This window comes from Nitrospira sp. Nam80, assembly GCF_965152575.1.
On the sequence record NZ_OZ224216.1, the window covers coordinates 1 to 57,671 of the forward strand.

The 57,671-nt window shown below is 57.6% G+C and carries 51 protein-coding genes and 4 pseudogenes (1 of these 55 running past the window's edge); 46 read left to right on the plus strand and 9 right to left on the minus strand.

The genetic code is table 11. From position 1 onward, the window contains the following. The 5 genes from dnaA to ACWGXE_RS00025 all read left to right on the plus strand — a co-directional run bounded on the left by dnaA (position 1) and on the right by ACWGXE_RS00025 (position 8,289). The gene (gene dnaA, locus ACWGXE_RS00005) at positions 1 to 1,344 is read left to right on the plus strand and encodes a chromosomal replication initiator protein DnaA (RefSeq protein WP_447600317.1); all 1,344 of its coding nucleotides are present in this window, start codon (positions 1 to 3) and stop codon (positions 1,342 to 1,344) included. A gap of 22 nt (positions 1,345 to 1,366) precedes the next feature. Next, the gene (gene dnaN / locus ACWGXE_RS00010; protein ID WP_447600318.1) at positions 1,367 to 2,494 is read left to right on the plus strand and encodes a DNA polymerase III subunit beta; all 1,128 of its coding nucleotides are present in this window, start codon (positions 1,367 to 1,369) and stop codon (positions 2,492 to 2,494) included. A gap of 99 nt (positions 2,495 to 2,593) precedes the next feature. Continuing rightward, positions 2,594 to 5,068: a DNA topoisomerase (ATP-hydrolyzing) subunit B gene (gene gyrB, locus ACWGXE_RS00015; RefSeq protein ID WP_447600319.1), complete on the plus strand. Its 2,475-nt coding sequence runs from the start codon at positions 2,594 to 2,596 to the stop codon at positions 5,066 to 5,068. A gap of 93 nt (positions 5,069 to 5,161) precedes the next feature. Then, positions 5,162 to 7,624, plus strand: coding sequence for a DNA gyrase subunit A (gene gyrA / locus ACWGXE_RS00020; RefSeq protein ID WP_447600320.1), 2,463 nt, complete (start codon positions 5,162 to 5,164; stop codon positions 7,622 to 7,624). A 53-nt stretch (positions 7,625 to 7,677) separates the two neighbouring features. Then, positions 7,678 to 8,289: a hypothetical protein gene (locus ACWGXE_RS00025; protein WP_447600321.1), complete on the plus strand. Its 612-nt coding sequence runs from the start codon at positions 7,678 to 7,680 to the stop codon at positions 8,287 to 8,289. On the opposite strand, the gene ACWGXE_RS00030 is transcribed toward ACWGXE_RS00025, so the two are convergent. Next, the gene (locus tag ACWGXE_RS00030; protein WP_447600322.1) at positions 8,249 to 8,728 is read right to left on the minus strand and encodes a DUF721 domain-containing protein; all 480 of its coding nucleotides are present in this window, start codon (positions 8,726 to 8,728) and stop codon (positions 8,249 to 8,251) included. The two genes, ACWGXE_RS00025 and ACWGXE_RS00030, sit on opposite strands and share 41 nt — an antisense overlap. Positions 8,729 to 9,162: 434 nt before the next feature. Here ACWGXE_RS00030 and smpB point away from each other — a divergent pair, with 434 nt between their 5' ends. The 11 genes from smpB to ACWGXE_RS00085 all read left to right on the plus strand — a co-directional run bounded on the left by smpB (position 9,163) and on the right by ACWGXE_RS00085 (position 19,397). Continuing rightward, complete coding sequence (gene smpB / locus ACWGXE_RS00035; protein ID WP_447600323.1) at positions 9,163 to 9,642, plus strand: SsrA-binding protein SmpB; 480 nt, start codon at positions 9,163 to 9,165, stop codon at positions 9,640 to 9,642. A gap of 209 nt (positions 9,643 to 9,851) precedes the next feature. Then, complete coding sequence (locus tag ACWGXE_RS00040; protein WP_447600324.1) at positions 9,852 to 10,301, plus strand: DoxX family protein; 450 nt, start codon at positions 9,852 to 9,854, stop codon at positions 10,299 to 10,301. Positions 10,302 to 10,433: 132 nt separating this feature from the next. Next, complete coding sequence (locus ACWGXE_RS00045) at positions 10,434 to 11,339, plus strand: pirin family protein (RefSeq protein WP_447600325.1); 906 nt, start codon at positions 10,434 to 10,436, stop codon at positions 11,337 to 11,339. Between the two features lie 90 nt (positions 11,340 to 11,429). Further along, the gene (locus ACWGXE_RS00050) at positions 11,430 to 12,107 is read left to right on the plus strand and encodes a DsbA family oxidoreductase (protein WP_447600326.1); all 678 of its coding nucleotides are present in this window, start codon (positions 11,430 to 11,432) and stop codon (positions 12,105 to 12,107) included. A 23-nt stretch (positions 12,108 to 12,130) separates the two neighbouring features. Further along, positions 12,131 to 12,562, plus strand: a complete 432-nt coding sequence (locus tag ACWGXE_RS00055; RefSeq protein ID WP_447600327.1) for a VOC family protein — start codon at positions 12,131 to 12,133, stop codon at positions 12,560 to 12,562. Between the two features lie 5 nt (positions 12,563 to 12,567). Continuing rightward, the gene (locus tag ACWGXE_RS00060) at positions 12,568 to 12,939 is read left to right on the plus strand and encodes a nuclear transport factor 2 family protein (protein ID WP_447600328.1); all 372 of its coding nucleotides are present in this window, start codon (positions 12,568 to 12,570) and stop codon (positions 12,937 to 12,939) included. A 143-nt stretch (positions 12,940 to 13,082) separates the two neighbouring features. Further along, the gene (locus ACWGXE_RS00065; protein ID WP_447600329.1) at positions 13,083 to 13,751 is read left to right on the plus strand and encodes an SDR family NAD(P)-dependent oxidoreductase; all 669 of its coding nucleotides are present in this window, start codon (positions 13,083 to 13,085) and stop codon (positions 13,749 to 13,751) included. A gap of 15 nt (positions 13,752 to 13,766) precedes the next feature. Then, positions 13,767 to 14,213 (plus strand): VOC family protein, encoded by a 447-nt coding sequence (locus ACWGXE_RS00070; protein WP_447600330.1) that lies wholly within the window; start codon positions 13,767 to 13,769, stop codon positions 14,211 to 14,213. Positions 14,214 to 14,368: 155 nt separating this feature from the next. Further along, positions 14,369 to 14,740, plus strand: a complete 372-nt coding sequence (locus tag ACWGXE_RS00075; RefSeq protein ID WP_447600331.1) for a rhodanese-like domain-containing protein — start codon at positions 14,369 to 14,371, stop codon at positions 14,738 to 14,740. A 180-nt stretch (positions 14,741 to 14,920) separates the two neighbouring features. Next, a complete protein-coding gene (locus ACWGXE_RS00080; protein WP_447600332.1) occupies positions 14,921 to 17,314 on the plus strand; it encodes a phosphoketolase family protein in 2,394 nt (797 codons plus the stop codon). Between the two features lie 1,459 nt (positions 17,315 to 18,773). Continuing rightward, positions 18,774 to 19,397, plus strand: coding sequence for a C25 family cysteine peptidase (locus ACWGXE_RS00085; RefSeq protein ID WP_447600333.1), 624 nt, complete (start codon positions 18,774 to 18,776; stop codon positions 19,395 to 19,397). 333 nt (positions 19,398 to 19,730) lie between these two features. Here the strand turns inward: ACWGXE_RS00085 and ACWGXE_RS00090 are convergent, their stop codons facing one another. Then, complete coding sequence (locus ACWGXE_RS00090) at positions 19,731 to 20,738, minus strand: helix-turn-helix domain-containing protein (protein ID WP_447599973.1); 1,008 nt, start codon at positions 20,736 to 20,738, stop codon at positions 19,731 to 19,733. Positions 20,739 to 20,860: 122 nt separating this feature from the next. On the opposite strand from ACWGXE_RS00090, the pseudogene ACWGXE_RS00095 reads away from it, so the two are divergent. Continuing rightward, a pseudogene (locus tag ACWGXE_RS00095) lies at positions 20,861 to 21,139 on the plus strand (IS3 family transposase); the annotation flags it as partial. A 177-nt stretch (positions 21,140 to 21,316) separates the two neighbouring features. On the opposite strand, the gene ACWGXE_RS00100 reads toward ACWGXE_RS00095, so the two are convergent. Continuing rightward, a complete protein-coding gene (locus tag ACWGXE_RS00100) occupies positions 21,317 to 22,249 on the minus strand; it encodes a hypothetical protein (protein ID WP_447600334.1) in 933 nt (310 codons plus the stop codon). 74 nt (positions 22,250 to 22,323) lie between these two features. After that, the gene (locus tag ACWGXE_RS00105) at positions 22,324 to 22,581 is read right to left on the minus strand and encodes a helix-turn-helix domain-containing protein (RefSeq protein WP_447600335.1); all 258 of its coding nucleotides are present in this window, start codon (positions 22,579 to 22,581) and stop codon (positions 22,324 to 22,326) included. Positions 22,582 to 23,066: 485 nt separating this feature from the next. Here ACWGXE_RS00105 and ACWGXE_RS00110 point away from each other — a divergent pair, with 485 nt between their 5' ends. Next, a complete protein-coding gene (locus tag ACWGXE_RS00110; RefSeq protein ID WP_447600336.1) occupies positions 23,067 to 24,077 on the plus strand; it encodes a DUF4062 domain-containing protein in 1,011 nt (336 codons plus the stop codon). A 52-nt stretch (positions 24,078 to 24,129) separates the two neighbouring features. Here the strand turns inward: ACWGXE_RS00110 and ACWGXE_RS00115 are convergent, their stop codons facing one another. Further along, positions 24,130 to 26,094 carry a hypothetical protein gene (locus ACWGXE_RS00115; protein WP_447600337.1) on the minus strand — a complete coding sequence of 655 codons (1,965 nt, stop codon included), beginning with the start codon at positions 26,092 to 26,094 and terminating at the stop codon, positions 24,130 to 24,132. Positions 26,095 to 26,843: 749 nt separating this feature from the next. On the opposite strand from ACWGXE_RS00115, the pseudogene ACWGXE_RS00120 reads away from it, so the two are divergent. The 7 genes and pseudogenes from ACWGXE_RS00120 to ACWGXE_RS00150 all read left to right on the plus strand — a co-directional run. Further along, positions 26,844 to 27,793: pseudogene (locus ACWGXE_RS00120) on the plus strand (IS3 family transposase); the annotation flags it as partial. A gap of 400 nt (positions 27,794 to 28,193) precedes the next feature. After that, on the plus strand, positions 28,194 to 29,213 hold the full coding sequence (locus tag ACWGXE_RS00125) for an alcohol dehydrogenase (RefSeq protein WP_447600338.1): 1,020 nt from the start codon (positions 28,194 to 28,196) through the stop codon (positions 29,211 to 29,213). A 14-nt stretch (positions 29,214 to 29,227) separates the two neighbouring features. Next, complete coding sequence (locus ACWGXE_RS00130; protein WP_447600339.1) at positions 29,228 to 29,653, plus strand: OsmC family protein; 426 nt, start codon at positions 29,228 to 29,230, stop codon at positions 29,651 to 29,653. A gap of 49 nt (positions 29,654 to 29,702) precedes the next feature. Next, positions 29,703 to 30,431, plus strand: a complete 729-nt coding sequence (locus tag ACWGXE_RS00135) for a DUF1499 domain-containing protein (protein WP_447600340.1) — start codon at positions 29,703 to 29,705, stop codon at positions 30,429 to 30,431. Between the two features lie 286 nt (positions 30,432 to 30,717). After that, on the plus strand, positions 30,718 to 30,921 hold the full coding sequence (locus ACWGXE_RS00140) for a hypothetical protein (protein WP_447600341.1): 204 nt from the start codon (positions 30,718 to 30,720) through the stop codon (positions 30,919 to 30,921). Further along, complete coding sequence (locus tag ACWGXE_RS00145) at positions 30,908 to 31,348, plus strand: hypothetical protein (RefSeq protein WP_447600342.1); 441 nt, start codon at positions 30,908 to 30,910, stop codon at positions 31,346 to 31,348. Before ACWGXE_RS00140 ends, ACWGXE_RS00145 begins: the two co-directional genes overlap by 14 nt. A 456-nt stretch (positions 31,349 to 31,804) precedes the next feature. Then, a complete protein-coding gene (locus ACWGXE_RS00150) occupies positions 31,805 to 34,357 on the plus strand; it encodes a M6 family metalloprotease domain-containing protein (protein ID WP_447600343.1) in 2,553 nt (850 codons plus the stop codon). 444 nt (positions 34,358 to 34,801) lie between these two features. On the opposite strand, the pseudogene ACWGXE_RS00155 reads toward ACWGXE_RS00150, so the two are convergent. Then, a pseudogene (locus tag ACWGXE_RS00155) lies at positions 34,802 to 34,978 on the minus strand (type II toxin-antitoxin system HicB family antitoxin); the annotation flags it as partial. A 228-nt stretch (positions 34,979 to 35,206) separates the two neighbouring features. Between ACWGXE_RS00155 and ACWGXE_RS00160 the strand changes: the two are divergent. Together ACWGXE_RS00160 and ACWGXE_RS00165 are read left to right on the plus strand one after the other, a co-directional pair. Further along, positions 35,207 to 36,106: a lipase family protein gene (locus ACWGXE_RS00160; protein ID WP_447600344.1), complete on the plus strand. Its 900-nt coding sequence runs from the start codon at positions 35,207 to 35,209 to the stop codon at positions 36,104 to 36,106. A 73-nt stretch (positions 36,107 to 36,179) separates the two neighbouring features. After that, entirely contained in the window at positions 36,180 to 36,632 is a 453-nt protein-coding gene (locus tag ACWGXE_RS00165) for a GNAT family N-acetyltransferase (RefSeq protein WP_447600345.1), read from the plus strand. Between the two features lie 19 nt (positions 36,633 to 36,651). Here the strand turns inward: ACWGXE_RS00165 and ACWGXE_RS00170 are convergent, their stop codons facing one another. Further along, a complete protein-coding gene (locus tag ACWGXE_RS00170; RefSeq protein WP_447600346.1) occupies positions 36,652 to 37,338 on the minus strand; it encodes a hypothetical protein in 687 nt (228 codons plus the stop codon). A 114-nt stretch (positions 37,339 to 37,452) separates the two neighbouring features. On the opposite strand from ACWGXE_RS00170, the gene ACWGXE_RS00175 reads away from it, so the two are divergent. From ACWGXE_RS00175 to ACWGXE_RS00265, 19 genes and pseudogenes are all read left to right on the plus strand, one after another. Then, positions 37,453 to 40,044, plus strand: coding sequence for a sigma 54-interacting transcriptional regulator (locus ACWGXE_RS00175; RefSeq protein WP_447600347.1), 2,592 nt, complete (start codon positions 37,453 to 37,455; stop codon positions 40,042 to 40,044). A 330-nt stretch (positions 40,045 to 40,374) separates the two neighbouring features. Further along, positions 40,375 to 40,776, plus strand: coding sequence for a hypothetical protein (locus ACWGXE_RS00180; RefSeq protein WP_447600348.1), 402 nt, complete (start codon positions 40,375 to 40,377; stop codon positions 40,774 to 40,776). Next, a pseudogene (locus ACWGXE_RS00185) lies at positions 40,773 to 40,889 on the plus strand (SDR family NAD(P)-dependent oxidoreductase); the annotation flags it as partial. The gene ACWGXE_RS00180 and the pseudogene ACWGXE_RS00185, both read left to right, overlap by 4 nt. Before the next feature lie 279 nt (positions 40,890 to 41,168). Beyond that, entirely contained in the window at positions 41,169 to 41,384 is a 216-nt protein-coding gene (locus ACWGXE_RS00190) for a hypothetical protein (protein WP_447600349.1), read from the plus strand. 18 nt (positions 41,385 to 41,402) lie between these two features. Beyond that, a complete protein-coding gene (locus tag ACWGXE_RS00195; RefSeq protein WP_447600350.1) occupies positions 41,403 to 41,921 on the plus strand; it encodes a cupin domain-containing protein in 519 nt (172 codons plus the stop codon). A 17-nt stretch (positions 41,922 to 41,938) separates the two neighbouring features. Next, entirely contained in the window at positions 41,939 to 43,135 is a 1,197-nt protein-coding gene (locus tag ACWGXE_RS00200; RefSeq protein WP_447600351.1) for an efflux RND transporter periplasmic adaptor subunit, read from the plus strand. 17 nt (positions 43,136 to 43,152) lie between these two features. Then, positions 43,153 to 46,242, plus strand: coding sequence for an efflux RND transporter permease subunit (locus ACWGXE_RS00205; protein WP_447600352.1), 3,090 nt, complete (start codon positions 43,153 to 43,155; stop codon positions 46,240 to 46,242). Next, a complete protein-coding gene (locus tag ACWGXE_RS00210; RefSeq protein ID WP_447600353.1) occupies positions 46,239 to 47,105 on the plus strand; it encodes an arylamine N-acetyltransferase family protein in 867 nt (288 codons plus the stop codon). The genes ACWGXE_RS00205 and ACWGXE_RS00210 overlap by 4 nt, the downstream gene beginning before the upstream one ends. After that, positions 47,102 to 47,845 (plus strand): MBL fold metallo-hydrolase, encoded by a 744-nt coding sequence (locus ACWGXE_RS00215; RefSeq protein ID WP_447600354.1) that lies wholly within the window; start codon positions 47,102 to 47,104, stop codon positions 47,843 to 47,845. The genes ACWGXE_RS00210 and ACWGXE_RS00215 overlap by 4 nt, the downstream gene beginning before the upstream one ends. 79 nt (positions 47,846 to 47,924) lie before the next feature. Beyond that, complete coding sequence (locus tag ACWGXE_RS00220; protein ID WP_447600355.1) at positions 47,925 to 48,305, plus strand: VOC family protein; 381 nt, start codon at positions 47,925 to 47,927, stop codon at positions 48,303 to 48,305. A gap of 61 nt (positions 48,306 to 48,366) precedes the next feature. After that, positions 48,367 to 48,855, plus strand: a complete 489-nt coding sequence (locus ACWGXE_RS00225; protein WP_447600356.1) for a cupin domain-containing protein — start codon at positions 48,367 to 48,369, stop codon at positions 48,853 to 48,855. 209 nt (positions 48,856 to 49,064) lie between these two features. After that, positions 49,065 to 49,415: a VOC family protein gene (locus ACWGXE_RS00230; RefSeq protein WP_447600357.1), complete on the plus strand. Its 351-nt coding sequence runs from the start codon at positions 49,065 to 49,067 to the stop codon at positions 49,413 to 49,415. A 66-nt stretch (positions 49,416 to 49,481) separates the two neighbouring features. Next, complete coding sequence (locus ACWGXE_RS00235; protein WP_447600358.1) at positions 49,482 to 50,003, plus strand: hypothetical protein; 522 nt, start codon at positions 49,482 to 49,484, stop codon at positions 50,001 to 50,003. 188 nt (positions 50,004 to 50,191) lie between these two features. Then, the gene (locus tag ACWGXE_RS00240; protein ID WP_447600359.1) at positions 50,192 to 51,406 is read left to right on the plus strand and encodes an efflux RND transporter periplasmic adaptor subunit; all 1,215 of its coding nucleotides are present in this window, start codon (positions 50,192 to 50,194) and stop codon (positions 51,404 to 51,406) included. Beyond that, positions 51,406 to 54,579, plus strand: a complete 3,174-nt coding sequence (locus tag ACWGXE_RS00245) for a multidrug efflux RND transporter permease subunit (RefSeq protein ID WP_447600360.1) — start codon at positions 51,406 to 51,408, stop codon at positions 54,577 to 54,579. Before ACWGXE_RS00240 ends, ACWGXE_RS00245 begins: the two co-directional genes overlap by 1 nt. After that, positions 54,572 to 55,270 (plus strand): HAD family hydrolase, encoded by a 699-nt coding sequence (locus ACWGXE_RS00250; RefSeq protein ID WP_447600361.1) that lies wholly within the window; start codon positions 54,572 to 54,574, stop codon positions 55,268 to 55,270. Before ACWGXE_RS00245 ends, ACWGXE_RS00250 begins: the two co-directional genes overlap by 8 nt. A gap of 51 nt (positions 55,271 to 55,321) precedes the next feature. Further along, complete coding sequence (locus ACWGXE_RS00255) at positions 55,322 to 55,885, plus strand: sugar O-acetyltransferase (protein WP_447600362.1); 564 nt, start codon at positions 55,322 to 55,324, stop codon at positions 55,883 to 55,885. Positions 55,886 to 56,150: 265 nt separating this feature from the next. Next, positions 56,151 to 56,549, plus strand: coding sequence for a cupin domain-containing protein (locus ACWGXE_RS00260; RefSeq protein WP_447600363.1), 399 nt, complete (start codon positions 56,151 to 56,153; stop codon positions 56,547 to 56,549). Between the two features lie 152 nt (positions 56,550 to 56,701). After that, positions 56,702 to 57,313 carry a nitroreductase family protein gene (locus ACWGXE_RS00265; RefSeq protein ID WP_447600364.1) on the plus strand — a complete coding sequence of 204 codons (612 nt, stop codon included), beginning with the start codon at positions 56,702 to 56,704 and terminating at the stop codon, positions 57,311 to 57,313. A gap of 10 nt (positions 57,314 to 57,323) precedes the next feature. Here the strand turns inward: ACWGXE_RS00265 and ACWGXE_RS00270 are convergent, their stop codons facing one another. Further along, on the minus strand, positions 57,324 to 57,530 hold the full coding sequence (locus ACWGXE_RS00270) for a type II toxin-antitoxin system RelE family toxin (protein ID WP_447603829.1): 207 nt from the start codon (positions 57,528 to 57,530) through the stop codon (positions 57,324 to 57,326). Between the two features lie 81 nt (positions 57,531 to 57,611). Next, positions 57,612 to 57,671 carry the 3' portion of an NAD(P)/FAD-dependent oxidoreductase gene (locus ACWGXE_RS00275; RefSeq protein ID WP_447600365.1) on the minus strand. Its footprint extends 1,176 nt past the window's final position, so the window shows 60 of its 1,236 coding nt (coding positions 1,177-1,236); its start codon lies off the right edge, out of view — the gene reads right to left on this strand; it ends in the stop codon at positions 57,612 to 57,614.

Consider the following 57,671-nt stretch of genomic DNA (forward strand, 5'->3'; position numbering starts at 1 on the left):
ATGAGCCTTGAAACAGTTTGGCGAGAGGCCTTGTCGTACATTGAGATGAAGGTTCCCAAGCAGGTGTATGACACCTGGTTTACCCCGGTTGTTTTGGATCGGATTGAAGAGTCCACCGCATACCTGGGGGTGCCGAACAAGTTCTTCGGTGATTGGTTAAGTCAGCATTATGGGGATCTGTTGGCGGAAGCCGTGGCTTCCGCTCGTGGTGGGGGCCGCATGGAGATTGCGTTCGCTATCACTCGAAAGACTCCTGCTGGACAAGGCGACGGCGATGCACTGACAGCCGCCGCTCGCGGAGCTGTCGCAGTACGTCCCAGGCGAGGCGTGCAATTGAATCCGAAGTATACGTTCAATAGCTTTGTCGTGGGGGCGGGGAACCAATTTGCCCATGCAGCCTGCATGGCCGTGGCTGAGCAGCCGGCGAAGGCGTATAACCCGCTCTTCCTCTACGGCGGAGTGGGATTGGGGAAAACCCATTTACTGAACGCCATCGGCAACCATGTGGCGGAGCAGAGTGATTTGCGGATCGCTTATCTCACAACGGAACAGTTCACCAACGAAGTCATCAATTCGATTCGCTATGACAAGATGATGGACTTGCGGAAGCGGTATCGTCACATCGATATGCTTATGATCGACGACATTCAATTCCTGGCGGGGAAAGAGCGGACCCAGGAAGAGTTCTTTCATACATTCAATACGCTGTATGAAGCGCGCAAGCAAATCGTCTTGTCGAGTGACCGCTTTCCAAAGGAAATGCCGGATATCGAAGAGAGACTGAGATCCCGTTTCGAGTGGGGACTCATCGCCGACCTCCAGGCGCCCGACGTGGAGACCAGGATCGCAATTTTACGGAAGAAGTCCGAAGACGAGCATATCGCCCTGCCGGAAGACGTGATTCACTATCTGGCCAATACGATGAAGAATAATATCCGCGAGTTGGAGGGGTCACTGGTGCGATTGGGCGCCTACTCGTCACTCACCGGCCAGGCGATCACGCTCGAGATGGCAAAGAACGTGTTGCGCGATCTGATCGGGGAGAAGAAACGCATCGTCTCAATCGAAGATATTCAGGAGGCGGTCGGCGCAAAATTCCACGTGAAGATCGGCGAATTGAAATCCCGTCGCCGGAGCAAGACGTTGGTGCATCCGAGGCAAATCGCTATGTACCTGTGCCGGGAACTGACAGAAGCCTCATTCCCGGAGATCGGACGGCACTTCGGCGGGAAAGACCATACTACGATCATCCATGCCTGCCGCCAAATTGCTAAAGCCAGGGAAGCGGATAGCGCGCTACAGACCACATTGGAAGGTCTGAAAGAACAAATCTTGAGAGCCTAAGGCTCTCACCGGGGGAACGATCATGAAAGTACGAATGGGACGCGACGAACTGCTGACCGGTCTTCAGCGGGTGCAAGGGGTGGTCGAAAAACGCAATACCATGCCGGTCCTCTCGAACATTCTGTTCGAGGCCAAGTCAGAGGGAGCTGAAATCGTTGCCACCGATCTAGAGATCGGGATGCGCGGCCTCTACAAAGCGACCGTGCTTGAGCCGGGCGGCGTGACGGTCTCGGCAAGAAAGCTCTACGAAATTATCAAAGAGCTCCCGAGCAGCGATATTGAATTGATGTCCGGAGAGAATAACTGGACGACAATTCATGCCGGTAAGAGCCAATTCAAGATTGTAGGTCTGCCCGCCACAGACTATCCCGCACTGCCGTCGATCGAGCGTGAAGGATTGACGCCCCTGGCTGGCGCCGGATTGCTGGAACTAATCAGGAAGACGCTGTTTGCCGCCGGCGACAACGACGCGCGCTATATCTTGAACGGCTTGCTGATCACCCTCAGCACGAACGAGAAGAAGACCTTGCTTCGGTTGGTCGGGACGGACGGGCATCGATTGGCGGTGGCGGAACGCGAAGTCGGAAAACCGGGTGCCAAAGACCAGGCGCGGGAGATTAAAGCGATCATTCCAAAAAAGGCCGCCCAAGAAATGCGGCGGCTCTTGGAAGAGGGGGGCGATGAAGAACCCCTGATTGGATTTACGAAGAATCTTATGATCTTCAGGAAAAGCGGTCTTTTACTGACGTCTCGTCTTATGGAAGGCAATTATCCGAATTATCAACAGGTGGTTCCCAAGGAAACGAACAAACGGATCACGGTAAATCGAACCGAGGTTGAGAGTGCGCTGAGGCGCGTCTCTGTGCTCGCGCGGGATAAGGCTAATGCGGTGAAGGTGACGTTTGGACCGGGCGTCCTGACCCTATTCTCGAGTAACCCCGACTTCGGGGAGGCGTTGGAGGAATTGCCGGCCCGGTATGACGGAGAGCCTGTCAACACCGGCTTCAACGCGCGGTATCTTTTGGACGTTCTGAGCGTCATGGAGGGAGAGACAGTTTCCCTGCAAATGGATACCCCACTCAGCCCCTGTCTCGTGCAAGAACCGGAGAGCCCCGGGTTCAAGTGCGTGGTGATGCCGATCAAGATATGACGCCGACGGTCAGTTATTCCTTCGAGACGCTTCCCTACAGTTGGGCGATCACCCCGGCGAATGACGATTGATCAATGACACGTGTCAGCTAGGAGATGCATGGCCAACGATTCCCAGGATGAGCAGGTCGCCAAGCAGAAATCGGACAGTTATAGCGCCGACCAGATCAAAGTGTTGGAAGGCTTGGACGCCGTGCGCAAGCGGCCGGCCATGTATATCGGCAGCACGGGGCCGGAGGGTCTTCACCATTTGGTCTATGAGGTCGTCGACAACAGCGTCGATGAGCACATGGCGGGCTTCGGTGAGACCATCGATGTCACCGTTCACATCGACGGCAGTGTCACTGTTGTCGACAATGGCCGCGGGATCCCGACCGGCATGCATTCCACGCAAAAGAAGTCGGCGGCCGAGGTGGCGCTGACTGTCCTTCATGCCGGGGGCAAGTTTGAACAGGGTGCCTATACGGTATCGGGGGGGTTGCATGGGGTCGGCATTTCCGTGGTCAATGCCCTTTCCGAATGGCTCGAGCTCGAAATCTGGCAGGACGGCCAGGTGTTCGAACAGCGCTATGAGCGGGGCAAGCCGCTGGGACCTTTGAAAGTGACCGGCAAGACCAAACGCCGAGGCACGAAGGTGACGTTCAAACCAGACAGTCAGATCTTCGAAACGCTTGAATTCAGCTTTGATATTTTGGCTCAGCGTCTCCGCGAATTGGCCTTCTTGAACAAGGGACTGGGGATCTCGCTCAAGGATGAGAAAAAAGAAAAAGAACAGGCCTTCAAGTACAAGGGCGGCATCGTCTCCTTTGTGGAACATCTCAATGAAGCTAAGGCGCCGTTGCACAAACCGATCTATGTCCAAGTCGAGAAGGCTGACCTCATTCTGGAGGTGGCGCTGCAGTATAACGACAGTTACGCCGAGAACCTCTTCAGCTTCGCCAATAACATCAATACCAAGGAGGGCGGCACCCATCTCGTCGGGTTCAAGGCTGCGCTGACCAGGACGATCAACCAGTATGCCGGAGCCAACGATCTATTGAAAAAGGAAGTGGAGTCGTTGGCCGGCGACGATGTCCGCGAGGGCCTCACTGCGGTGGTCAGCGTCAAGGTGCGCAATCCCCAGTTTGAAGGCCAAACCAAGGCTAAACTGGGCAACAGCGAAGTGAAGGGCATTGTGGAAGCGGCGGTGAATGAAGCGCTCGGCACCTATTTTGAGGAGAATCCTCCGGTTGCGCGGAAGATCATCGGTAAAGCGGTCGACGCAGCCCGTGCTCGTGAAGCCGCCCGCAAAGCCAAAGAGTTGATCCGACGCAAGAGCGCATTGGACGGCGGTTCGCTCCCCGGGAAGCTGGCCGATTGCGCTGAGCGGGACCCCGCCGCCAGTGAAATTTTCATCGTGGAGGGTGATTCCGCCGGCGGGTCCGCCAAACAGGGGCGAGATCGCCGCTTTCAGGCCATTCTGCCGTTGAAAGGCAAGATTCTGAATGTCGAGAAGGCCCGGTTCGACAAAATGCTCACGAGCGAAGAGATCCGCACATTGATCATGGCGCTCGGAACCGGCATCGGCCGCCGGAAAGAGGACAGCGAAAAGATCGATAAAGAGGTCTTCGACATCGCCAAGGCGCGCTACCACAAGATCATTCTGATGACGGATGCCGATGTCGACGGCAGTCACATCAGAACGCTCTTGCTCACATTTTTCTTTCGACAGATGCCGGAGTTATTGGAGCGGGGCTACATCTATATCGCACAGCCGCCGCTGTTTAAGGTCAAAAAGGGAAAAACCGAGCGGTACCTCAAGGACGAGGCGTCGCTGAACGACTATCTCGCCGACCTCGCCGTCGAGGATGTGGAGTTGTATCTTGAGAGCGGGCAAGACTATGTCAGCGGCCGCCGGCTTCTGCCTATCCTCAAGAAGTTGATCGCGTTTGAGAGCCTGCTGGGCAAGGTCAACAAGAAATTTCACGAAGCCAATATCCTGCGGGCGTTTGTCGACCAACCCGCGCTGGATCGGGATCTGCTCAAAAATCACGCCGCTTTGAGCACGGTCATCTCCGATGTCAAACAGGCGCTGGCGCTGGTGTACCCGAAAGCCGACATCACCATTGATATTCTGGAAGACGAGGAACACCAAGAGGACAAGATCATCTGCCGGATCCCGACAAACGGGATGGTCCACCAGCTCGAGGTCAACCATGAATTGGTGGGTTCGGCCGATTTTCGGGAGTTGCAGAAGTTGGCTCCGACGGCAATCGGCCTGGGCAAAGCGCCGTACAAGCTGAAAATGAAAGGCACGGAAGTCCGGAAGACCGGCACCGCCGAGCTGGTGCAGGCCATCTTGGAACAGGGCAAGCAGGGCTTGAATCTTCAGCGGTACAAAGGATTGGGCGAAATGAACCCGGACCAACTGTGGGAGACGACCATGGACCCAGAGAAGCGGACGCTGCTCCAGGTGAAATTGGAAGATGTAACCGGTGTGGATGAGATCTTTACGATCCTGATGGGCGACGAAGTCGAGCCGCGACGCAATTTCATTCAACAACACGCGCTGGAAGTACGGAATTTGGACGTGTAGCCGGCGCGAAGAGCGTACGGGAATGGTTGGGAAATCAGAGTGTCTCTTGTTGTGCTATACGCCATATGCCATTAGCTCTTCCCACGGAGTCGAATGCCGCCTGATGAACGCTTAGGACACATCGCGATTGAAGACGAGATGCGCTCGTCGTATCTCGACTATGCGATGAGCGTGATCGTGGGGCGAGCTTTGCCCGACGTGCGAGACGGGTTCAAGCCGGTGCACCGCCGAATCCTCTACGCGATGAATGAAATGGGGCTGGCGTCGAACCGCGCGTACCGAAAATCCGCCAAGATCGTGGGCGAGATCATGGGGAATTATCATCCTCATGGCGACGCGGCGATTTACGACACCCTTGTCCGCATGGCGCAGGATTTCACCATGCGCTACATGCTCGTGGATGGCCAAGGCAATTACGGTTCCATGGACGGCGATCCGCCCGCGGCGATGCGCTACACCGAAGCGCGCATGACCAAGCTGGCCGAAGAAATGCTGGCGGATATCGACAAGGAGACGGTGGATTTTGGGCCGAACTACGATGAATCGCGACAGGAACCACTGGTGCTGCCGGCGCGGGTACCCAACCTTTTGATCAACGGCGCGGGCGGCATTGCCGTCGGATACGCCACGAATATCCCCACGCACAACATCACGGAAGTCGTGGACGGGCTGCTCCTGCTGCTCGAAAATCCGGATGTGACGATCCCGCAGCTGATGAAAAAAATCCCCGGACCCGACTTCCCGACCGCCGCGTTCATCTATGGAACGGAAGGCATCAAAAAGGCCTATGAGACCGGCCGTGGCTTGCTGACGTTGCGTGCCAAGGCTGCGATCGAAACTGACGAACGGACGGATCGTGAACGCATCATCGTCACGGAGATTCCCTATCAGGTCAACAAGGCGGGCCTGATCGAAAAGATCGCCGATCTCGTGCAGGAAGGCCGATTGGAAGGCATTGCCGACATCCGGGATGAATCGGATCGCGAAGGAGTCCGTGTCGTGATCGAGCTCAAACGCAATGAGATTCCCTTGGTCGTGCTGAATAATCTGTACAAGCACACCCAACTGCAGACGACGTTCGGCGTGATCATGCTCGCGCTCGTCAATAATCGCCCCGAAGTTTTGAACCTGAAGCAAATTCTGCTGGCCTTCCTTGAACATCGCCGCGAAGTCGTGGTCCGCCGGACCGCGTTCGAATTGCGTAAAGCGGAGGAACGGGCGCACATTTTGGAAGGCCTGAAGATCGCGCTCGATAATCTTGACGCCGTAATCGCCCTGATTCGCGGCTCGCAATCCCCGGATGTCGCGCGCGCCGGGTTGATGGCCGGCTTCGGGCTCTCGGAGATCCAGGCCACGGCCATTCTCGACATGCGCCTGCAGCGTCTGACCCAACTGGAACGGACCAAGCTGGTCGAGGAATATCGGGAAATTCTGAAGCAGATCGAATATCTTCGGTCGGTGTTGGGCAGCGAGGCGCTGGTCCGCAAGATCATCACGGATGAATTGGTCGAGATCCGTGAATCCTACAAGGATGAGCGACGGACGCAGATCGTTAAAGAAGAAGCCGAATTGACGGTCGAGGATTTGATCGCCGATGAGGAAGTTGTCGTCACGATTTCACATGCGGGGTATATCAAGCGCAATGCGGTGACGCTCTATCGGGCACAGCGTCGCGGCGGCAAGGGCAAGATTGCCATGGGCATCAAAGACGAAGATTTCGTCGAAACCTTGTTCACCGCTTCGACGCATGACTCGCTCCTGTTCTTTACGGATGCGGGCAAGGTCTTCTGGCTGAAAGTACATGAGATACCCGAAGCGAGCCGCGCCGCGAAGGGCAAGGCCCTGGTCAATCTCCTGGCGCTCTCGCCGGACGAGAAGGTCACGGCGTCACTGCCGGTGAAGGACTTCCGAGACGACCGGTATGTCATCATGGCGACGAAGCTGGGCGTCGTCAAAAAAACGGAGCTCTCGGCCTATGCGAATCCGCGCCAGGGGGGCATTATCGCCTTGTCGTTGGACGGCGGAGACAAGCTCATCGGCGTCGAGTTGACGGACGGCCAACGTGAAATTCTGCTCGGCACGCGCAAAGGCATCACCATTCGATTTAAGGAAGATGACGTTCGCGCTATGGGACGCACCGCGCACGGCGTTCGCGGAATTACTCTGGAGGCCGGTGACGAGGTGATCGGCATGGAGACGATCACGCCGGATTCCACAACCGCCATCCTGACCGTCACGGAGGGCGGCTATGGAAAACGGACTCCTGTCACCGAGTACCGGGTCCAAGGCCGAGGCGGCAAAGGCATCATCAGCGTGAAAACCACGGAGCGGAACGGCCTCGCGGTAGGGTTCCTCCAGGTGCGCGACGAAGACGAAATCATGCTGATGGCGGCCATGGGAAAGGTGCTTCGCTGCAAGGTGGATGACATCCGCGAAATCGGTCGGAACACGCAGGGCGTTCGCCTCTTGGACCTGGAAGGGGATGAAGATCGCGTGGTGGCCGTCGCCCGCCTGGTCGAACGCGAAGTTGCGCCGGAGGAAGCCGAAGGCGGCTGATGCCAAGCGATTGCTCATTTGCTTGATCTCTCCGTACGGTTCTATCCTGTCTCATGCAGAACGATCAGCCGGCTCCCAAGGGACCAATCCCCACCGCTCACAAGCGTCCACTCGACACGGTCGTGAAGTTGGCATTGGGCGTACTCTTTGGCTCATTCGCCCTTATCTGGGGCGGCATGTTTCTCAGCAGGCCCGACCGGTCCATTCCTCCCTATAGTATCGGGTCGCAAGAAGGCACCGCCGTCGCGGTGCATGTTCCCGCTTGGACCAGCGATACCGAGATCGAGACGCTGATCAATCGTTTTCGCAAGGTCGGCCGCGAAAGCCGAAATTTCGGTCTCATGAAAATGCAGCCGACCACGCCGGGCGACCCGAATGGGCGCTATCGGCGCATCGCTATTTATATCTTTACGCACGAAGACTGGACTGAACCGGACATCCTGCGCCGCTATATAGCTGGAACCGATCAAGCAGTAGTGGACGGATTCGAGAAGTCGCTGCGCGGATTCTATCGTCTGGACGGATCGGAAGAAGAAGGTCGAATCGGCCCGCTTGTACGGGGCGGGGACACGGCTGCAACCGCCGCCTATTCTCGTGAACTGTTCAAAGGCTCCGTCGCTGTTGCTACGAAACCGGATTCGAGCGGGCCAGTGCCCCGGCCATGACCGCAGCGAGATGTTCGCGTAGCGCTTGATCTCGCACCGCCTGCGCATACAGCGCCGCCTCTGCCTTTGCCTGGGACGAGGGTTCTATCTGCGGCGCAATCTCCGCAGCCTGGGGCGCCTGGCTGGGACCGGCCGTGATCTCTCCAATGCGGAGTATGACTTCCGACACCAAGGATTCGCCCGCGGCCGCATTAATTTTGCCGAGCAGCTCTCGTTTGAGAAATGTGAGTTGCTGCAACCAGACCGAATGCCGGACGTGGATGAGGAGTTTTTTAAACCGAATCTGTTCCGGTCTCGTGTGCGCCGCAATCTGCTCGCCCACGATGTCGGCCCAATCACGGCGGAGGCGCATTTCGAAGAGATGGGTTTCAAGACCCAGACGACGGGCGAGGCCATCGAGAATAGAGGCCACCGAATCGAGAGACCCATGCACACGCATGGCGCGCATCATAGGAGGAGAAGAGGAAATGGTCAAGGTATCGGGACTGCAGCGCCAGGTCGCGCGCCGGGCGACGCTGTGGAAAGGCGCGTCTCGGCGCGCCGGGGAGGGTGGGTGTGACGGAGGCGCGTCTCGGCGCGCCGGGGAGGGTCGATGAGAGGGAACGCGGTTCGATGTCGCCATAATGCGCTGAGGGACGGCGGCAATTTGTATAGAACCGAATGCACCGGTCCGACTATGAGGATGCGATGCGGCATCGCAAGGCCGGTGCACCTGTCCGCCTCGCGTGCGCACCGGCAATTCTGCTATGACGCGCAAACCTGACCCGCGCATCCGTTCCGCCCTCCAGGAAACGAAGAAGCGCGTGGCAACATTGCGGCCCAGTCCGTTCGATGGCGAGAGTTCCACCATGCCCCGTGCTATAGTGAGCTTCCATGAAGCAAGAAAAGGAAAAAGAAGATCAATATAAGGTGGTGGCCACCAATCGAAAGGCCTACCATGATTACTTCATCGAAGAGAAAATCGAGGCAGGGCTCATGCTGCGTGGCACCGAGGTGAAATCGCTCCGCGACGGCCGCGTCAATCTTCAGGACAGCTATGCCTCGGTCGATGACGGGGAAGTCTATCTCCACCATTGCCATATCAGCCCGTATAGCCATGGCAACATCATGAATCATGACCCGCTACGAGCCCGCAAGTTGCTTCTTCATCGCAAAGAGATCAATAAGTTGATCGGAAAGACGCAGCAGAAAGGACTTACGCTCATCCCGCTGCGGATCTATTTTTCCAAGCGAGGCCGGGCCAAAATCGAGCTGGCGTTGGCCAAAGGGAAGAAGCAATACGACCGGCGCGAGTCGATCAAGGCTCGCGAAGCCGGCCGTGAAGTCGAGCGAGCCATCAAGAGCCGTAAATAACGATCATAATTCCTGCCCGCCGACAGCAAGTCAGTTCCGTGTGCAGATGCCCTTTCCGTGGTTTTAAACTCCTCTGTTTGCCCGCAACTGTTTAGAATTCCAGCTGATATTGGGCTGCTATCCGGACACGAATATTAAGACTTGACTATGTTCTAGCTAGAACTATCATAATGACATGGGTGCTTTGACGAGAATGTGGAGGTGAGGAGATGAAACAGTTGTTTGCAACCGGCGAAGATTGGTCGGGGCTTATCCTTCGATGGACGGCTGGACTGGTTATGTTTCCGCATGGCGCGCAGAAACTGCTCGGCTGGTTCGGCGGACACGGGTTCAATGGGACGATGGGATTCTTTACCCAGAACCTCGGGCTGCCCTTGATCGTGGCGTTTCTCGTCATCATAGGAGAATCATTGGGAAGCGTGGCGTTACTGGCGGGGCTTCTGACCAGGTTTACCGCGGCCAGTTTTATCATCATCATGGTGGGCGCGATTGTCATGTCGCATCTTCCGCATGGCTTCTTCATGAATTGGTACGGGCAACAGCAAGGTGAAGGATATGAATATCATTTGCTGATCATCGGGATCAGCCTGGCCTTGATTGTGACAGGCGCCGGTCGTTGGTCCATCGATCGTATGATCGCCGGCAAGCTGGCCCACTGACTCATAAGAGCCATAGAAGCTTCTGTCCGAATGACCGAACGGCTGATGTCATAAAGAACAGATGAAACAGAGATGCTCATTTAATGTTGGAACGTACAGGCGAAGACCTCTACAGTATCGACGGAGGATTTCATGCAGAACACCATGCAAGCAGTACGGAATGCAGCGGAGAATCAAAAGGTCGTACTCGGCGTGCATCGACACGGTTCGGCCCATATGGTCGGCGACGGCTTTCCGGTGCGGAATATGATCCCGGGCGGGAACATCGATGAACAACTGTCTCCTTTTCTCCTGCTCGATTATCTGGGGCCGGAACAGTTTCCACCGACGCACCGGCGCCTTGGCGTGGGCGAACACCCGCATCGTGGGTTCGAGACGGTCACGATCATGTATCACGGCAAGGTGGCCCATCGTGACTCCACGGGAAGCGGCGGCGTGATTGGCCCGGGCGATGTGCAGTGGATGACCGCCGCGTCAGGCATCGTGCACGAAGAACTACATGAAGAGGAGTTTGCCAAGCGAGGCGGCCTCTTGGAAGGTATCCAGTTGTGGGTCAATTTGCCGAAGGCGCATAAAATGTCCGCGCCCGGTTATCAGACACTGATGAATCAGGACATTCCCGCGGTGGATCTCGGGGGAGGGGCCGGCCGGCTTCGTGTGATCGCCGGTGAATTCCGCGGCATCAAAGGTCCGGCCAAGACATTCACCCCGATCCATTTGTACGATCTGCGGCTGGGGGCAGGACATCAGGTCGAACTGCCGTTGCCGGAAGGATTCAATTCAGCGGCGTTTGTCCTGCATGGAGAAATCCTAGCGAATGGGATGCACCCGGTGCAGGAAGTGGAAATAGTTCTCCTCGCGCCAAGCGGCGAACGAGTGTTGCTCGCCGCCAAACAGGACGCGACCGTGCTGATTATGAGCGGCGAGCCGATTCACGAGCCGGTTGCGCGGTATGGACCCTTTGTCATGAACACGCGGGACGAATTGATCCAGGCGATGCAGGATTACCAAGCCGGTCGCATGGGGCATTTGTCTTGATATGGAAGGTGCGATGGCCTCGGCGCCGCCGGGGCAAACAACTGTTGGATCACGGAACGACACAGAAACTTCAAAGGAGAATCATTGCTCGTGAATCAGGAACGCGCGAAATTGCCCATTCAGATCTATTCCGACATCATCTGTCCCTGGTGCTATGTCGGGCTGAAGCGCTTGGAGGCGGCGCTGGCCTTGATCGAGCGGCCGTCCGGTCTCACGGCCCAATGGCGGCCGTTCGAATTGAATCCAACCATGCCGTCTCCGGGTATGGACCGGAACACATACCTCGAAGCAAAATTCGGCAGCGCCGAAGCCGTGGAATCCATGCTGGATCACGTGCGGCAGGCAGGTCGGGAATCAGGCATTGCGTTCGCGTTCGACCGCATTCCAAAGACCCCGAACACCTTCGAGGCCCATCGCCTCGTGTGGTTGGCAGGCCGGGAAGGCCGGCAAGCCGCGATGGTAGAACGATTATTTCGCGGCTATTTTGAAGAAGGGATGGATGTGTCGCAGCGAGCGACCTTGGTGCAAGTGGCAACCGAAGTGGGAATCGACCATCAGACCGTAAGCGCCTGGCTGGCGTCCCAAGAAGGAATACAAGCTGTCCGAGCCGAGGAGCAGGCCGGCTTGGAATTGGGCATTCGAGCCGTGCCGTACTTTTACATCGAGGGGCGTCCCGGATTATCGGGCGCACAGCCGCCGCCGATCATTGCTGATTGGCTGCTGCAAGCCTTGCGTGCCGGCGCGCACTGTACGGCAGAAGCGGACTGAAAGGGCGAGAAAGGAAACCGGCCATGGCCGTCCAAGTTTCTGGAGTCAATCACATCGCCATCGAGGTCGATGACGCGAAAAAGGCGGCCGATTTCTATGCCGATGTGTTCGGACTGGAAATGCTTCGCGGCGGGGAGGGAGCCGTCTGGTGCAAGCTAGGCGCGCATCAATTTCTCGCGATATTTGAGGTCCACGAACTCCGGCCTGATCGAGTTAAGCATTTCGGGATCATGGTGCGCGATGAGGCCCAGATCGCGGAAGTCAGAGAGAAGATCGTCACGAAATACGGGCTTTCGCCGCACCCCGATTTCCGGTGCGACTTCCGAGACCCTTGGGGCAACCGCATTCAGGTCGGTGACCTGCACGACGAATCGGTCGTCTGGCTCCTGCCCTATACCGAGGTGCAGGAGTTGGGCATCACATTTACATCCACCCCCACATCACGAAAGGAGTAAGGTCAATGAGCACGGCGAATCTACAGCAGCGACTGCACAGCCTCCTCGATCATATCCGCGGCGGCAAGATCATCGAGGCCATGAACGAATTTTACGACAAGGATGCGGTGATGCAGGACAACGCCAATCCCCCGACGAAAGGTTTGTCCGCGAATATCGCCCGCGAACAGCAATTCATGAACGGCGTGAAGGAATGGAAAGGGTTCAACGTCACCGCCTCCGCTGCCGGCGACGATGCAACGTTTTATGAATCCACCATGGATTTTATCGCCACCAACGGCCAGCCGGTCCATATGGAACAGGTGTCCGTCGCCAAGTGGAAGAGCGGCAAGATCATTCATGAGCGGTTCTATTATGATACGGGCGGGAAGAAGTAACGTGCAGGCGTGTCGGGATGCGCGGCGGCGGTCTGCCCTTATGAGCGACCGCTGCCATCGGGGGTCGAAACCCGAGCGCACGGGCTAGTTTCGGCGTATCAATCGACCGGTTTCAATCACAGCACATGGAAGGAGCACGGCGGATGGAGGGAAGAATCGTCCTCGTCGCAGGCGGGTCCGGCGGGCTGGGCCAACACGTTGTGCCGGCATTCAGGAAAGCAGGCGCCAGGGTGATTACGGCAGACCGCCAGCCACCGGCGGCCCTCGTGAAGGATGGCACGGCGACGCAAGTGGACGTGACGGATGAAAACGATGTTCGACGGCTGGTGGAGGAGGTTTTGCGCCGAGAGAGCCGGATCGATGCTCTGGTGAATTTGGTTGGAGGGTTTACCACGGGGCGTGTCGTCGAAACGGATCACACTGTGTGGAATCGCATGTTGACGATGAATCTGACGGCGGCTTTCATTCTTTCGAAGGCCGTGCTGCCGCCTATGCTCGAGCGGCGGGCCGGGCGCATCATTCATATCGCAGCTCGAGCGGCCGCGGAGCCGTTTCCCGGTGCGGCAGCGTATGTGGTATCCAAGGCCGGGCTTGCGGCGTTGATCCGTGCATTGTCGTTGGAGATCTCTGGGTCCGGGGTCACCGTGAACGGCATCCTGCCGACCACCATCGATACGCAGGCCAACCGCGACAGCATGCCGGACGCCGATGTGTCGAAATGGGTGAAACCGGACTCGATCGCCCAATTGATCGGCTTCTTGCTCTCAGACAACGCGGCCCAAATCAACGGCGCGCTCGTTCCGATCGGTTAAGGAAGGAGTCGCGACATGAAAGCGCATTATCTCGGCCATGTGGTGTTCTATGTAAAGGATCTTCAGCGCTCGCTTGCCTTTTATCGCGACCTGCTCGGCTTCAAGGAAGTGGGCCGGATCTTCAACGGGGCGGCGGCCGCCCTGACATCGGGCCGGACGCATCATGAGTTGTTGCTGATTCAGGTCGGTGACGCGCCGGGGCCTCCATCAGGCCGGCGCCGGGGGTTGTATCATATCGGCATCAAGGTCGGGGATAGCCTCGATGAGTTGCGCGCCGCCAAACGCGAACTCGAATCGGCAGGGATCTCGATCGACGGCATGAGCGATCACACGGTGAGCCAGAGCCTCTACCTCCAGGACCCTGACGGCAATGAAGTCGAACTGTATGTGGATGCGGACGAGGCGGTCTGGAAGAACAATCCCGCGGCCGTCGTGGCGCCGGTCAAACCCTTGCACTTGTAACGAAACCATCGAGCGCCCGAAAAATTTCCCGTTCCGCTTCCTTGTTCAGTTCGGCTGAGCGGGCTAAGATGCCAACATGAAATGGACGACGATCAGCAAGCCGGCATGTCAACGAGCGCTGACCGTCACTCATCATCATAGGGAGGAACCAGGCAATGGCAACGGAAGTCTCTATTAATGACCCGGCGAAAGCCAAACAGTTTTTCGAAGCAAAAATGGCCTTTACGACCGGTCCCGTGGAACTGGAACGGATGATGAAAAGTAACTCCGTCAACGTGGTCGATGTGCGAGCGTCGGAGGATTATGCGGAAGGGCACATTCCCGGCTCGGTCAATCTGCCCAAGGATCAATGGCACAGTCTGAAAGGATTGCGCAAGGACAAACTCAATGTGCTGTATTGCTATTCTATGGTGTGTCACCTCGCCGCCACAGCGGCGGTCGAGTTCGCCGGCAAAGGCTATCCGGTCATGGAATTGGACGGCGGATGGCGATGGTGGAAGGACGAGGGGTTCGACATCGAAAAATGATTTGGAATCATCCGATCGTGTGAACCAGCTTGAATGGAACCGTTCACGCCGCCGGCGCCAGCGGGCGTGACAAGCCATTTCCGGAAGCCGCACGATTTCTGAAAGACTAACCGGCCCATAGCATCAGGGGAGCCGCGTTCTCCGAAGGACGCGGCTCCGGATGCGTTTGAAGAGGAATGTATGCCCACAACTCTGTCCGAGACCGCCCCGCTCACCGAGCGCGAGATGAAGCTCATGGATGCATACTGGAGGGCCGCCAATTACTTATCGGTCGGACAAATTTATCTACTCGATAATCCGCTCCTTCGAGAGCCGCTCAGGATCGAGCATATCAAGCCGCGCCTTCTCGGCCACTGGGGGACGACCCCGGGTCTAAACTTCATCTATGTGCATCTCAACCGCATCATCAAGAAGTACGATCAAGACATGATCTATATCTGCGGTCCCGGCCACGGCGGTCCGGCAATGGTCGCGAATGTGTATCTCGAAGGCACCTACAGCGAGGTGTATCCCAACGTCTCTCAGGACACCGAAGGAATGAAGCGGCTCTTCCGGCAGTTCTCCTTCCCCGGCGGGATTCCGAGCCATGTGGCGCCGGAGACACCCGGCTCGATCCATGAGGGCGGGGAACTTGGGTATGCGGTCTCGCATGCATACGGCGCGGCGTTCGACAATCCCGATCTCATCGTCGCCTGCGTCGTGGGTGACGGGGAAGCTGAAACCGGCCCCCTGGCCGCCTCGTGGCATTCGAATGAATTTCTCAATCCCGCCACGGACGGCGCGGTGCTGCCGATCCTGCATCTGAACGGCTACAAGATCGCCAATCCCACGGTACTGGCGAGGATCAGCCACGAGCAGTTACACCATCTGTTCCTCGGCTATGGATACAAGCCTTACTATGTCGAAGGATCGGATCCCGCCTTGATGCATCCGGCGATGGCGGCGACGTTGGACCAAGCGATTGCAGACATCAAAGAGATACAGGAAAAAGCCCGCGGCCGCCGGAACAACGGTGAGGCGTCTCCCGAGCGTCCGCAGTGGCCGGTTATCATCCTGCGCTCTCCCAAGGGGTGGACGGGCCCGAAGGAAGTGGACGGCAAGAAAACGGAAGACTATTGGCGCTCGCACCAGGTTCCCTTCGCGGAAATGGCCTCGAAGCCCGCACACGTCAAGCTGCTCGAAGCTTGGATGAAGAGCTACAAGCCGGAGGAGCTGTTTGACGCCAACGGAGCGCTGAAGCCGGACCTGGCACAGCTCGCGCCGGCCGGCACTCGCCGAATGGGAGCCAATCCGCACGCCAACGGCGGGCTTCTCCTCAGGGATCTCCGGTTGCCGGATTTCCGGGATTACGCCGTCGAAGTCCCGAAACCCGGAACCATAGTCGGGGAAGCCACGCGGGTGTTGGGAACCTTTCTGCGCGACGTGATGAAGCAGAATCTCCGGAACAAGAACTTTCGCATCATGGCGCCCGACGAGCTCACGTCGAATCGGCTCGGCGCCGTGCTGGAGGCCACCGACCGGGTGTGGATGGCCGAGCGCCTGCCCGAGGACGATCACTTGGCTCCGCAGGGCCATGTCATGGAGATCCTCAGCGAACATACCTGTCAAGGCTGGCTGGAAGGCTATCTGCTCACGGGCCGTCACGGCCTCTTCACCACGTACGAGGCCTTCGTCCATATCGTGGATTCGATGTTCAACCAGCATGCCAAGTGGCTGAAGACGACGCATGAAATACCCTGGCGCCGTCCCATCGCTTCCTTGAACTATCTGCTGACCTCCCATGTCTGGCGGCAAGACCACAACGGTTTCTCGCATCAGGATCCGGGATTCATCGATCATGTCGTCAATAAGAAGGCGGATGTGATCAGAATTTATCTTCCGCCCGATGCCAACACGCTGCTGTCGGTCATGGACCATTGTCTCCGCAGCCGCAACTACGTCAACGTGGTCGTGGCGGGCAAACAGCCGGCGCTCCAGTATCTCGATATGGACGCGGCCGTCAAGCACTGCACGGCCGGGATCGGCATTTGGGAATGGGCGAGCAACGACAAGGGCGGCGACCCCGACGTGGTGATGGGCTGCGCCGGCGACATCCCTACCTTGGAAACGCTGGCGGCGGTGCAATTGCTGCGGGAGTACGTGCCGGAGCTGAAGATTCGCGTGGTCAATGTCGTGGACCTGATGAAACTACAGGACAAGAACGAACATCCGCACGGGTTGCCGGACAAGCACTTCGATACCTTTTTTACGACCGACAAGCCGATCGTCTTCGCGTACCACGGCTATCCCTGGCTCATCCACCGGCTGACCTACCGGCGGACCAATCATAAGAATCTCCATGTCCGCGGCTACAAGGAGGAGGGCACGACCACGACGCCGTTCGACATGGTGTTCCTCAACGACATGGATCGGTATCACCTGGCGGCGGATGTCATCGAGCGGGTGGGCTTGGGCTCCACCGCGGCCTATGCCAAGCAGGCGATTCGCGACAAGCGCACCGAGCACAAGGAGTACATCCGCAAGCACGGCGAAGACATGCCCGAGATCCGCGACTGGAAGTGGACGTTGTCGTGAGCGGGGCGGGTATTGCCTGTGGGCCAATTTATGGGTGAGTTGCCAGTAACCTTAAACCGAGATTATTGGTCCGGCGGGACCCGCGCTTCCCCGCCTGCGGAGCGGCCCTTCCGGGATTTGCCGGGGCGGAATCCTTCCGGAATTCCCGTGCCTGTGGTCATGGACCACAGTGGCGTGGTCAGTTCCGGCTTTCCTGCCCCACAAACCCACGGTGGGCGCCCCGCTCCTCTCGGCAATGGTCGCGCTTGGTCCGCCGGACCTCTCCTGATATTTTCGGTTTAGGGTTAATCGGCGCGCTTTGCCCTGCGACTCGGTTACAAATGGCGCTTGACAAACCAAAATAGGGGGCTAATAATCCCTGCATCCTGAATTCACTTTGAACAACCGCCTGTGTTCCGTTTCGCCTGTGTCGCCTAGGCGAGGTCCTTTCTATGAGCCGAAGCTTGATTAAATCCATCCAAGATGACACGGGCGTGGACATGCGGCTTATCCTTCCATTCGGGTTAGCCCTAAGACTCGGGGATGTCGTCAGCGTGGACAAGAATGGAATCTTCGCTTTGCAAGGCAATTCTGCATCGTTGCTAGGCCTCGCCCCAGGAGGATGGCGATCTGGGAGTGGAGGAGTCGATTTTACGAGGCAGCATGGTGAAGGTACAAGTTGCCGATTCAGAGCGGCTGGCACCGCTTCGAGTCTCTTTCCGGACGTGCCGAGTCTAAGTGCAGGGTTTGATATCTCATTTGCATCCCAAGACGGGTGGATACTTGCATTGATTGGGCGCTCCCTGAGTTCACTTGAGGACATAGATCGTTTTCGACGGCCTATTCTCCAAGCATATGCACAGAATGTGTGGCAGGCCGATTGGGCCTTCGTAACTAGTGTTGCCACTGTAGAGCGCATGACGCTCCTCGCGTCTCGCACGCGCAACACGAACGTCGCGCTTTCGCTGCAGGGGAACTTGGTATCAAACGCGATGGAGCTTCAGCTTACTGCCGGCGCCTCTGTCGTCGCAACTAATCAACAAATTACGCAATGCATAACAACTAGGCCAATGGAAGCGTTCTGTTCGGCGATACGTGTGCACGAAGGATGGTTTTCCGACCCTAATATTGGTGCTCTCGGGAGACCTTCCGCGAAGTCGGGAGATTTCTGGGAAAGGGTAGCTTCCGCGAAGTCGGGAGATTTCTGGGAAAAGGTAGTATACTGAACGATAATGCTTGATGCAAAAGAGCGCGCTGAGATCATTGGGGCATTAAGTCAGTGGGCAAGCAACGCCCCGGATGAGCCGATAATTGGATTCATGTACAGCCCCCGTCTCTTGACTCCTCATGAGATTGTCGCGGAGGTTCGAAAAAATACTCCTGATGGTCAAGCAGTTCTTGAGCTCCTTGAGCATGGCATAAATCGCGAGGGAATCCAAAAGGTCCTGAGACGCCTTACATCAACTCGCTCACTACTGAAATGAGCAAGTTCATAGTCATTCGCCCAAAGGACGACGCAATCGCCCAACAGGCTTCAGTCTGGTGCGACGATTTGGTTCAGAAATTCAGCAAAAACCGACATACCAAGGTCAATGACGTAGACGATGGTGCTCCGCCGGATACCGGAAATATTGTTCTCGCTCTCCAGGCAGGGGCTGATCTAATCTGCTACTTCGGACATGGGGATGAGAATAGCTGGCTCACCAATTTTAAGGCAACGATTGATAATACAAATATTAGAAATGCGAACCAAAAAGCCGTTGTCTCGGTAGCATGTAAGACCGCGTGTGTCCTTGGTCCGACAGCTATTACGGCAGGAATTGTATCGTGGCTCGGATTCACCATCAAAGTACCAGTCATGACCCCTCACAAGAATCGCGATCCCATCGGCGAGGCAATTGTGGATGGTCTAGCCCTTCTTGGGAATCACCTCACTATGCAGGAAGCACGAGATCGGATTGCTGATAATTGCGACAAGCTAATTGTCGAATTCGATACTGGTACACTACGCAACCATCCGGGAAATCTGATCGGGTACTACGCCGCAATGTCCGTGCGCGATCATGTCGTCGTGCATGGAAACACGCGGTGGGCTCTTCCTTAAGTGCGGCCAGAAGTCTTATTACCATACCGCTTCATAACTCCGGAATTCGACAGGCTAGCTGACACGCTCTTATCTATTCTCGTCGTGGTTATCATGCTATACCACCACGGACTCATGCATGGCTACATGACCATGAACTGATATCCCATCCCTCGCATTCCCAGTTACCCTGCCTGGTCCTGAGACCGTATACTTTGGCCCGATTAGCCCGAACGCCTATGGCCCCGTATCAATGCCGATGCGACAGGACAAACCTTTCAATGGCAGTGAGGTGTAATCACCTGTCAAGAAGTGGTCTCCTGGTGGCTGAGCCGGCGGCGGTGAATATTGAGCTCATGCATGTGACTCAGGATGGGAGTGTGCCGGTAAATCCGTAACGGGATTTGGACCGGGCTCCGATCGTGGAACGAGGGAAGGCAGGCCGGGCCGCATGAGGCACCGGGCCAGCTTCTCCGCTGGAGTCAAACCATCGAGGGCCATGGAGAATCGGTCGTGGTTATACCGCTGTTCCAAGGCTTGTACCGCCGCGGCGGCTGAATCAAAGACGGCAAAGGTACGGACGCTCCAGAACTCCTCATCATCGATGCGGTGACTGCGTTCGACCTTGCCATTCTGTTCGTGCCGGCGTGGCTTAATGTATCGGAGGCGCATGCCGGCCGCTTGCACGGCTAAGGCGAAGGCAAGGGAGAATTCGTCCCATTGTCGACTTGAATCTTCGGAAATAGCGAACGGGTAGTGCTGCCGGATCACCGAGAGGAACTGCAGGCTGGTGTGATGATCCTTTTTCGGATAGAGCCGGAGGAGGCGATAGCGGGTGCAATCGTCGAGCGCCGTATACTGAAAACAGCGCTGGCCCGCAATCTTCACTTCCTTAACATCGACTTGCACACAGTCGCCGGGCCGCTCGCGGCTAAAGAGTGTGAGTTGCCGGGGCCGGCGTTTCGGAGTGCGACGGATGGGGGGATAGCCGAGTTGGCGGCAGATGCGCTGGATCGTAGAGGCCGCCACCCGGATCCGATGGACCCGCTCCAGCCAGATCCGGATCCGGGCGGCCCCATACTCCAGGTCCCGGCGGGCATGTTCGATGAGCTGCACCGTGCTCTCCGGGATGCGTCGACGTCGGTGGGCCGGATAGCGCGGCACCAAACCCAACGGTCCCTGGGTCTGCCAGCGTCGTCGCCAGCGGCGCACGGTCTTGCGATTCAAGCCAAAGCGGTCGGCGGCGGGGTGCACGCCATAGTCACTGGCATAGCGCAAGACGCTAAGCGCCCTTTGACGGTGGGCCGGTACTGTTTCGGAATCTTCAATGTCTCCAGTTCTTTTGGCCGTGACGGTTAACATCGGTATCCCCCTTTCCGGAATGGCTGAACTCTAGCCTAGCCAGGGGGCCCATTCTCAACAGGATATGTCACTTGTAGGATGGCGCGACTCTACCCCAACCGGGTGGCCCATTCTCAATAGGATATTTCACAGGCGAGTACCAGCAATTCTTGGCGGCGCACCATATCACCTGCAGCATGAGCGCCGTCGGCAGCTGTGACGACAACGCGGCGGCGGAAAGTTTCTTTGGTCTCCTCAAATGCGAGCGGGTCAATCGGCGGCAGTATCGGACGCGAGCCGAGGCGCGAGCGGATATCTTTGACTACATCGAACGCTGGCACAATCCGCGGCAGCAACGGAGACTGGCGGTTCAACAGCAGGGGGAGAAACTCTTAACTGAACTGTCCGTGGAAACGGGGTAGAACCCGTAGAACCCGAATGACCGCACAAACATTGAAGAAGCTGTAGAGCCCAAAAGCGCCCTCTCAAGGTTCAGACACATTCAGAGCGACACGGTTTCCGAATTTTAACCCCATTACTTACTTCTGTAGATGCATTGAATGTGCAATTCGCTATCCATCCTCGGACCATGGCGACTCTTACAGTTTTCCTCGCGAGGCTGAGTGTGAAGTCACCGCATCGCAAACTGCTTGGACAGCGACGTGAAGTTGCCTTAATCCATACGAGTCGGTTAGTAGCCCATCCGGTCGAGAATCATCACGGTGAAGCGAGATAGGACAACAGTTATAGAAGAATTGATCCCAACCTCCATCCTCGCGGGTGAAAGTCACGAGATCAACGAATTGGTCAATAGCCTTTGCTAAGACCTCGCTATCCCCCGCGCGCTTCACTAACCTTCGCAAGGACAATAATCTGGGCAAGAAACTGCGGGTGTTGACATACACAAATTGAATCGAGTCACGAGCGTCAGACCCACTAGCCGATTTGAGACTAGCAGCCGTGCGAACGATCTCGTTGTGCCATTCCTGGACGCACATCAAAATTTCATGAAGAGATTCACTATCGAGCCTCTTCTGTGAGATCGGTGAAACAGAGTTCATCAGCGGTCGTAGCCGACGCACGAGGCGGTCCATATCGCGGTGGAAATCGGGATCGGGCCTAAGCTCTTGGCCGTTCTTGTATGCCAAGGGTTTCAGCTTGTCAGGAAGAGCGTCTGGATGCGGGGCCCGAGCCTGGCCCCAGGTTACAAAAGAAAGCATGATGGGTACCGTAGGTATTCCTAAGTCCAAGGCTGTCTCTAGTTCCATGCGCACATAGTCTTTAGGATCATCAAGGCGACGACCTCCGTTTGGACCTTTACATTCGAACCAGCCTTCACCTATCAGTGCAAGAACCACATCTACGCGCTCTAGGTGGGCCTTAAGAAAATCTGGAAAGGAGACGCTTAACGGAATGGAGTCTACATCCTTGAAGACCATGTCGGGGCCGAACTCATCCTTGAGTCGGTCAAACATACGGCCAGCAACATGTGCCGAATCGGAGCGGCGGTATGACAGAAAAATGCCCGCCATTGAATAGTGCCTTCGGAAACGCTCAATCACTAACGCTCGGTGACCCGAGGACGCCTATGTTACCACAGTATATTTCAGGACTTATAGCATCGGCGCTGACATGCGTCGACGTCGGTGGGCCGGATAGCGCGGCACCAACCCCAACGGTCCTGAGTCTGCCAGCGTCGTCGCCAGCGGCGCACGGTCTTGCGATTCAAGCCAAAGCGGTCGTCGGCGGCGTGCACGCCATAGTCACTGGCATAGCGCAAGACCGCTAAGCGCCCTTTGACGGTGGGCCGGTACTGTTTCGGAATCTTCAATGTCTCCAGTTCTTTGGCCGTGACGGTTAACATCGGTACCCCCCTTTCCGGAATGGCTGAACTCTAGCCTAGCCAGGGGGCCCGTTCTCAACAGGATATTTCACGCGGCGGTGTGGTGGCCATGAGATCCAGGAACGGTTGATCTTGCGCATCACGTTGGGGGGTGTTGGTGGGGATGGGGATTGAGAACTTTACCTCGCTTTGGAGGGTGGCCAGAAAGGTTGTGATATTGGGCCCTTGAGTAGTCCTGCCCGCACCAATACCCCTCCCAACGATCGATCCAGGTGGCTTGATTTCGCGGGAGGCACTATATTCGTCTCGGGCGGCGGAGCTCTCCGCGGCTCCTTGATAAGAATCGAATTTCCCCTTAGACTTGGCCTCCAGACCATGTATAGGCTCCTTGACATGTCAGAGGGCAAAGCCATACAGGGATCCGAAAGATATGATTGACAATATGGACTAGATTTACAGAAGGATACCGAGTGTTTGGTTCTGAATGACGACTCAGCGAGGATTGAATGGCTAGGCCGCGTGTTTTCCTTAGTTCCACGCACTTCGACTTAAAGCACGTTAGATCCTCACTCGAAACATTCATCACGGCCATGGGCTTCGAGGCCGTCCTTTCCGAGAATGGCACGATAACTTACTCGCCAGACGTACCCTTGGACGAATCATGTTATAGAGAAGCACAGGCGTGCGATATCTTTGTCCTCCTACTCGGCGGGAGATATGGCGCCGAAAGTTCGCCAAGATCGGAAATCGGCAAGGAGTTTTACGACAGGTATAACAGTATCACCAAGAAGGAGTACATTGCCGCGCGTGAGAAAAACATTCCCATTTACATCCTTATTGATAGGGCCGTTTGGGCTGAATATGAAACTTATCTGAGGAACAAAGGCAATAAGGATATCAAATACGCACATGTTGACTCTATTAATACCTTCGAATTGATAGAAGATATACTATTGCAGCGAATTAAAAATCCAATTCGCCAGTTTGACAATCACTCTGACATCGAAAGTTGGCTCCGTGAGCAATGGGCGGGTTTATTCAAGGACCTGCTCCAACGTATGCAGTCACAGGAGCAAATTGCCTCGCTGCAGTCTCAAGTTGTTCAGCTTTCGGAAATGAACATCACCCTAAAGCGATACTTGGAAACGATCATTCCGCACATCATAGCGCCCCAGGAGTCCAAGGTTCTCATTGAAACAGAGAAGAAACGTCTCGACCAGGTACGGGTTGAGCGGGAGCTCTCCGAAAACCAGCTCGGCAAAATTCTACTTCTACGTGGCTTAACTACCGAACAGCTTCGTAATTGTCTAGTAGATTCGGACTCCGCCGGGAAATTCAGGGAACTAATTGAAGCTATTATTCCGGGGGCCTTTGTCGATAATCTTCGCGGCGACGAAGTACTACAACTACAGTTACTCCACGACATAAATGCAATGAGACAAACGCTCGAGTTGCCTCCATTTCCGTTATCTTATGCGTGTTTCAGCTGGCGTCTCCCAGACCACGACGACAGGTGAGAATCAGAGTAAGAGCGGCGTCGACTGTCATGAATGGAGCGAATCGTTAGGACTATTGAGTGGGTCTCTTATGAAATAATGCCGCTTGCTCTGCTTCGAAACGGCGAAGCAGTTCTTCGAAGACATTCTGAACTTTGCTAGCCTCATCGGATTTGATGTACTCAGGATGGTGTCTCTGGTCTCGAGACTTTGGAGACATAATATTCCGAACGCTGTCTCTAATGCTATGCGCAATATCTAACGACAAGAGAGTTTCCTTACCGAACCATTTACGGTAGCTCTCCACTCCTGCACAATTTAGAAATGTCTTAACTTCTGCAATGTCCATTTCAACAATCTTTTCTGTGAAAAGACTAACGAGTCGGAATCTCTGCTCCAATTTCCCATAGTCCCACGCGACCCCCAAATGATCCTTGATATAGGTATCCAGCATTACCTCCTGAACATAGTCGATCTGCTTATATACATAATGTCTATATCCGCGCCCGATCTGCCCCACAAAAAGCAATGAGCCATTGGCACTTGCAAATTGTTCCGCTGTTTCGAACATCAAGTCCCTATCGGACCACACAAGCTCCTTAATCTCGACCAATAGCTCATTCAATGCTTCTCTGAGTAATTCGAGGGAATACCCGAATCCTGCAAGGATATCTCTTAGCCTTCCTAAGGCCATACCTGTGTCACTGTGGTTGCACAGCAATGCAAGAATTCGCAATTTTATTAAGTAGTTTGGATCCGGCTCAGCCTGTACTTGGAAAATATTCTCCATTATTGATCCGTTAGTCCATTGGTATGCTTCGTTATTTCCTACAAATAAAGCCCTCAGAATGTCACTATGCTTTATACTGGCTATGTCATCATTCAAAACATCATAGCAACTGTTATCGACTAAGTTTTGAGCCAGTATTAGGGCTTTTCTGATATTGTAGCCGCATAGATTCTCCATCATTTCCCTAATGCGGTCGCTAGACCTCACTTTACTTACTAACGAAGGAATAGAGTGAGCTAGCTGCGTTACTGCCTGATGGCTAAGCCCTTCGCTATGTTTGTCAATGTCTTCAGCGCAATCCATCATCCGCGACAAGACAATATCTAGGGGTGAAGGTCCACAATGGGCTACAACATCGATTGGCTCAGAAACTCGGTCATCGAAATGTTGGTAATATGTAGTCTGCCTTAAGGTTATGATGGTTCGCATTTTACTAGCCCGAGCGAAAGGCTTCATCATCACCTTTACCGCCTGTTGTGCTAGGAGTGGGGCAGCGTCGATATTATCGACAAATAGCATGCAGCAATTCTCATGATTCGCAAAAAACTTTTCTTTGACGTATCGTAATGCAGCTGCCCAGTAAGCTCGCCTATGAGTTTTGTTATCTAGAAGGACGGTACGGATAGATTTCCTTATGTGTAACAATTCCTGAAATTGCTGTCTGGACAAGGCCATAATGTTTGCGGGCAATGCATCTCTGTCTCTCAGTAGAGTGCGAAGGCGATCCACTGCTTCATTTTGCCCATCTTCTCTAGCAGCATTCTTCAACATGGCTTCCCAGACTTCCGTAACTTCCTGATCAAGTGTGAAAAACCCTCTATCAGTAATCGCGGCTTCTATCCGGTCACAAAGTATCGTCGAGACCCTATCCAGAACTTCGTCTGGCCGTGTCGCACGCTCCAACCAGGTGATATCCAAGAAGTCGACTACCGCAACGAAAGGGCACATTGCTGACTCTACTTCGCTGGGATGCGCGACTCGTTTGAGCACCTCATCAATTAAAAAATGACGAAAGCGTGTCTTGCCTGTACCCATACTCCCGACGATTAACAATAGATTGACTTTAGAAAATAAGATTTTTGTGAGCAAATATTGTTCATTTGGCCCATAACTTGAAAAATCCTTAACAAGATCAGCCCGATAAGCATCAAAGTGTCTCTTATCAAAAGGAATATTAAACCGATCCTGCGGCGTGGCAGAACTGTGGCAATACTTGCCTTCTGGTTTATGATTGAATACTGAAACCACGAAATTATCCACAGGTGTTTGAGTTCTAGCCCTTTTGGGAAATGAAGTTATGAGGTTCCGTATTTTTTGAGTAGGCATATTATGTATATGAATGTTATGTCGACACCATGGCTAATTAATTAGCAGTGAAATGAGTCCTCTCTTATGAGGTGAGAATCCCGGATGCGCATCCGTAGGGCGGACTGATATTCCGCGTGGCCAGCTGAGTAAGGGCACAATGCCGCATAACCCTCCACATTAAAAGATAAAGTATCTGCACAACCCAAACGGATCGGGTTGGGTGTAAGACCACGATGACCTAAATACATAGATTTCTCAATACAGAGACAGTCGGAGGCAACCATGATGCCTGTGAAGAGGCAATCACATCATCATTAACCTATTGCTCTAAGATCCGAATTTGCCGTGGTTTTCCTGGTTTTGAGAAATCTGCAATCTGGCGACCACATGGGTAATGGCAGACAACTTGTGTATCGGAAAGGATAAAGGGAGTATCTGATTGGATACATGAGAGACGGAATGCAAGCTTAGGAATACCACATGGTTCCACGTATGAGCCGCTCGACGGACCTCTATGGCAATGCCAGTTGTGGATTTCCTGAAACTGCTCAAGCGAAGACGAGACCTACGCTAACACCTATCGAGGGCTCGAGTGTCATCAACCATCTGCGCACTAACACGGCATTGACCTTCCCCCGATTTTACAGACACCTCTCTAAAGGAGGAACATGATGAAATCGGAGGACAGCATGATGACGAAGACACGACGGTCGTACACGGAGGCGTTTAAAGAAGAAGCGGTACGCTTAGTACGGGAATCAGAGCAGCCTGTCGCGCAGGTCGCGCGAGATCTGGGGATCGCCGACCATCTGCTCTACCGCTGGCGGGCGGAACAGCAGCAGGCTGAGGGGCGTGGGCAGACCCGGCAATCCCTCCGGGCCGAGCAGGCGGAACTGGCCCGACTGCGCCGAGAGAATGCCATCTTGAAGCAGGAGCGAGATTTTTTACGACGTGCGGCGGCGTTCTTCGCGAAGGAGTCGCGATGAGATACCGGGTCATTCAGGAGCACGACCGTCGCTATCCGATCCGTCTGATGTGCCGGGCCTTGGCCGTATCGCCCACCGGGTATTATGCCTGGCGGACCCGGCCTGCGAGCGGCCGAACGACCGCGAATCAGACGCTGCTGACCGAATTGCGCCAGCTGCACCATGAGAGTCGCCAGACCTACGGGAGCCCCCGGATGTGGCGAGTGCTGGTCGAGCGAGGTCGAATGGTGGGCCGCCATCGCGTGGCCCGGCTCATGCGGCACGATGGGTTGCGCGCCAAGACCGTCACGAAGTGGCGGGCCACCCCCCAATCCAGCCATTCGTTTCCGGTGGCCGCCAATCAACTGAACCGGCAGTTTACCGTTGCCGCCCCGAATCAGGTGTGGGCCGGGGATCTCACCTATATCTGGACCATGGAAGGCTGGCTCTATCTGGCCGTCCTGCTGGATCTCTATTCACGAGCCGTGGTGGGCTGGGCCATGGGGGCCCGGCTCACGGGGGAGTTGACGCAGCAGGCCTTACAGATGGCGCTGCAGCGACGGCAGCCGAACTCAGGCCTACTCCATCATTCGGATCGCGGGAGCCAGTATGCGGCCCTCGCCTACCAACAGGCGCTCACGGCGGCGGGAATCACCGCCAGCATGTCGCGCAAGGAGACGCTGCCCTTCCCGGTCTCACCCGCCGGCCCCGCGCGCGACGAGACGCGCTCGTCCCCGGCTCCCATGATCCCCTACACGCTGGTGCTCGAGCCGCAGTTGAAGATCTTCAAGATCTATAACGGCTATTGGTACTGGGGCCGCCCGTCCATCGAGGAGCTTCGGATGGATCTGCGGGAGATCACGCGGACCACGCGTCCGGATTGGGATATCACGCGCCCCGAACTGCGCGAAGGCTGGAAACAGGAAGACAGACGAGCCTCGTTGTTCTATCCCTATGGCAAAACGCTGGCCGAGGTCTTTAGATCGGCCGGCTGAACCAACTGCCTTTGCACAACCACAACAGAACCCTTGAATAGAGTGTGACGTTCTTATTGAATGAGCCGGGAGGAGGATCATGGCGCGTATGAGAGCGGTTCAGGTGACAAAGCCCGGCAGCGACTGGGAGGTGGTCGAGCGCGAGATTCCCGAGCCGCAGCCGGGCCAAGTGCGAATCAAAGTAGAGGCCTGCGGCATTTGTCACAGCGACATGTTCGTCAAGGAAGGCCATTGGCCGGGTCTTCAGTATCCCCGCGTGCCGGGGCATGAAGTTGCCGGACGGATCGATGCGGTAGGAGCTGGCGTGGCCACGTGGAAAACCGGCCAGCGCGTCGGCGTCGGCTGGCATGGAGGCCACTGCGGTCAGTGCGATTCCTGCCGCCGTGGCGACTTCATCCTGTGCCGCTCCGCGAAAATTTGCGGCTTCAGCTACGACGGAGGTTGGGCGGAGTATGTGGTTGTGCCGGCGGAAGCGGTCGCCGCTCTTCCCGATTATCTGCCCGCCGACCAGGCGGCGCCGCTGATGTGCGCCGGCATTACTACCTTCAATAGTTTGCGACATAGCGGGGCCAGATCGGGCGATCTCGTTGCCGTGCAGGGAATCGGCGGGCTCGGGCACCTGGCGATTCAGTATGCGGCCAAGATGGGATTTGTGACGGTCGCGGTGGCGCGAGGAAAAGATCGGGAACCACTCGCCAAAAAGCTCGGCGCGACGCACTACCTCGACGCCTCGGCCGTGAATCCCGCCGAAGAATTGCAGCGGCTCGGCGGCGCGCGAGTCATTCTGGCGACGGCACCGGACAGCAAGGCCATCGCCTCGATGGTGGAGGGGTTGGGGACCAACGGGAAGCTTCTCATCGTGGCGGCGCCGGGCGAGCCGGTCATGGTCAATGCCGTCACGCTGATTATGAAGCGCGCGTCGGTGCAAGGCTGGCCGTCCGGGACAGCAAAGGACAGTGAGGACACACTGCGTTTCAGCGCCACGTCCGGCGTACATCCGATGATCGAGAAATATCCGCTCGATCGGGCACAGGAGGCCTACCAGCAGATGATGAGCGGGAAGGCCCGCTTCCGCGCGGTCTTGACAATGACGACTTAACCAAGGAGGACAATATGAAACGGAATGCTTCCGCGGAATGGCAAGGAGACCTGAAAACCGGCAAGGGAACGGTGTCGACGGAGAGCACCGTGCTGTCCAAGGCGCAATATTCCTTCGGCACGCGATTCGAGAGCGGCAAAGGGACGAATCCGGAAGAACTGATCGCGGCCGCGCACGCAGGCTGCTTTACCATGGCGCTGTCCGGCCAGCTGGGAAGCGCGAGTCTCACGCCACAGCAATTGAGCACGACGGCGACCGTGACCTTTGAAAAGCTCGATGCCGGCTGGACGGTGACGCAGATTCATCTCGATGTGAAGGGCAAGGTACCCAATGCGGATCAGGCCGCGTGGGACAAGGCGACCCAGGCGGCGAAAACCGGTTGCCCGATTTCGAAGCTGCTCAATACCAAAATTACGATGGACGCGAAGTTGGAAGCCTGAGACTTCAAAAGCAAAGCGATCCGCTCAACCCGGAGCGAGGGTTGCCTTCATGAACCGTTCGGGATTGGTGCTTGCCGGCGGGATGGTGCTTGCGCTCATCTGCGCCGCCGCGGCGATTCTCGCCGGATTGGGCAGCCGATGGAACTGGTGGCATTTTCGCACGGGATTCCAGATTCTCACCTGGGCGGCCTATGGAGGATTGGCGGCGGCTGTGCTCTCGGCCGGCGGCATGGTCATGGCCCTGCTGTCGGCCCGGCGCCGCCCCCTGCTGCCGGCCTTCATTGGGATCGCGCTCGGACTCGTCGTGGTCGGCATTCCATGGCAGCAGAAATTGACGGCGCAGCGCGTGCCGCCCATTCACGACATCACGACCGACACGGAGAATCCACCGGCGTTTGTCGCCGTCTTGCCGCTCCGGAAGGATGCCCCCAATCCCGCCGACTATGGAGGTCCGGACATCGCCGCCCAGCAGCGCGCCGCCTATCCCGACCTCCACCCGTTTCATTTGAATATCCCTCCCGAGCAGGCGTTCGGCAAAGCGCTTGCCGCCGCCCGCGACATGGGATGGAACCTCGTGGCGGCCGATGCGTCGGAAGGCCGCATCGAAGCGACGGATACCACGTTCTGGTTCGGCTTCAAAGATGATGTGGTCGTTCGGGTCACGAAGGCCGATCACGGCAGCCGCATCGATGTGCGTTCCGTCTCCCGAGTCGGAAAGAGCGACGTCGGAGCCAATGCCAAACGGATCCGTTCGTACATCGAACGCCTGAGCGGCTGAGGTCCCGTCGAGTTCGACCAAGACCAGTGAACGAGTCTACGCACTCAGTACGGCTCGCCGGCCAATGTCGCTTCACGCGAAGATTGACGGTTCCACGAGTCGGTGCCTCGTAAGGTTTAGCCCGCATTATTCATGACGCTTCGTAAGGACATTGAATGTGTCATCGTGGATGATGTGACATGACGGCCAGCATGAAACCGGAGATCACCTCCTCAACTGGTAATGTGTTCCGTGACATCGGATTCGGTCCCGAAGAGCCGAGCATTTGCTGGCTCGAGCAGACCTCATGATACAGCTTCAGAAGCCTATCGCCTCCCGCCCCCTCAAGCAGAAATCGGACGCAAAGGTAGTCCGCGTGACTCAGCCGCGCGTCAGTGATCGTCTTCGTGAGCGCATTGGCCTCTTCAGGATGGACGCGCTCCTTCATAACCGATACGGCGTGGTCGCCGGGTTCCACTTTTCCCTGAGGATCCGTGATGAACAAGGTTGATGGCGACGAGAGGGGGTGCAACGCAGCGGACTCCGCCCTGGAGTATAGATGCCTGCCGAAATGGTCCTCCATCGCAATCGGCGCGATGCTGTTCGGAGCCGGATGCGCGCTATTCCTCGCGAAGGAAACCGTATATTTGCAGTCGGCGCAGGATTGGGCGACGCAACAAGACGTTCGCGGACATTTAGGCAAGCCGGTCTGGGCCGGCTCAGTGCGCGCGGGGGAAACAGTCTGGGTCTATCAGATCCGTGAACCGGAAATGGGCGGGAATGACAGTTCGACCATCACCGGGTCCTGGTGTGATGAGTATGTGTTGACATTCGATGCAGAGGGCGTGCTGCGGCGGTGGACGCACCGGTCACAGAAACATCGAGACGACCGGTCCCGGGCCGACTGTGTAAGCGATGGGTTCCGACCGCCGTCCTAGACGTCGCGGCAAAACAGAGGCGAAAATAGTTCAGGTTATTTCACCTTCCACAATCCTATCCTCGACTTGCAGTATCCGAGACACTTCCCGCGCGCGGCTCGCTATGGTCTTCAGCGGGCTGACTGAAGCCATTCAGCTCACTCACGTTGCGAGAAGCACACCGCCCCTTGCCGTGCGTGATGATGGAACCAAGGAATCCATTACCTCTCTTATCGTGCCGGAGGTGATGTATCTCCTCCGATACGGTTCTGTATTGAAATGGATACGGTGCGTATGAAATTCGAAATTATCTCCGACTGCATAATCGGGCACGTGCGGCATTTCGCAGTACAAATACTCCAATGGTCTGGAACTTGCTTAACTGGGCCGCGAGGGTTCGCAAGAACTACGCAGCGAAACTAGGCGCGTGGACATCCATGCGCATCGACAATAATTCCAGGTCAAAGGGAGAGCATTATGAGCACGCCGTTCGTGAACAAAGAATTTACTTTCACCAACCCTGACGGCAGTACCATTCAGGTGAGGGGTACGGGCAATCAATACTACGCGGTCTTCGAAAGTCTCGACGGGTATACGGTGGTGAAAGACCCTGCGACTGGTTTTTACATGTACGGGAAGCTGTCCGAAGATCACAATGACCTTGTGCCGACGGATACGAGAGTAGGCGAGGGAGATCCGCAACGCTTAGGGATCCGGCCGCACATACGTATTCGTCCGGCGAGTGCCAGGGATATAGCTCGTCGCGCACCCATGCTTCAAGAACAACCAAGCCGCTGGCAAGTCCGTCGAGCCCAGAAGAAAAGTCAGCTACGGGCAATAGCACCGACCACGGCACCTGAGGCATTGCCGCAGGCGACTGTAAGAGTGGGCACCTATGCTGGATTATGCATCCTGATCCGGTTTCCGGACGTCGCAGAGGCGCTGACTCAGCAGCAGGTGAATGATTTCTGTAATCTGCCGGGCTATACGGGGTTTGGAAATAACGGCTCAGTACGCGATTATTTCTATGAGAACTCACGGGGAAGGCTCACGTATACCAACGTCGTCACGCCCTATTACACAGCTGCCCATAACCGCTCTTACTATACCGACCCTACGATTTCCTTTGGTACACGAGCCCGGGAACTGGTCGTCGAGGCTCTGACCTTTTTTAAATCCCAAGGGTTTAACTTTGGTCAGCTCAGCAGCGACAGTGGCGGATATATCTATGCCTTGAACGTGTTTTACGTCGGGCCGACCGTGAATAATTGGTCTGAAGGTCTCTGGCCGCACTCTTGGAGCTTGGCCTCACCGTTCGACGCGGGGGGAGGGAAGAAGTTCTTTGACTACCAGATTACAAATATGGGCAATGAGCTGACATTGAGAACTTTCTGCCATGAGAATGGACACATGATTTGCGATTTTCCTGATTTGTACGATAAGCAAAGTCCTTACTCGGCCGGAGTCGGTCATTATTGCCTCATGTGCTATGGAGGCAACGACAAGAATCCCGTGCAACTCGGTGCATATCTAAAGAATGAGGCCGGCTGGGCTACCAAAGCCGTCTCCATTACTCCTGGCCTCACGGCCACTCTATCTGCGGCCAACAATGACTTTTACATCTATACCAAGTCGGCGACAGAGTATTTCATCGTGGAGAACAGGCAGAACAGCGGTCGTGACACATTTCTCCCTGATGCCGGGCTGGCTATCTGGCATGTCGATGAACAGGGCAGCAACAACAATGAGCAAATGACTTCCACTCAGCACTACGAATGTTCTCTGCTCCAGGCGGACAATCGCTTCGATCTGGAACATAATATGAATTTGGGAGACAGTGACGATCTATTCGGGGCCCCGGATACGACGCAGTTCTCTGATACCACCAGTCCCGCCAGTAAATGGTGGGACGGCAGCCAGTCCGGCTTAGAGATGACACAGATTTCCGCTTCCGGTGGGACTATGACGTTCGTGATGCCCGCCGGTATAAGTTGGCAGGCACGCCCTCGCACGCCGATCACCATCGTCGCGCGCCTTCCCGAACATCTGGATGTCTTCGCTGTCGCCTCCGATGGTCGGACGATCAGCAAGTGGTGGGATCAAGCCACGGGGTGGGCGGGGTGGTTTCATGTGCAAGGCGGCATCAGCTCGCCGGGCGGTGCGGGCTCGCCGGTCACCGCCACCGCCCGGTACGCCAATCACCTGGATCTCTTCACGGTCGGCACGGACAACCGTGTGTACAGTGCATGGTGGGATATCACCAGTAGCTGGCATGGGTGGTTCCCCATCGGGAATGTACAGTGCCGCCCCGGTTCGACCGTCAACGTCGTATCTCGTCATAGTGATCACCTCGACCTGTTCACGACCGCGGCTGACGGGCGGACGATGTCGGCGTGGTGGGATGCATCGTCAGGGTGGGCCGACTGGTTTCACGTCCAGGGAGGCGTGGCCGCACCGGGTGCTCCCGTGACGGCCGTGGCGCGGAATCCGAATCACCTGGATGTCTTCACCGTGGGCACGGATCAACGCGTCTATAGCTGTTGGTGGGACGGGGGGAGTGGGTGGCACAATTGGTTTCCCATCGGCGACCTGCAGTGCCGTCCCGATTCCACCGTATCGGTCGTGGCTCGGTTTCCGGACCAACTGGACCTGTTTACGACGGCGGCCGATGGCCGGATCATGTCAACGTGGTGGAATGCAGGCACCGGCTGGGGCAGCTGGTTTCAAGTTTCCGGTGGGGTCGCGTCACCCGGCTCGCCGGTGACGGCCATTGCGCGGTATTCGAATCACCTCGATCTCTTTACGATTGGGACCGACAATCGGATCTATAGCACATGGTGGCATGAGGGACAGAATTGGGCGAACTGGTTTAATGTCTCAGGCGGCGTTGGGAAACCTGGCGGCCAGGTGGCTGCCATTTCACGAGTCGCCGAACATATCGACCTCGTAACAGTCGGCTCGGATAGCCAAGTTTACAGCACCTGGTGGGATGGCGCGAGTGGATGGGCCGGATGGTTCCCACTGACCTGATATGACGGATGACACTCCGATGAACATATACTCGAGAGCGTAGGCCAACACGTATGGCTTGTGATGGCTCCATTGATGGGGTAGCTTCGCGACTCGTACCGGTAGCGAGTGCAAGAGAAACGACCTGAGGATCTGTCCGAGTTGAATTACCGAAATGGGCCATGTCGCAGCCCGAGTTCAATAGAGTGGATTCTGAGCGATGACAGGAGCAGGTACCGTACTCCGATCGCTTCAAGGCTCTTCTCGCCCACGCTGCGTATACGATAGGCATAGAGAATCTCACTCCAGCCGAAGCCGCGATGCATGTCGGCTGATTGTTGGTAGCCCCTCGAAGGCGAGCCTGAGATAATCACGGTCTACGATGTGCTCAAGCCGTGGCAGGAGAGACAGCCAGGGGTCGCTTCTGCCTGGTGAGCAAAAAAAAGAGGATCGGGACTTTATCCCTCAGACTGCAACGTCGATGTATTCGACTTGGCTGCTCGCCGGAGGGGCAGGAAGGCCGTCTGCTCTCAGCCCTTCAAGATGGAACTCGATGGCCTCTCGAATGAGTGTCTCAGTCTCTGCAACAGTGGCACCTGTAGCGATACAACCTGGTAGGTCCGGAACATAGGCGGCATAATTGTACGCCTAACGCATAATGTGTGTACTCACCTTTTCCAGCCAACCTGCTAAAGATACTATTCAGCGTCCCGGGAGGAACGTCATCGCCTGGTCTCCCCAACTTCACGCGGCAATCGCAACTCAATCCCGATGGGAATCCAAACTGTCATAGCGGGGTCGATATAGTTTTCGTTGTATGAGGGTCCCGCCCCGGTTGACTTGCCCTCCCGCCGGAGGTAGAAGGACTGCGTGAAGCGACATCATATAGACTGTTCGATCTTCTGCCAGGGACCCGTTCTTGCCACGGCTCTCATTGTGTTGGCAATGTTGAGTCTCGCTTCTTGCGGGAAGAAGCCGACTTCCTCTGTGCCTCCCACGCCATTGGATTTTACCCAGGCGCTTCAGTATGCCCAGCGGGCCGCCCTCGCCTATGAGCAGGACACCACCGTTCAACAGAGCGGCACGGGAGCGCGGATCAGCATCAGTGCTCCTCTTTCGTCCGGCATCAAGGCCTATGTGGAGCAGGACGACGCCAAGCGCGTGCAGTGGATTGTAGTCCGCGGCACCTCGAACCTGATCAACATCCAATTGGATTCGGATTACAACAAAGTCGTGGACAGCCGCTTGCAGATCCCGCTCCACAAGGGATTTGCGGATTCCGCGCTTCAGGTGTACCGGTTCGCCAAACCGTTGTTGAAATCGGACTATGAAACCCGCATCACCGGACACAGCCTCGGCGGCGCCGCGGCTGTCATCGTCCTGATGTTGCTGAAAGAGGATGGGTTCAAGCTTGGACCGGCGCTCACGTTCGGCCAGCCCATGGTCACGAACCGAGCCGGCGCACAAAAATATCGCACACTGCCCTTGCTCCGCTTCGTGAATGCCAAAGACCCGATACCGTGGCTGCCCCCGTTGGAGGTGTTCGGGGTTCTGGATGAGGGACCGTTTCAACACTTTGGGCCGGAAGTCGTGCTGGAAGAGGGTGCGGCCTACCGTTATTTTTCAGATCCACAGGGCCAACGTATGTCGGTGCTCGCATTCTGGAATAATTTGAAGAATCTCAGCATTCAGGACCTGCCGGAGCATTTCATGTCTACGTATCTCAGACTCATCCAACAGAAACTTCCTGCCGCATCTCCCGCTCGCTGACGGTGCCATTGCACGGCCATGGAAAATTGCCATCGTTTGGAGCGGGTGGCCGAAGAATAGGGCGTGACCTAGCATGGACCTTCCCGACCTCATCGTTCGTCCTGCATCGACAGCCGATCTGCCGGACATTCTTCGGCTGTATGCGCAGCCGGCGCTTGATGACGGCCGGGTGATTTCCATCAAAGAAGCCGAGTGGATTTTTGAACGCATGGCCCGGTATCCGGATTACGCCGTCTATGTCGCGGCGTTGGAGAACAGGATCGTCGGGACGTTTGCCCTGCTGATCATGGAGAACCTCGGTCATCTCGGGACCTGCTCCGGTATCGTGGAAGATGTCGCGGTCGATCCGGAGCATCACCGCCAGGGTGTGGGGAAGCTCATGATGGCCCATGCGATCGATCGTTGCAGGAACCGCGGCTGCTATAAGATTGTTATCTCATCCAACCTGAAGCGCCCGAAGGCCCATGCCTTCTACGAATCGTTGGGGTTCGAGCGGCACGGCTATAGTTTCCGGCTGATGCTTTAAACAGCCTCACTGCCGACCGTCACCCGCCCGAGTCGCGGGGCAGTTCGAATGTCTTGAAGCTGGGATCGACATCGCTGGGCCGTTCAGCGAGCGGCGGGCACTGAAGATAAGGCTTGAGGTCGCGCAGGCGTTCATTCTTTCTCCTTGCGGCGATGTCGCAGGCGGGCTGGGTGCAGGATTGGTCGAGATCCGCCGCAGCCTGCGCCGCCGCGGCGGCGTGACGGCCCGACTCGAGGTCGCGCCAGGCGGTCTGCGTCCGTATCGCCTGATCCAGATCCGCCAGATGCTTGTCCAGGCCGCGGAAAAAGTTCTCCTTCCTACAACGGCTGCGGACGCCGGCGCCGGGCGAAAAATCGCATCGCCGGTCGCGGACGTCGGCTTCCTCGCTGATCAGGCGCTGCGCCTCGTGCGAACATTGAAAATAGTCATCGCCGTACTGAGCTTTGTGCTCCTGAACAAACGCATCAAGCCGATCCGGGTGGAAATACGATCGGACCCATGTGTCGTATAACAAAGATTCTTCGCCGAATCCGGGCACGGCGTCCGCCAGCAGCAGCACAAACAGTCCTATAGAGAGAAGTGCAATCATCGTTCGTGCGCGGGGGAGCGGATTATTGCCCAATACTGATTCTACTGGGGAAGAAGGAGAAATCAAGGCCGGCTTGCCGCCGACCTCATCGGCGGCCGATGAAGCAGGCCGTCTCACGACGGCGCCGGGGTTTTCCGGTTAACGGACCGGTAAATCAGATTGTCCGTAAAGATCCTGTTGCCGCCTCGATATGGTTGCAATGGCGGGGGGGGACACCCCATACTAACGGGCATGCCGGACAAACTCTGCTCTGCAACGTCGGACGCGACGATCGCGCGATATTGCATTCTGCTCGAAGTCTCGGAAGCCATTGCCGCGCATAGAGACCTGCACGAACTTTTTCGTGATCTCGCTCAGCGGCTTCCGCAGGTCGTCGATGTGAATTTTGTCGCTCTATCCCTGCATGATGCGGATCGGCAGGTGATGAAGTTGCACACATTGCAGGCGAATGTGCCGGCCGACATCGTGGGCGGCCATGAAGAACCGATTGATGAGACTCCGACCGGATTGGTGTGGCAAACCCAGCAGCCGGTTATCATCCGCGACATTGCTGAAGAATGTCGCTGGCCGATCGTGACCGGCAGGATGCAGCAAGACGGCATCCAGTCATTGTGCATCGTTCCCTTAACGACGGCGCTCCGACGGCTGGGGGCCATGGGATTTGCGAGTCAGCAAAAAGGCGCCTACGGCGACACGGATATGGAATTTCTCCGGCAGGTCGGCAAACAAGTCGCCGTGGCGGTGGACAATGTCCTTCACCATCAGGATCTGGCCCGTGATCGGGACCGGTTGCGGCTGCTTCTAGAAGTCTCGGAATCCATCGCGTTGCACCGCGAGCTGGAGGACCTGTTCCGCGATCTGGCCCGGCGGCTCCCGCACGTCGTCCCGTTCGATTACATTAATGTCGTCCTGCATGAGGCCGCCTGCGACGTCATGCGCCTCCGGCTCCTCATCACCTCGCAACCCAGCACAATCAATCCGGGCCTCCAGTTGCCCGTCGAGGAATCGCCAGGGGGATTGGTGTGGAAAACGCAGCAGCCGTTGATCGTGAACAATGTCGCGCTGGAGCACCGCTTCCCCAAGTTGACGGGAATGCTTCAGGAAAACGGCGTTCAATCTTTTTGTGTGGTGCCTCTCACGACAGCCCAGCGCCGGCTCGGCGCCATGGGGTTCGGAAGCCTGCAAGCGAAGATCTATCAACAGGCGGAACTCGACTTCATGCAACAAGTGGCGAAACAAGTGGCGGTGGCGGTCGATAACACGCTCAACAGCGAGAGCGCGATTGCTTCGCAACGACAGTTGGAGCGAGAACGCGACCGCCAGCGGCTATTGTTGGAAATCAACAATGCCGTGGTTTCGCACCTCGCTCTGGAAGACCTATTCCCTGCCGTCAGCGCCTGCCTGCGAACGGTCATCCAGCATGACGGGTCGAGCCTGGTCTTATATGACCAGGACCAGGGCCGCTACCGTGTGCATGTCTTGCACTTCGCGAAGAACGAATCCTTCATCGAGGAAGGACGCGTCGACTCGGATTGCACCACCCCGGCCGGAATCGCGATCACGACGAGGAAGCCGGCCGTGCTTGGCGAGGAAGATCTTCAACACCTCTGCTCCGAATCGCCCGTCGTGCAACGGCTGCTTGCCGAAGGCGTGAAGGCCTTTTGCTCCGTTCCTCTCCTGTCCTACGACCGGGCCCTGGGGGCGTTGAATGTGGGCCGGCGGGGCGACGACAGGTTTACGCAGGAGGACGTTGAACTCTTGAGCCAGGTGGCGCACCAGATTGCGATCGCGGTCGAAAATGCATTGGTTCACAAAGAGGTGCAAGGCCTCAAAGAGCGGCTTGCGAGAGAAAAGTTCTATCTCGAGGATGAAATTAAAACCGACTATAACTTCGAAGAGATCATCGGCGACAGCGCCGCGCTCAAACAGGTTCTCAAGCAGGTGGAAGTGGTGGCGCCGACGGATTCTACCGTGGTGGTGATGGGGGAGACGGGCACCGGCAAGGAGTTGATTGCCCGGGCCATCCATGACCGCAGCAGCCGGCGAGAGCGGACGTTCATCAAAATGAACTGTGCGGCCATTCCGACCGGTCTCTTGGAAAGCGAGCTGTTCGGTCATGAGAAAGGCGCATTTACCGGCGCGATTGCGCAGCGGATCGGCCGTTTCGAACTCGCCGATGGCGGCACCCTGTTCCTGGACGAAGTCGGAGACATTCCGCTGGAGTTGCAGTCGAAGCTCCTGCGGGTCCTTCAAGAGCAGGAATTCGAACGGTTGGGCAGCACCCGGACCATCCGTGTCAATGTGCGGCTGGTGGCGGCCACAAACCGTGATCTGGCTCGAATGGTGGCGGACGGCGCGTTTCGAAGCGATCTTTATTACCGGCTCAACGTGTTTCCGGTGACCGTGCCGGCGCTTCGGCATCGGCGGGAAGACGTGCCGCTCTTGGTACGGCACTTCGCGCACAAGTTCGCCAAGCGCATGAACAAGCACATCGAGTCCATCTCCAATGAGCAAATGGCGATGCTGTCGCAGTACGACTGGCCCGGGAATGTGCGTGAGCTCGAAAATCTCATCGAACGGGCCGTCATTCTGTCGCAAGGAACCGAGCTGCATGTGCCGCTGGAGCGACGCCAGGCGACCAAGATTCAGCCGAGCGACGGCCTCGCGACGTTGGAAGTGGCCGAGCGCGATCATATCCTGAGAGCCCTTCAGGCGACGAAGTGGGTCATCGGCGGTCCCGCCGGCGCAGCGGCGAAACTCGGCATGAAGCGGACCACGCTCCAATCCAAGATCATGAAGCTGGGCATCACGCGACCCTCCTAAGCGAAGATCTCTATACGTGCTCCCTGAGTTTTAGCCTCCGCCGATCATTCGGCACTGTGCCGTTGGATCGGCACGACAACTTTCGTCACGGCTTGGCGAAGCCACCGGTCAGGACAACCGCCTTCCGATAAAAATTCCTCTACACACTGACACTTGCGCAGGTTGGTCCGCCGGCTCTGTTGTCTGGAACAGGCTATGCGAAACCTTGGACCGTTCAGGTTACCCACCGGCGTTGCCAGGGAAGGGAACCGTCGCCATGTCGTGGATGGTGGTATTCATTTCCTGCTTTGTCCCGGTGCCTGTACTGCTTGCCGTCTACGTCTTGGAGGAGTGGCACAGATCTCCGATGAAGACCGCCGCCGCGTGCCGGGCGTCGCACTTCGGGCGGTCCGCGCGGTCGCTCAAAAGAAGGTGATGATTATGGAAACCCGAAACAACAATAATTCACGTGACCGGGGAATCCGGGGGATCGGATGGTTCGGAAGCGCCGTGGGTGCATTGTTGCTCGCCGGTCTCGCCCTTGAGTTGTTGGCGCACCAGGTGTTCGGACCAACCGATGTGGCCACGCTCCTGCTGGCCCTCTATCTCGCCGGCTGGTTCTCAATTCTGGGAATCGTCGGGTTCCTGATCCTCTCAATCGCATGGTTGCTGGGGCGGCCTGCCTTCGTTCCAGCCGCGCCTCGCACGTTGACGGCGGAGAATGGAGATAGGAAAGGAGCAGGTGCACTATGAGCGCACTACACGGGAAAACAGCGATCGTGACCGGCGCATCGGCCGGCATGGGGCGGGCGATTGCGGAGCGCCTCGCTCAAGAGGGGGCCACCGTCGTGGCCGCCGATCGTTCGGCACGGTGCCGTTCCCTCGGCACGCAGCCTTCGTCACTTTCTTCGCTCTGCTCCCGGTCTACAGATGCCGCCTCTTCGATGAAACCTTCTTTCTCACCGGCACTTGCGCCGGGTAGCGCCCTCAGTTCTCTCGTCTGGAACGGTCTATGCGAAGTGTCCATGTGCGGTGGATGATGGCGAACCATTCATTGAAGTGTGTAACGGTCGCGGAAGGGAGTCGTTGACATCCTGTCGGCGGCCGGCGGTTCCAGAAGACGGACTAGAGAAAGGAGACTACAGATGAGCATGCTGACCATATTTCCGGAAGGGAAGCTGAAGACGGGAAACCGAGCCGATTGGAAGATTGCCGGACAGACCTGCCCACGTTGTGAAGGCCTGATGGTCATTGAAGAGTATGGCGATGTGCCGGCTCAGCGTTGCGTGCAATGCGGAGAAGTCATCGATCCGGTGATCCTCCAGAACCGTCAACGGCGTGTGCCGATCGGCATGGGCTGACTGTCAGGGGAGGAAACAATGGTGAAATCTTTGATATTGTCATTCGTCGTGATGTCGGCGGCCATCCCGCCGCCGGTCATGGCCGCCGGCCAAGATGTACACGATGCCTCGAACAGGGCGGACGCGAGCGTGCCGACGAATGAACTCGCCGGTGCCGCGGCAAAGGATTGGAAGAGTATTGCCATCGAATTGCCGCCGGGTGCCGTCGATTCATGGCGGTCGCGCCCGGAAGGCGAGTTGCTGTATGTGCTCGAGGGAGGAGGACGACTGGAAATCGCCGGAAAGCCGCAGGTGGTCTTAAATCCCGGCACAGTCGCGAGACTCGATGGAATGCCCCGCCATCTGATAAAGAACACCAGTCGCACGAAGATGCTGAAAATCCTCGTCGTGTTTATTCAGGAAAAGGGACAACCGCATCCGCTGCTCGCAGACCGGATGACGCAAGGGAACCGGGACAGTAGAGGATCGTTTGCACTGGATAGCGATCACCAGGTGCACGATCGAGACCAGCACGAGCCAGTGGGCCTCATATTTTAAGAAGGTGGGTCATGCTCATGGACACGCGACGAAGCAGGAAAACCGAGCGCGCCCTTCTCCACGGAGAACCGGCAGCGTTCACACATGCGCGAAGGCGCAACTGGATCGGGTCGTCTTTGCTGCTCCTCGTGGTCATTGCATGCGGCGCCGGTCTTGCCGCGTGGAAGTACCTGTCCATCCAGAGCAGCCATGCGGCTTCGGCCCACCAGCCGGAACCGGTGGAATCCGTGACGGTCGCCGAGGCGCAAGAAATCCGGCATCGCCTCACGACGACCTCAATCGGAACGGTCCTTGCGTTGCGCTCGATTACCTTGCGCAATGAATTGCCCGGCACGGTCCGGCAGGTCAGACTCGTGCCCGGACAAATCGTTGAAACGGATTCCGTGCTGGTCGCGCTCGACGTATCCGTCGAGGAGGCCGAGTTGAAAGCCCAGCAAGCGCAGGCCGCCCTGGCCAAGACGGTGCTCGACCGCAGGCATCATCTGAGACAAGACCAGGCTACGGCGGAAGAGGAAGTGGATCGGGCGCAGGCGGATCTCAATGTCGCACAGGCGCAGATTGCCCGCACCAAAGCGATCATCGCCCGCAAGATCATTCGCGCACCGTTTCGCGCGCGAGTCGGATTGGCCGACGTGCATCCGGGCCAGTACCTGAACGAAGGTACGCAGCTGACGACCCTGCAAGGAGTCGATGAGGCGGTACACGTCGATTTCACGGTCGCGCAACAGGTCGCCGCCGGTTTGCGGGAAGGCGAGACGGTCGATGTGATACCGCCCGGCAATGGAGGGACGATCACAGCAAAGATCGTGGCGCTCGATGCGCGGATCGATGCGACCACCCGCAATGCCCTGGTGCGGGCCAGGATTGAGCGGGCTGCCGAGACGCCGGCTCCCGGCGCCTCGGTCCGCGTGAAGGTGCCGGTGGGTCCCCCGCGTCAGGCCGTGACCGTCCCCGCGAGCGCGCTTCGAAAAGGCCCCGGTGGAGACCATGTATTCATTGTCGCCACCGGCGACGACGGCACAACGAGAGCGTATGTCCGGCAGGTCCAGAGCGGCGCCATGTTGGACGATGTCGTGATCATCAACGCCGGACTGTCCGCCGGCGAGCGGGTCGCCGCATCAGGATCGTTCAAGCTGCGGGACTCGGCGCTGGTGGCCGTCACCGGTGAGCAGGCCGATAAGCAGGGACAGTCCCAGACCGTGACCCGTCGCTAAGCAACGAGGACACCAAGATGCGTTCCTTCACCGATATCTTCATCAAACATCCCGTGCTGGCGGTCGTGGTGAATCTTGTCATTGTGCTCGCCGGATGGCGCGCCCTGACGACGCTGCCGGTGCAACAGTACCCGAAGATCGAAAGCTCGTCGGTGATCATCACGACGGTTTACTATGGCGCCGGCGCCGAGACGGTGCGCGGGTTCCTCAGCACGCCGATCGAAAGAGTTGTCTCGGCCATCGCCGGCGTGGACTATGTGGAATCGACCAGCCGAGCCGGGGTCAGCACCGTGACGGTGCACTTGAAGTTGAACCACAGCAGCACCGCGGCGTTGGCCGAAGTGACCGCGCGGCTCCAACAGGTGCGAGCGGAGTTGCCGGCCGAAGCCGAGCCGCCGGTGATCGAAGTGCAGCGCGCTGATCGGCCATACGCCTCGTTTTACCTCAGTTTCTCCTCCACGGAACGCAGCGTGCCGGCCGTCACCGATTGGCTGTTGCGCACGCTGCAGCCGCAGTTTGCGACCGTGGCCGGTGTGCAGCGCGTGACGATCGAAGGCGGCCGTCAAATTGCCATGCGGGTGTGGATCGATCCGGATCGCCTCGCCGAATTGAACCTGTCTCCCGGCGACGTGCAGGACGCATTGCGGCGGAACAACTATCTGGCCGCGGTCGGCCGCACGAAGGGCAATCTGGTCCAGGTCAACCTGCTGGCGAATACGGACCTGCGCTCCACCGAGGAGTTCGAGAGCCTGATTGTCGCCGACCGTGGCGGCGCCATCGTGCGTCTGAGGGATGTGGCGCGAGTGGAGCGTGAAGCTGAAGAAGCCGACATGGTCGCGAAGTATAACGAGACGGAAGGCGTCTATCTGGGAATCTGGCCGGTGCCGGGGGCGAACGAGATCGAGGTTGCGCATCGGCTCCGCGATGAGATGGAACGCATCCGCCCGACGTTGCCGAAGGACATCGAGATGCGGCTGGTGTGGGACGGGACGATGTTTATGCGGAACGCGCTCGAGGAGATCACGAAGACGCTGGGCGAGACCATCCTGATCGTCGCCGTGGTCGTGTTTCTCTTCATGGGCTCGGTGCGCACAGCACTCGTGCCGCTGGTGGCCATGCCGGTGTCCCTGGTTGGGGCGGCGATCTTCATGTTCGCGTTCGGCTTCAGCTTGAATCTTCTGACGATCCTCGCCATTGTACTGTCGGTCGGCTTGGTCGTGGACGATGCGATCGTCGTCGTGGAGAACGTGGAACGGCACGTCCGGCAGGGCAAGTCGCGCATCGACGCCGCACTCACCGGGGCGCGCGAGCTGCTCGGTCCCATCATCGCCATGACGATCACGCTGGCAACCGTGTATACGCCGATCGGTTTCCAGGGCGGCCTGACCGGCTCGCTGTTTCTCGAGTTTGCGATCACGCTTGCCGTGGCGGTGGTGTTGTCCGGAATTGTTGCGATCACACTGTCACCCGTGATGAGCTCGCGGTTCGTCCATCCACAGGGCAAAGAGGGCCGGCTGACCGAGTGGGTCAACCGCGGCTTTGAGCTGGTACGCCAAGGGTATGCGCGGTTGCTCGACGGCGCACTGCACATGCGCTGGGGTATCGTGACGGCGGCGCTGCTGGTCATGGTCTCGGCATGGCCGCTCTATCTGTTCTCGCGGCAGGAGCTGGCCCCCGTCGAGGATCAGAGCCACATCAGTCTGTTCTTCGAGGCGTCGCCGGACTCCACGGTGGCGGCCACCAATCGGGAACATTTACAGATCGTGCGGGCCATCACCGCCTTTCCTGAAACCAGATTCACGTGGTCGCTGACGACGGCATGGGGCGGCTTTGGAGGTCTTGTTGCAAAAGATTGGCATGAACGATCACGCTCCACCGAGCAGATGTATGGAGAGGTGTACGGGGCGGTGTCGCAAGTGCCGGGACTGCGCGTGTTTCCTCGCCTGGACCCGCCGTTGCCGACGCCCGGCCAGTATGACGTCGAGCTGGTGCTGCAGAGCGATGTGCCGGCCGAGCAATTGCTTGACACGACTGCGGCGGTGCTCGGCGCCGGTTGGCAGAGCGGCAAATTTCTCTATGTCGATACGGACCTCAAGATCGACCTGCCCGAAGCGCGTGTCGTACTGGACCGGGAGCGTCTCGCTGATCTGGGGTTCGATCTGGCTGGGGTTGGCCGTGAGCTCGGGACGTTGCTGGGAGGCGCGTATGTGAACCGGTTCAACTATTTCGATCGCAGCTACAAGGTGATCCCGCAGGTCGGGGACAAGGACCGCGCCACCGTCGGCCCGTTGCTCGATCTCAAGATCAGGGCGCCAGGCGGTCAGCTCGTCCCGGTGTCAACCTTCACGCACATCGAGAGCGGCACGGCGCCCCGCACGTTGAACCGCTTTCAACAGCGCAATGCGGTCCGGATCTTCGGCGGCGTGAAGCCCGGCGTCACAAAGGAAGAAGGCCTGCGCGTCCTCGAGGCGGCTGCGGCCAGCGGTGGTCCACGCGTCGTCCTCGACTATGCAGGCGAATCGCGGCAAATCCGCCAGGAAGGAGCCGCACTCACCGTCACGCTCGGGTTCGCGGTCATTCTCATCTATCTGGTGTTGGCGGCGCAGTTTCAAAGCTTCCGTGACCCGCTGATCGTGCTGCTCGGCTCGGTCCCGCTCGCCATCTCCGGCGCGTTGGTCTTCAGCTTTCTGGATTTGACCACGATCAATATCTATTCGCAGGTCGGCCTCATTACGCTCGTCGGCCTCATCGCGAAGAACGGCATCCTCATCGTGGAGTTCGCCAATCAGCTCCAGGTTCGCGGGCTCTCCCGGATCGCGGCGGTGCGCGAGGCGTCGCTGACTCGACTGCGGCCGGTCTTGATGACCTCCGCGGCCACCGTCTTCGGGCACCTGCCGCTGGTTCTGGCGGCGGGACCGGGCGCGGCGGCCCGCAATAGCATTGGGATGGTCTTGGTCACAGGCATGACCATCGGGACACTGTTCACCCTGTTCGTCGTCCCGGTCTTTTACTCATTGATTGCGGCGCAACACCAGCAGAGCACACTATCGGATGAGTCGGAAGAAATAGAAGAAGAGGACCTCCTCATGGCGGGAGCCAAGGGTTGAGAAGCCGCGCAACCACCTCGAACGATGTGGACGCCTACTTCAAGCGGATCGGGTTCGACGGTCCGCGCACGCCGACCCTGGATACTTTGCAGGCCATCCAACTTAGGCATAGCGAAACCATTCCGTTCGAGAACTTGAATCCGTTGATGGGATGGCCCGTTCGCCTGGACATGGAATCGCTCCAGCGGAAAATGGTGCAGGACGGCCGCGGCGGCTATTGCTTCGAGCAGAATCTCTTGCTCAAACACGCGCTCGATGTGCTGGGTTTCCATGTGACCGGTCTGGCGGGACGCGTGCTGTGGAATACCTCTGCCGGGGTCGTGCTTCCTCGGACTCACATGCTGCTGCTGGTGGATCTTGATGGGCAGCGCTACATTGTGGATGTGGGGTTCGGCGGTGTCACGCTCACCGGGCCGTTGCGCCTCGAACTCGACATTGAGCAGACCACGCCGCATGAACCATTCCGTTTGATTTCGATCGATGACGAATTTATCGAACAAGTCAAGATCGGCGGACACTGGGTCTCCTTGTATCGGTTTGACTTGACTGAGCAATTGTTGCCCGATTACGAGATGGCGAACTGGTATCTGTCCACACACCCGGATTCCCGATTCGTGACCGGATTGATGGCGGCTCGGCCGGCGCCGGATCGCCGCTATGCGTTGCTCAACAATCAGCTGACCGTCCATTATCGGAACGGCGGAAGGGATCGGCGCCTCATTACCGGCGTCGCCGACATGCGGGAGACCTTGGAACAAGCGTTTCATCTCGTTCTGCCGGACGCGCCGGAGCTCGATGCGGTGCTGGCGCGGCTGACGGAAGAAAACGGGACGGTTCAAGCGAAGCTTGGTATGGAGGCATGATGGCGGACAAAGCGAGAATAACCGAAGTTGCCCCGGATCATTATTGCATTTCAATCTATGTCTCGGAATTCAATCTCCGGTTCAATCATTTCCTGATCAAGGACGATGAGCCGCTTCTTTTTCACACGGGGATGAAACAGATGTTCCCGCTCGTACGGGATGCGGTGGCCAGTCTCATCGACCCCACCACCCTCCGATGGATTTCCTTCAGCCATTTCGAGGCGGACGAATGTGGAGCGCTCAATGAGTGGTTGGCGTTGGCGCCGCATGCTGAAGCGGCATGCGGCCTGGTCGGGGCGCTGGTGAGCGTGAACGACTATGCCAGTCGGCCTGCGCGGGTGCTGGCGGACGGCGAAGTAATCAAGACAGGGACGCACCGCTTCCGGTACCGCCAGACGCCCCATGTCCCGCACAATTGGGAAGCCGGCCTCCTGTATGAGGAAGTCACGGGCACGTTGCTGTGCTCGGACCTCTTCACTCACGAAGGAGACGTGGAACCAATCACCGAATCGGACGTGGTAGACCGGGCAAGGACCTCGTTGGTCCAGGGGCAACAGACCCCGTTTGCCAATCCCTATCCCTATACGCCGTTGACCCAGCCGACTCTACAAAGCTTGGCCGATCTGCGCCCCAAACAGTTGGCGCTGATGCACGGGTCTTCATTTGTAGGAAACGGCGAGCACGCTCTACGCGAATTGGCGGACGTCATGAAGAAAGTTCTGGGGCCAGGCGCCGATTGATCATGAGAATCGCGCGCAGGCCCATCCCGCTCTGCACCGACGCACCGATTGAAGCCGGTAGATCGAATAGAGGATGACCATGGCGATTGAACTCAACCACACGATCGTGCCGGCACGCGACAAGGTCGCCTCGGCGAAGTTCTTCGCGAGGCTGTTCGGGCTTTTGTTCGATGAGAACGCCGTCGGCTATTTCGCGCCGGTTCGCGTGAATGACAGGCTCACCCTTGATTTTGACGACGATTACTCGGCCGCCGACCGGTTCGGCGTTCATCACTACGCTTTTCACGTGAGCGACGAGGAATTCGATGCAATTTTCAACCGCGTACAGAAAGAGGGACTGGCCTTTGGCAGCGACCCCCGAAATCCCGACAACGGGAAGCTGAATAATTGGAACGGCGGTCGGGGCCTCTACTTTCGCGATCCCAGCGGTCACCTGCTCGAATTACTGACGCGGGTATAGATAATCAAGCGGCCCTTGGTTGCTGGGGCAGAACAGCGAACGAGCCATAAAGGAGGTGCACATGTCATATCCGCCTGCCCGCTATCGAGGCGACGACGGTGAAATCAGCGCGCGGTTCCAGCCTGCCGACCAAGCACCCGACTTGACGATCGGGACCGATACAGCGGTGCGTTACCTGACGACTGGGGCCTCGACCCACGGGCAATTTGGGCTGTACCGGTGGGAGGCGCAGCCTCGCACGAAGGGTCCGAAGGCGCATTTCCACAAGACCATGTCCGAATCATTCTTTATTCTGGCCGGAACAGTACGGCTCTTCAATGGAGAGCGGTGGATCGACGCAAAGGCCGGGGATTTTCTCTTCGTCCCCGAAGGCGGTATCCATGCCTTTGACAATGAGTCTGATGAACCGGCGGCGATGCTGCTGCTCTTCGCACCGGGCGCCCCGCGTGAAGGCTATTTCGAAGCCCTGGCCGAAAAAGCCGCCGGGCGCCGGTTCAGCGACGACGAATGGCAGGATCTCTGCCGCCGCCACGACAATTACTTCATTTGACCGTCCCGTCACATTCCATCCGAGACACGAAGCCAAGTTGAGCGAGACAGGGAAGTAACCATCATGAAGAAGGAGAACGGTGCAGGAAAGACGAATAGACGTCAGGAACCATTACAGATCTTGACTTGAGATCTGGCAATTTCCAAAAGCACCAAATAGTTCCCGGCACCATTGTACTTTCCGGGTGCATATGGAAATCGAGGTGAAAGATGAAAGTCAAACGAATCATGTCCAACACAGCGACATCAGACCTGAACAAGGCGGCAACCTTTTACGGGGACATATTGGGCCTTGAACTGCTGATGGATCACGGTTGGTTTCAAACGTACGGCTCAGATGCAACGATGACTGTTCAGGTGAGTTTTGGGTCCGAGGGCGGCTCAGGGACTTCCGTGCCCGATTTATCCATCGAAGTCGATGACATTCAAGCTGCATTAGCACGGTTCAAAAAGGCGAACGTCCCTATTGAGTATGGACCTGTAAGCGAGCCTTGGGGTGTACGGAGATTCTACGTCCGCGACCCTTTCAGAAAACTCATCAACGTCTTGCAACATGAGTGAACGGCAGCGGCGCCACGACAATAATTTTATCTGGCTGCGGTCAAGCCGCCCGATCGGGAGGTGACCATGAATATCCTCACGGTGAATCTCCTCTTCAGCACGCTGATCTTCTGGGTTGCCACCAGACTGTATGTGCTGCCACGGCTCCATCAGCTGAGTCCCGGCACCGTCCTGCTGCCGATCCTTCTCCTCCATGCCTTCCGGCACCTCGGACTCATGTTCCTTTCCCCTGGAGCCACGTACGCCGGTATTCCCGCGCAGTTCGCCTATCCCGCCGCATACGGCGACCTTCTTGCCGCGCTGCTGGCATTCGTTGCGATTCCAGCCGTAGCCAAGGAGATCAAAGGCGCTCCGTTCTTTGTCTGGGCGTTTAACGTGGAAGGCACGGTGGATCTGATCGCCGCGATCCTCCTGGCCACGGCCTATGGGGCATCGCCCTTCATGGGACCGGCCTACTGGATTCCCGCCTTCTGGGTTCCAGCTCTGCTGGTGACGCACGCCATCACGTTCATCGTGCTGTTGCGATATGGGGTCGCGAACTCGACAACGGTGTTACAGTCCGGCACTCGATTGTACCGTCCAATGTAATCGGCGTCGCCTCGCGCAGCTTCATGCCCTTGATTTGTCTACGCAGTTCATCGATCCTAGCATATAGGTCCGTGACAGGAGAAAGTCTGTGGCGATGCCGAACGATGCTGGATCGTTGTCCGTGTACCTGTCCGGCCGGTGCGCACTCTCATTTGAACCGCATTTCAAACCGCATCACTAAAAAGGTCATGATCAAAAAGTCCGTCGCCCACTTGACCGTTGCCCTGCTGCTGATCGGAACTGCCGGCCTGGCCGGTTGCAAGCAAGAATCCGCCTCTTCTCCGCCTCCCCCCATCCCGCAGGTGGACGTCGTCGAAGTCGCCTATCAGACCGTCCCGGATGAACCGGAATTCATCGGGGAGGCGGAAGCCTCCCGCATTGTCGAGATCCGTTCGCAAGTGACCGGGATCATGAAGGAGCGGTATTTCTCAGAAGGACGCGATGTCCATAAAGGAGAGCCGCTGTATCAGATCGATCCGGTGCCGTTCAAGGCCGCCTACATCAGCGCCAAGGCAAGGGTGTCCCAAGCCAAAGCCAGATTGGTCCAAGCCAAGCAAAATCTCGCGCGAGTGAAGCCGCTCTTGGCCGAGCAGGCGGTCAGCCAGAAGGACTTAGACGACGCGGTGGCCGAGGAACTGGCGGCAAAGGCGGCGCTGGAAGCGGCGGAAGGGGATGTGGTGAAGGCAAAGTTCGATCTCGACAATACGTTGATCACCGCACCCACCGATGGCCTGATCGAACGAACCCGCTATTACGAAGGGCGATTGGTCACGGCCCAGACCGATTTGCTGACCGTCATCCATCAAATGGATCCCATGTATGTCATCGTGAGCGCACCCGAAAGCTTCCTCCTCAAGCGGCGCCGGGACATCATCGCCAAGCGCATCCAGCATCCGGGGATCTATAAACTGACCGGCATCATCACGTTCGTGGACGGCACGACGTACCAGCATGAAGGCGTGTTGGATTTTGCCGATGTGGGACTGCGCGCGGAGACGGGATCGCGACAGGCTCGGGTGGTCTTCCCCAATCCGGATCGCGTATTGCTGCCGGGACAGTTCGTCACGGTCCGGTTCCACGGGGTGTCGAAGCCCAATGCGCTCCTCGTCCCGCAGCGTGCGGTGCAGCAAGGCCCCAAGGGACCGATTCTCTTTATCGTGGGCGAGGGAAACAAAGTGGAAGTTCGTGATGTCAAGGCGACCGTATGGCGAGGCAATGACTGGCTCATCGAAGAGGGCCTGCGTCCGGGCGAGAAGGTCATGGTCGACGGCTTCACTCGCGTACAACCGGGAGCGGAAGTGAAGCCGGTCAAGGTCGCGGCGCAGACTCCGGCTGCGGAAGGGGTGCCGCCCGCCTCTTCAGAAGGCCCGCCGGCTGCACCTGCCATTCGCGAAGGGACTTGATGAGTTCCAGTTTCTTCATCGATCGTCCTATCTTCGCCTCGGTCCTCTCGATCGTAATCATGGTGGTGGGTCTGGTGGCCATGCAGGCCCTGCCCGTCGCCCAGTTCCCGCCGATCACGCCCCCCATGGTGCAAATCGAAGCCGACTATCCCGGCGCCAGCGCCGAGGTGGTCGCGGAATCCGTGGCGCGCCCGATCGAATTGCAACTGCCGGGGATCGACAATCTCCTCTATTTCGACTCTACGAGCACGAATGACGGCCACATGACGATCCGGCTGACGTTCGAGATTGGGACCGATGTCGATATTGCGCAAGTCCAGACACAGAACCGCCAGAAGCTGGCGGAACCGCAATTGCCACCGGAAGTTATCCGTCAAGGCATCACCGTCAAGAAAATGTCTCCGGACCTCTTGACGGTCATGGTGTTACAGTCCGACGATCCGCAGCAAGATGCCTTTACCCTGGCCAACTTCGCTATTCTCCGCATCATCGACAACATCAAGCGACTGCCGGGCGTCGGCGACGCGCTGGTATTCGGACAACAGAACTACAGCATGCGGCTGATCCTCAATCCTGTGCGCATGGCCCAGTTGAACCTTACTCCGACGGATGTCGTCGCGGTAGTGCGGGAACAGAATCGGGACTTTCCGGCCGGGATGGTCGGGCGCGAGCCCATGCCGAACGGGAACGAGCTGACTCTTCCGCTGATTACAGAAGGCCGGATGTCGGATGTCAGCGAATTCGAGGAAATGATCGTCCGCGCGATGCCGAACGGGTCGATCGTCCGCCTCAAGGACATCGCGAGGATTGAGTTGGGGGCCCAGTCCTACACGCTGGAAGGCCGTTACAAGCGCAAGCCGACGGGGCTGCTCATCACGTTTCTGATGCCCGGCGCCAACGCACTCGATACGGTGAAACGCATCCGGCACGAAATGGAGGATCTGTCCAAGATTTTTCCGCACGGCGTGACCTATGACATCCCGTATGACACGACGCGGTTTGTCGAAGTCTCGATCAACGAAGTCGTCGCGACGTTGCGGGATGCCATGATCCTGGTGCTTCTCGTCGTGTATGTCTTCCTTCAGAGCTGGCGTGCCACATTGATTCCCGCCGCGGCGGTGCCGGTATCCCTCATCGGCACCTTTGCCGGTATGTCGGCGCTCGGGTTCTCGATCAATACGTTGACGCTCTTCGGCTTGGTGTTGGCCATCGGGATCGTCGTCGATGATGCCATCGTGGTCGTCGAAAATGTAGAACGCCATATGGCGAATGGATTGTCGCCGAAAGATGCGGCGAAGAAGGCTATGACCGAGGTGACGGGACCGGTGATCGCCATTGTACTGGTCCTCTGCGCCGTCTTCGTGCCGGTCGGATTTCTCGGCGGCATCACCGGCCAGTTGTATAAACAGTTTGCCATTACGATTGCTGTCTCCGTGACGATCTCCGGCATCGTGGCGTTGACCTTGAGCCCTGCCCTTTGCGCCTTGGTGTTGAAGCCGTCTCATGAAACCCGCCGGGGTGTTTTTGGATATTTCAACCGGGCCTTTGATTGGGTCCAACATCATTACGCCGCGAGCGTGGGGTTCACGCTCAAACATACGATGATCTCGCTCGCTCTCTTTGGGATCGTCATCGCGGTCGCGGCTGGCTTGTTCAAGATCGTCCCGATGGCCTTCCTGCCGGAAGAAGACCAGGGCTACTTCATCACTGTCGTGCAGTTACCGGACGGCGCCTCGAAGAAGCGGACTGATGCCGTCCTGGACAAAGTCGAGCAATATTATCTGTCGATTCCCGGCGTGTATGGAACGCAGACGCTGTCCGGTCAAAATTTTGTTTTTAATACCCGCGGAACCAATACGGCGACCATGTTCGCGCCGCTCAAACACTGGGACGAGCGCAAAGGCAAAGCGGACCATGTCAAAAGCATCATCGGCAGCGCGTTTCGAGAGTTTGCCAAGATTCCTGAAGCATTGATCCTCGCGTTCAATGCGCCGTCCATCAGAGGGCTGGGGGCCACCGGAGGCTTCTCCGTCCAGGTTCAGGATCCCAGCGGCGGCGATTTCAAGCGATTTGCGGCGCTGGCCCAGGAGTTCGTGGCCAAGGCCCGGCAGGATCCCGCGATCGGCGCCGCCAGCACAAGTTTTCGGGTCGGAGCTCCGCGCGTGCATGCCAAGATCAACCGCGAGCGGGCCAAGGCGCTGGGGGTGCCGATTTCTGAAGTGTTCGATACGCTCCAGGCATTTTTCGGAAATCTCTACGTCAACGATTTCGTCAAGTTCGGCCGCGTCTATCGCGTGCAGACGGAAGCCGAGCCGCAATACCGATCCCGTCCCTCCGATATCAATAAAATCTACGTCCGCGCGTTCAATGCCACGAACGGTCAAGGGCCGACCATGATCCCGCTCGACACCGTGGTCACCACAAGTTACAGCAGCGGCCCGGATCCCGTGACGCATTTCAACGGCTTCAACACCGCGCTCGTCCTCGGCGCGGCGGCGCCAGGCTATAGCTCCGGCCAAGCGCTCGATGCCTTGGAGCGGGCGGCGCAGGAGGTATTGATTCCTCAAGGTCTCGATATTGATTGGAGCGGCATCTCTTATCAGGAACGTCAGGTGGGCGCGCAATCGGTATTAGCCTTTGGATTCGGCCTGCTCATGGTGTTTCTTGTGCTGGCGGCGCAATACGAGAGTTGGACGGTGCCGTTCGCGGTGATCCTGGCCGTGCCCTTCGGTGTGTTCGGCGCCTTGCTGGCGGTATGGTTCTTCGGCATGTCCAATGACATTTATTTCCAGATCGGCTTGGTGACCCTGATCGGCCTGGCGGCCAAGAACGCGATCCTCATCGTGGAATTTGCGAATCAACGCTATGAGCACGGCCTGTCGTTAGTTGACGCTGCGATGGAAGCGGCCAGGTTGCGGTTCCGGCCGATCATCATGACGTCGATGGCCTTCATTCTCGGCGTGGTACCGTTGGTGATCGCGTCTGGAGCCGGCGCGGCTAGCCGCCATTCGATCGGTACCGGCGTGATGGGTGGGATGCTTGCCGCCACTTTCCTGGCCGTCTTCTTTGTGCCGTTGTTTTTTGTGCTTGTGCGCAAACTGAGTACGCGCCGGGACCATGTTCGAGCCGGAGAACCGGCAAGACCGGGTCCAGAGGGATTACCTCATGGATAAATCATCGGAAGTGAATTCGGTGGCGTTTTTGTTCGATCTCGACGGCACTCTCGTCGATAGCGTCTATCAACACGTGCTGGCTTGGCGGGACGCGCTGCGAGCCGGCGGCATCGAGTTGGCCGTGTGGCGGATCCACCGGCAAATCGGAATGAGCGGCGGGCTCATGCTCCACGGACTTCTTCGGGAAATCGGCCGCGTCTTGACACACGAGGAGATGGATCGCATTCAACGGACCCATACCGAATCCTATGAGAGACAGAGAGAATCGCTGCGCCTGCTGCCCGGCACGCGCGAATTGCTCGACGAGCTCTCTTCCCGCCGCGTCCCCTATGCTGTTGCGACCAGCGGGCGATTGGAAAACGCCAAACATACACTGAAGTTGCTGGACCTTCGTGAGGATGTGCCCGTGATTACCAGGGACAAGGTTCGCTATGCGAAGCCGGACCCGGATTTGTTTGTCGCCGCAGCCGAGCGGCTTGGGGTGCCGATGAGCCGCTGCGTCATTGTGGGAGACAGTGTCTGGGACATGCTGGCTGCGCGGCGCGCGTGGGCCCTTTCCGTGGGGCTGCTATCCGGCGGATATGGGCAGGATGAGTTGGAGCGGGCCGGCGCCTATCGGGTGTATCAGGATCCTGCGGACCTGCTCCAACATCTCGATGAAGTCGGTGTCCGGCTCGGCCCGCCGACATGACGGCCATCGGAGCGGCATCGTTATGACCAGTTGAGAAAGGACCCAGCATCGATGGCCGAAAAAGCGGAAAAGGACAAAATGCTGTCGGGGCACTTATACCGGTCGGCGGATCCGCAACTGGCAGCCGACCGCCGCCACGTACAGGAGATTCTTGCCGGCTACAATGCGATCGCCGGCGGCCATCTGGAGATCTTCAACGAGCGGTTGCGCGAGTTCATGGGGACGGTGGGGAAGGGAACGGTCGTCATGCCTGTCTTCACCTGCGATTATGGCTACAATATTCATCTCGGCCGGAACGTCTTCATCAATTACAGTTGCATCTTTCTCGATTGTGCTCCGATCAGGATCGGGAATGATGTGCAAATCGGACCGGCCGTGCAACTCTATACGGCGCAGCATCCGCTTGACCCGGCCCTTCGGCGCTCGTACTTGGAGAGTGCCAGCCCGATTACGCTCGGCAATGATGTCTGGATCGGAGGAGCCGCGGTGGTGTTGCCTGGAGTCACGATCGGTGACCGCAGCGTGGTGGGAGCCGGAGCCGTGGTGGTCCGTGATGTGCCGCCCGATACCGTGGTGGTCGGCAATCCGGCGCGTGTCGTGCGAAAATTGGCATGATCGTGACGCGAGAAGGAAGCAGCTGTCTGAAATGAAAGCGGCCCGACTCCATACGCATGGCAGCGCCGAATCTCTTCACTGCGAGGACGCTCCGAGGCCGGTACTAAAGAACGATGATGTCCTCATTCACGTCCATGCCGCAGCCGTCACGCCGACGGAGTTCGCCTGGTATCCCACATTCCATACTTTCGACGGCGGCGCTCGGCCCATGCTCAGGAACCCATGCGCGGCAAGAACGTCCTGCGCATAGCCGAGGAGTCAAAGCATGTCTCGTCAATTGATCAGAACCTTATCGGCCGGAGCGACGGTGATGATGTTGCAGGCGACCGGGTTGGCAGAAGACAAAGTCGCGATTCTGATGAAGCAGCATCTCGCCGACGTGGCGGGAAAAGAGGTCACGGTTCTCACCGTCGATTATGCCCCGGGCGCCGTATCCGACCCACATGTGCATCCGGGGTCAGTGATCGCGTATGTTCTGGAAGGCGCGGTCATCTCGCAATTGGAAGGTCAACTGCCGGTCAGGTATACCAAAGGCCAGAGCTGGTATGAGCCGCCGAAGAAGCCGCATGTCGTCTCCAAGAACGCGAGCACGACCGAACCGGCCATGCTGCTCGTGTTCCTGCTCTCAAAAGTGGGTGAGCCGGTCAAAGCGCCATGCAAGTGAACCCCGGATCTCCTCGAACCGTTCATGGTTTCCCTTCTTCGGAGTCCTCTGAGCAATCAAGACCGGCCTGCACTTCTCGGGCCGTTGTCCTGCAGGATCGGCTCATGCGGTGAGGACATCAACGAGATATCGCAAGAACAAAGGAGCCGCTCATGGAAAAGCCTGCGAACACCGCCTATTCCATCCACGACTTGCTGCGGCGGCGCTGGAGTCCGCGCGCGTTTTCGGAGCGGCCGGTGGAGCCGGAAAAATTGCTGAGTCTCTTCGAAGCGGCCCGCTGGGCGCCTTCATCAAATAATGAACAGCCCTGGTCGTTCGTCATGGCGACCAAGGAGGATGAAGCCGGCTATCGCCGCTTGTTCGAGTGTCTGAAGGAGGGGAATAAGAAGTGGAGCTTTCGCGCGCCGGTATTGGCGCTGTCGGTGGCTCGACTGAATTTCGAAGACGACGGGACGCCGAACCGCCATGCCTTCCACGATACCGGCATGGCGGTGTTCAGCCTGGTCATCCAAGCGACGGCACTCGGTCTCATCGTCCATCAAATGGCCGGCTACGATGTGGAGAAGGCGCGGAAGGATTTGAATATCCCCGCCGGCCATGATCCTGTCGCGATGATCGCGATCGGTTATCCCGGCGATCCGGACCAGTTGCCCGACTATCTGCGCGAGCGGGAATTCAAGCCGCGGGAACGAAAACACATGTCGGAGTTCGTCTTCAAGGGAGTTTGGGGGCAGAAGACCGACGGGATTCTCAGCAAGCCATGACCATGGACCATTAAGGGTACACTTCCTTGCGGGCGCCGATCTTGACAATGAGCACGATCAATTCCTTGTCGCGAATCGTGTAGCCGATTCGACGGCCTTCTCGAATACGACACAGATCTTCTTCGCCGGCGAGTTGTTTGACACCGTGCGGGCGCGGGTTCTTTCCCAGCGCTCGAAGGCGTCTGGCAATTCGTTTCTGAACTGCTTCGGCAACGATTAGAGGCCGCCCTTTTTTAGAATCGTGTCGAGCGGCTTTGCGCCTTTCTTTTTGGTTTCGCCCAGCGCGGCCGGGGCGATGTTACTTTGCTGCGGTCAATGTCTTCACCGGTATCGTCGGATCTTGAAGCTGTGATGTGAA

Excerpts from the sequence above, each read along its gene's own strand:
- ACWGXE_RS00130 (WP_447600339.1), top strand. The coding sequence starts at position 29,228 with ATGAAACGGAATGCTTCCGCGGAATGGCAAGGAGACCTGAAAACCGGC.
- ACWGXE_RS00110 (WP_447600336.1), top strand. The coding sequence starts at position 23,067 with ATGGCTAGGCCGCGTGTTTTCCTTAGTTCCACGCACTTCGACTTAAAG.
- ACWGXE_RS00230 (WP_447600357.1), top strand. The coding sequence starts at position 49,065 with ATGAAAGTCAAACGAATCATGTCCAACACAGCGACATCAGACCTGAAC.
- ACWGXE_RS00200 (WP_447600351.1), top strand. The coding sequence starts at position 41,939 with ATGGACACGCGACGAAGCAGGAAAACCGAGCGCGCCCTTCTCCACGGA.
- ACWGXE_RS00125 (WP_447600338.1), top strand. The coding sequence starts at position 28,194 with ATGGCGCGTATGAGAGCGGTTCAGGTGACAAAGCCCGGCAGCGACTGG.
- ACWGXE_RS00215 (WP_447600354.1), top strand. The coding sequence starts at position 47,102 with ATGATGGCGGACAAAGCGAGAATAACCGAAGTTGCCCCGGATCATTAT.
- ACWGXE_RS00150 (WP_447600343.1), top strand. The coding sequence starts at position 31,805 with ATGAGCACGCCGTTCGTGAACAAAGAATTTACTTTCACCAACCCTGAC.
- gyrA (WP_447600320.1), top strand. The coding sequence starts at position 5,162 with ATGCCGCCTGATGAACGCTTAGGACACATCGCGATTGAAGACGAGATG.
- ACWGXE_RS00175 (WP_447600347.1), top strand. The coding sequence starts at position 37,453 with ATGCCGGACAAACTCTGCTCTGCAACGTCGGACGCGACGATCGCGCGA.
- ACWGXE_RS00090 (WP_447599973.1), bottom strand. The coding sequence starts at position 20,738 with ATGTTAACCGTCACGGCCAAAAGAACTGGAGACATTGAAGATTCCGAA.
- ACWGXE_RS00080 (WP_447600332.1), top strand. The coding sequence starts at position 14,921 with ATGCCCACAACTCTGTCCGAGACCGCCCCGCTCACCGAGCGCGAGATG.
- ACWGXE_RS00260 (WP_447600363.1), top strand. The coding sequence starts at position 56,151 with ATGTCTCGTCAATTGATCAGAACCTTATCGGCCGGAGCGACGGTGATG.
- ACWGXE_RS00085 (WP_447600333.1), top strand. The coding sequence starts at position 18,774 with ATGAGCAAGTTCATAGTCATTCGCCCAAAGGACGACGCAATCGCCCAA.
- ACWGXE_RS00165 (WP_447600345.1), top strand. The coding sequence starts at position 36,180 with ATGGACCTTCCCGACCTCATCGTTCGTCCTGCATCGACAGCCGATCTG.
- ACWGXE_RS00075 (WP_447600331.1), top strand. The coding sequence starts at position 14,369 with ATGGCAACGGAAGTCTCTATTAATGACCCGGCGAAAGCCAAACAGTTT.
- ACWGXE_RS00220 (WP_447600355.1), top strand. The coding sequence starts at position 47,925 with ATGGCGATTGAACTCAACCACACGATCGTGCCGGCACGCGACAAGGTC.
- ACWGXE_RS00240 (WP_447600359.1), top strand. The coding sequence starts at position 50,192 with ATGATCAAAAAGTCCGTCGCCCACTTGACCGTTGCCCTGCTGCTGATC.
- ACWGXE_RS00255 (WP_447600362.1), top strand. The coding sequence starts at position 55,322 with ATGGCCGAAAAAGCGGAAAAGGACAAAATGCTGTCGGGGCACTTATAC.
- dnaN (WP_447600318.1), top strand. The coding sequence starts at position 1,367 with ATGAAAGTACGAATGGGACGCGACGAACTGCTGACCGGTCTTCAGCGG.
- ACWGXE_RS00070 (WP_447600330.1), top strand. The coding sequence starts at position 13,767 with ATGAAAGCGCATTATCTCGGCCATGTGGTGTTCTATGTAAAGGATCTT.
- ACWGXE_RS00195 (WP_447600350.1), top strand. The coding sequence starts at position 41,403 with ATGGTGAAATCTTTGATATTGTCATTCGTCGTGATGTCGGCGGCCATC.
- ACWGXE_RS00105 (WP_447600335.1), bottom strand. The coding sequence starts at position 22,581 with ATGTTAACCGTCACGGCCAAAGAACTGGAGACATTGAAGATTCCGAAA.
- ACWGXE_RS00190 (WP_447600349.1), top strand. The coding sequence starts at position 41,169 with ATGAGCATGCTGACCATATTTCCGGAAGGGAAGCTGAAGACGGGAAAC.
- ACWGXE_RS00055 (WP_447600327.1), top strand. The coding sequence starts at position 12,131 with ATGGCCGTCCAAGTTTCTGGAGTCAATCACATCGCCATCGAGGTCGAT.
- ACWGXE_RS00100 (WP_447600334.1), bottom strand. The coding sequence starts at position 22,249 with ATGGCGGGCATTTTTCTGTCATACCGCCGCTCCGATTCGGCACATGTT.
- ACWGXE_RS00045 (WP_447600325.1), top strand. The coding sequence starts at position 10,434 with ATGCAGAACACCATGCAAGCAGTACGGAATGCAGCGGAGAATCAAAAG.
- ACWGXE_RS00225 (WP_447600356.1), top strand. The coding sequence starts at position 48,367 with ATGTCATATCCGCCTGCCCGCTATCGAGGCGACGACGGTGAAATCAGC.
- ACWGXE_RS00205 (WP_447600352.1), top strand. The coding sequence starts at position 43,153 with ATGCGTTCCTTCACCGATATCTTCATCAAACATCCCGTGCTGGCGGTC.
- smpB (WP_447600323.1), top strand. The coding sequence starts at position 9,163 with ATGAAGCAAGAAAAGGAAAAAGAAGATCAATATAAGGTGGTGGCCACC.
- ACWGXE_RS00135 (WP_447600340.1), top strand. The coding sequence starts at position 29,703 with ATGAACCGTTCGGGATTGGTGCTTGCCGGCGGGATGGTGCTTGCGCTC.
- ACWGXE_RS00065 (WP_447600329.1), top strand. The coding sequence starts at position 13,083 with ATGGAGGGAAGAATCGTCCTCGTCGCAGGCGGGTCCGGCGGGCTGGGC.
- ACWGXE_RS00145 (WP_447600342.1), top strand. The coding sequence starts at position 30,908 with ATGAACAAGGTTGATGGCGACGAGAGGGGGTGCAACGCAGCGGACTCC.
- ACWGXE_RS00040 (WP_447600324.1), top strand. The coding sequence starts at position 9,852 with ATGAAACAGTTGTTTGCAACCGGCGAAGATTGGTCGGGGCTTATCCTT.
- ACWGXE_RS00030 (WP_447600322.1), bottom strand. The coding sequence starts at position 8,728 with ATGCGTGTGCATGGGTCTCTCGATTCGGTGGCCTCTATTCTCGATGGC.
- ACWGXE_RS00140 (WP_447600341.1), top strand. The coding sequence starts at position 30,718 with ATGATACAGCTTCAGAAGCCTATCGCCTCCCGCCCCCTCAAGCAGAAA.
- ACWGXE_RS00245 (WP_447600360.1), top strand. The coding sequence starts at position 51,406 with ATGAGTTCCAGTTTCTTCATCGATCGTCCTATCTTCGCCTCGGTCCTC.
- ACWGXE_RS00250 (WP_447600361.1), top strand. The coding sequence starts at position 54,572 with ATGGATAAATCATCGGAAGTGAATTCGGTGGCGTTTTTGTTCGATCTC.
- dnaA (WP_447600317.1), top strand. The coding sequence starts at position 1 with ATGAGCCTTGAAACAGTTTGGCGAGAGGCCTTGTCGTACATTGAGATG.
- ACWGXE_RS00025 (WP_447600321.1), top strand. The coding sequence starts at position 7,678 with ATGCAGAACGATCAGCCGGCTCCCAAGGGACCAATCCCCACCGCTCAC.
- ACWGXE_RS00060 (WP_447600328.1), top strand. The coding sequence starts at position 12,568 with ATGAGCACGGCGAATCTACAGCAGCGACTGCACAGCCTCCTCGATCAT.
- ACWGXE_RS00265 (WP_447600364.1), top strand. The coding sequence starts at position 56,702 with ATGGAAAAGCCTGCGAACACCGCCTATTCCATCCACGACTTGCTGCGG.
- ACWGXE_RS00235 (WP_447600358.1), top strand. The coding sequence starts at position 49,482 with ATGAATATCCTCACGGTGAATCTCCTCTTCAGCACGCTGATCTTCTGG.
- gyrB (WP_447600319.1), top strand. The coding sequence starts at position 2,594 with ATGGCCAACGATTCCCAGGATGAGCAGGTCGCCAAGCAGAAATCGGAC.